Annotated in this window: 46 protein-coding genes and 1 tRNA gene (1 of these 47 running past the window's edge); 19 read left to right on the top strand and 28 right to left on the bottom strand. The window is 61.8% G+C overall.

Annotation, left to right across the window (positions count from 1 at the left end; all coding sequences use genetic code 11):
- Positions 1–279, top strand: partial view of a DUF1207 domain-containing protein gene (locus P0111_00235; GenBank protein MDF0642428.1) — the 3' portion only. 843 nt of this gene lie to the left of the window's left edge; 279 of the gene's 1,122 nt are visible here — the last part of the coding sequence; its start codon lies off the left edge, out of view; it ends in the stop codon at positions 277–279.
- 160 nt (positions 280–439) lie between these two features.
- On the opposite strand, the gene P0111_00230 is transcribed toward P0111_00235, so the two are convergent.
- The 3 genes from P0111_00230 to P0111_00220 all read right to left on the bottom strand — a co-directional run bounded on the left by P0111_00230 (position 440) and on the right by P0111_00220 (position 6,709).
- A complete protein-coding gene (locus tag P0111_00230) occupies positions 440–2,803 on the bottom strand; it encodes a PAS domain S-box protein (protein ID MDF0642427.1) in 2,364 nt (787 codons plus the stop codon).
- Positions 2,804–2,938: 135 nt separating this feature from the next.
- Positions 2,939–5,857: a response regulator gene (locus P0111_00225; GenBank protein ID MDF0642426.1), complete on the bottom strand. Its 2,919-nt coding sequence runs from the start codon at positions 5,855–5,857 to the stop codon at positions 2,939–2,941.
- Between the two features lie 597 nt (positions 5,858–6,454).
- Positions 6,455–6,709 carry a hypothetical protein gene (locus tag P0111_00220; protein MDF0642425.1) on the bottom strand — a complete coding sequence of 85 codons (255 nt, stop codon included), beginning with the start codon at positions 6,707–6,709 and terminating at the stop codon, positions 6,455–6,457.
- A gap of 441 nt (positions 6,710–7,150) precedes the next feature.
- On the opposite strand from P0111_00220, the gene P0111_00215 reads away from it, so the two are divergent.
- The 6 genes from P0111_00215 to P0111_00190 all read left to right on the top strand — a co-directional run bounded on the left by P0111_00215 (position 7,151) and on the right by P0111_00190 (position 13,949).
- The gene (locus P0111_00215; GenBank protein ID MDF0642424.1) at positions 7,151–8,053 is read left to right on the top strand and encodes a methyltransferase domain-containing protein; all 903 of its coding nucleotides are present in this window, start codon (positions 7,151–7,153) and stop codon (positions 8,051–8,053) included.
- A gap of 689 nt (positions 8,054–8,742) precedes the next feature.
- Positions 8,743–10,329, top strand: a complete 1,587-nt coding sequence (locus P0111_00210) for an ATP-binding protein (GenBank protein MDF0642423.1) — start codon at positions 8,743–8,745, stop codon at positions 10,327–10,329.
- Positions 10,330–10,345: 16 nt separating this feature from the next.
- Complete coding sequence (locus P0111_00205; protein ID MDF0642422.1) at positions 10,346–11,701, top strand: sigma-54 dependent transcriptional regulator; 1,356 nt, start codon at positions 10,346–10,348, stop codon at positions 11,699–11,701.
- Positions 11,702–11,857: 156 nt separating this feature from the next.
- Positions 11,858–12,301 carry a response regulator gene (locus P0111_00200; GenBank protein MDF0642421.1) on the top strand — a complete coding sequence of 148 codons (444 nt, stop codon included), beginning with the start codon at positions 11,858–11,860 and terminating at the stop codon, positions 12,299–12,301.
- On the top strand, positions 12,295–12,756 hold the full coding sequence (locus P0111_00195; protein ID MDF0642420.1) for a hypothetical protein: 462 nt from the start codon (positions 12,295–12,297) through the stop codon (positions 12,754–12,756). Before P0111_00200 ends, P0111_00195 begins: the two co-directional genes overlap by 7 nt.
- A gap of 779 nt (positions 12,757–13,535) precedes the next feature.
- On the top strand, positions 13,536–13,949 hold the full coding sequence (locus P0111_00190) for a TraR/DksA C4-type zinc finger protein (protein MDF0642419.1): 414 nt from the start codon (positions 13,536–13,538) through the stop codon (positions 13,947–13,949).
- Between the two features lie 11 nt (positions 13,950–13,960).
- Here P0111_00190 and P0111_00185 read toward each other — a convergent pair whose 3' ends face one another.
- Positions 13,961–14,296, bottom strand: coding sequence for a YtxH domain-containing protein (locus P0111_00185; GenBank protein ID MDF0642418.1), 336 nt, complete (start codon positions 14,294–14,296; stop codon positions 13,961–13,963).
- A gap of 768 nt (positions 14,297–15,064) precedes the next feature.
- Between P0111_00185 and P0111_00180 the strand changes: the two genes are divergently transcribed.
- Positions 15,065–16,183, top strand: a complete 1,119-nt coding sequence (locus P0111_00180) for a glycosyltransferase family 4 protein (protein ID MDF0642417.1) — start codon at positions 15,065–15,067, stop codon at positions 16,181–16,183.
- Between the two features lie 685 nt (positions 16,184–16,868).
- Positions 16,869–17,624 (top strand): Crp/Fnr family transcriptional regulator, encoded by a 756-nt coding sequence (locus tag P0111_00175; protein MDF0642416.1) that lies wholly within the window; start codon positions 16,869–16,871, stop codon positions 17,622–17,624.
- Positions 17,625–17,804: 180 nt separating this feature from the next.
- Here P0111_00175 and P0111_00170 read toward each other — a convergent pair whose 3' ends face one another.
- The 8 genes from P0111_00170 to P0111_00135 form a co-directional block, all read right to left on the bottom strand.
- Positions 17,805–19,949, bottom strand: a complete 2,145-nt coding sequence (locus P0111_00170) for a glycogen debranching N-terminal domain-containing protein (GenBank protein MDF0642415.1) — start codon at positions 19,947–19,949, stop codon at positions 17,805–17,807.
- Between the two features lie 398 nt (positions 19,950–20,347).
- Positions 20,348–20,680 carry a glycogen debranching enzyme N-terminal domain-containing protein gene (locus P0111_00165; protein MDF0642414.1) on the bottom strand — a complete coding sequence of 111 codons (333 nt, stop codon included), beginning with the start codon at positions 20,678–20,680 and terminating at the stop codon, positions 20,348–20,350.
- A complete protein-coding gene (gene treZ, locus P0111_00160; protein MDF0642413.1) occupies positions 20,677–22,533 on the bottom strand; it encodes a malto-oligosyltrehalose trehalohydrolase in 1,857 nt (618 codons plus the stop codon). The genes P0111_00165 and treZ overlap by 4 nt, the downstream gene beginning before the upstream one ends.
- Before the next feature lie 435 nt (positions 22,534–22,968).
- The gene (locus P0111_00155) at positions 22,969–27,456 is read right to left on the bottom strand and encodes a response regulator (protein MDF0642412.1); all 4,488 of its coding nucleotides are present in this window, start codon (positions 27,454–27,456) and stop codon (positions 22,969–22,971) included.
- A gap of 97 nt (positions 27,457–27,553) precedes the next feature.
- Positions 27,554–29,305 (bottom strand): response regulator, encoded by a 1,752-nt coding sequence (locus P0111_00150; protein ID MDF0642411.1) that lies wholly within the window; start codon positions 29,303–29,305, stop codon positions 27,554–27,556.
- A 24-nt stretch (positions 29,306–29,329) separates the two neighbouring features.
- Positions 29,330–29,518: a hypothetical protein gene (locus P0111_00145; protein MDF0642410.1), complete on the bottom strand. Its 189-nt coding sequence runs from the start codon at positions 29,516–29,518 to the stop codon at positions 29,330–29,332.
- A 545-nt stretch (positions 29,519–30,063) separates the two neighbouring features.
- The gene (gene treY / locus P0111_00140) at positions 30,064–32,976 is read right to left on the bottom strand and encodes a malto-oligosyltrehalose synthase (protein ID MDF0642409.1); all 2,913 of its coding nucleotides are present in this window, start codon (positions 32,974–32,976) and stop codon (positions 30,064–30,066) included.
- Between the two features lie 16 nt (positions 32,977–32,992).
- Positions 32,993–34,234, bottom strand: a complete 1,242-nt coding sequence (locus P0111_00135) for a glucose-1-phosphate adenylyltransferase (protein ID MDF0642408.1) — start codon at positions 34,232–34,234, stop codon at positions 32,993–32,995.
- Positions 34,235–34,539: 305 nt separating this feature from the next.
- Here P0111_00135 and P0111_00130 point away from each other — a divergent pair, with 305 nt between their 5' ends.
- The 3 genes from P0111_00130 (at position 34,540) to P0111_00120 (ending at position 38,453) form a co-directional block, all read left to right on the top strand.
- A complete protein-coding gene (locus P0111_00130; GenBank protein ID MDF0642407.1) occupies positions 34,540–35,475 on the top strand; it encodes a BON domain-containing protein in 936 nt (311 codons plus the stop codon).
- A 51-nt stretch (positions 35,476–35,526) separates the two neighbouring features.
- The gene (locus tag P0111_00125; protein MDF0642406.1) at positions 35,527–36,843 is read left to right on the top strand and encodes an MFS transporter; all 1,317 of its coding nucleotides are present in this window, start codon (positions 35,527–35,529) and stop codon (positions 36,841–36,843) included.
- A gap of 278 nt (positions 36,844–37,121) precedes the next feature.
- Entirely contained in the window at positions 37,122–38,453 is a 1,332-nt protein-coding gene (locus tag P0111_00120; protein ID MDF0642405.1) for an MFS transporter, read from the top strand.
- A 308-nt stretch (positions 38,454–38,761) separates the two neighbouring features.
- On the opposite strand, the gene P0111_00115 is transcribed toward P0111_00120, so the two are convergent.
- The 14 genes from P0111_00115 to rplI all read right to left on the bottom strand — a co-directional run bounded on the left by P0111_00115 (position 38,762) and on the right by rplI (position 50,086).
- Positions 38,762–39,031, bottom strand: a complete 270-nt coding sequence (locus P0111_00115; protein MDF0642404.1) for a DUF2630 family protein — start codon at positions 39,029–39,031, stop codon at positions 38,762–38,764.
- 146 nt (positions 39,032–39,177) lie between these two features.
- Positions 39,178–39,414: a DUF2934 domain-containing protein gene (locus tag P0111_00110; GenBank protein MDF0642403.1), complete on the bottom strand. Its 237-nt coding sequence runs from the start codon at positions 39,412–39,414 to the stop codon at positions 39,178–39,180.
- 185 nt (positions 39,415–39,599) lie between these two features.
- Positions 39,600–40,070 (bottom strand): hypothetical protein, encoded by a 471-nt coding sequence (locus P0111_00105; GenBank protein MDF0642402.1) that lies wholly within the window; start codon positions 40,068–40,070, stop codon positions 39,600–39,602.
- A gap of 240 nt (positions 40,071–40,310) precedes the next feature.
- On the bottom strand, positions 40,311–41,744 hold the full coding sequence (gene sthA, locus P0111_00100; GenBank protein ID MDF0642401.1) for a Si-specific NAD(P)(+) transhydrogenase: 1,434 nt from the start codon (positions 41,742–41,744) through the stop codon (positions 40,311–40,313).
- A gap of 42 nt (positions 41,745–41,786) precedes the next feature.
- The gene (locus tag P0111_00095; protein MDF0642400.1) at positions 41,787–42,938 is read right to left on the bottom strand and encodes a trypsin-like peptidase domain-containing protein; all 1,152 of its coding nucleotides are present in this window, start codon (positions 42,936–42,938) and stop codon (positions 41,787–41,789) included.
- Between the two features lie 53 nt (positions 42,939–42,991).
- Positions 42,992–43,489, bottom strand: coding sequence for a hypothetical protein (locus P0111_00090; protein ID MDF0642399.1), 498 nt, complete (start codon positions 43,487–43,489; stop codon positions 42,992–42,994).
- A 12-nt stretch (positions 43,490–43,501) separates the two neighbouring features.
- Positions 43,502–43,915 carry a response regulator gene (locus tag P0111_00085; GenBank protein MDF0642398.1) on the bottom strand — a complete coding sequence of 138 codons (414 nt, stop codon included), beginning with the start codon at positions 43,913–43,915 and terminating at the stop codon, positions 43,502–43,504.
- A 212-nt stretch (positions 43,916–44,127) separates the two neighbouring features.
- A complete protein-coding gene (locus tag P0111_00080; protein ID MDF0642397.1) occupies positions 44,128–45,021 on the bottom strand; it encodes a prohibitin family protein in 894 nt (297 codons plus the stop codon).
- A 32-nt stretch (positions 45,022–45,053) separates the two neighbouring features.
- Positions 45,054–45,419, bottom strand: a complete 366-nt coding sequence (locus P0111_00075) for a hypothetical protein (protein MDF0642396.1) — start codon at positions 45,417–45,419, stop codon at positions 45,054–45,056.
- 533 nt (positions 45,420–45,952) lie between these two features.
- Complete coding sequence (locus P0111_00070) at positions 45,953–46,624, bottom strand: response regulator transcription factor (protein MDF0642395.1); 672 nt, start codon at positions 46,622–46,624, stop codon at positions 45,953–45,955.
- Complete coding sequence (locus tag P0111_00065) at positions 46,611–47,723, bottom strand: histidine kinase (GenBank protein MDF0642394.1); 1,113 nt, start codon at positions 47,721–47,723, stop codon at positions 46,611–46,613. The genes P0111_00070 and P0111_00065 overlap by 14 nt, the downstream gene beginning before the upstream one ends.
- Positions 47,724–47,822: 99 nt before the next feature.
- Positions 47,823–48,287 carry a transcriptional regulator NrdR gene (gene nrdR / locus P0111_00060; protein MDF0642393.1) on the bottom strand — a complete coding sequence of 155 codons (465 nt, stop codon included), beginning with the start codon at positions 48,285–48,287 and terminating at the stop codon, positions 47,823–47,825.
- 45 nt (positions 48,288–48,332) lie between these two features.
- Positions 48,333–49,595, bottom strand: coding sequence for a serine hydroxymethyltransferase (locus P0111_00055; GenBank protein ID MDF0642392.1), 1,263 nt, complete (start codon positions 49,593–49,595; stop codon positions 48,333–48,335).
- Positions 49,596–49,618: 23 nt separating this feature from the next.
- Positions 49,619–50,086, bottom strand: a complete 468-nt coding sequence (gene rplI / locus P0111_00050) for a 50S ribosomal protein L9 (protein ID MDF0642391.1) — start codon at positions 50,084–50,086, stop codon at positions 49,619–49,621.
- Between the two features lie 207 nt (positions 50,087–50,293).
- On the opposite strand from rplI, the gene P0111_00045 reads away from it, so the two are divergent.
- The 7 genes from P0111_00045 (at position 50,294) to P0111_00015 (ending at position 55,569) form a co-directional block, all read left to right on the top strand.
- A complete protein-coding gene (locus P0111_00045; protein MDF0642390.1) occupies positions 50,294–51,745 on the top strand; it encodes a hypothetical protein in 1,452 nt (483 codons plus the stop codon).
- A gap of 204 nt (positions 51,746–51,949) precedes the next feature.
- A tRNA-Leu gene (locus P0111_00040) sits at positions 51,950–52,036 on the top strand.
- A 290-nt stretch (positions 52,037–52,326) separates the two neighbouring features.
- Complete coding sequence (locus tag P0111_00035; GenBank protein MDF0642389.1) at positions 52,327–52,638, top strand: PilZ domain-containing protein; 312 nt, start codon at positions 52,327–52,329, stop codon at positions 52,636–52,638.
- A gap of 219 nt (positions 52,639–52,857) precedes the next feature.
- Positions 52,858–53,349, top strand: a complete 492-nt coding sequence (locus P0111_00030) for a hypothetical protein (protein MDF0642388.1) — start codon at positions 52,858–52,860, stop codon at positions 53,347–53,349.
- A 120-nt stretch (positions 53,350–53,469) separates the two neighbouring features.
- Positions 53,470–53,925: an FAD-binding domain-containing protein gene (locus P0111_00025; GenBank protein MDF0642387.1), complete on the top strand. Its 456-nt coding sequence runs from the start codon at positions 53,470–53,472 to the stop codon at positions 53,923–53,925.
- A gap of 118 nt (positions 53,926–54,043) precedes the next feature.
- On the top strand, positions 54,044–55,018 hold the full coding sequence (locus P0111_00020; protein MDF0642386.1) for a DUF523 and DUF1722 domain-containing protein: 975 nt from the start codon (positions 54,044–54,046) through the stop codon (positions 55,016–55,018).
- Positions 55,006–55,569 carry a CbiX/SirB N-terminal domain-containing protein gene (locus P0111_00015; GenBank protein MDF0642385.1) on the top strand — a complete coding sequence of 188 codons (564 nt, stop codon included), beginning with the start codon at positions 55,006–55,008 and terminating at the stop codon, positions 55,567–55,569. The genes P0111_00020 and P0111_00015 overlap by 13 nt, the downstream gene beginning before the upstream one ends.
- A gap of 688 nt (positions 55,570–56,257) precedes the next feature.
- On the opposite strand, the gene P0111_00010 is transcribed toward P0111_00015, so the two are convergent.
- Positions 56,258–56,596, bottom strand: coding sequence for a DUF6496 domain-containing protein (locus P0111_00010; protein ID MDF0642384.1), 339 nt, complete (start codon positions 56,594–56,596; stop codon positions 56,258–56,260).
- A 108-nt stretch (positions 56,597–56,704) separates the two neighbouring features.
- Positions 56,705–57,671 (bottom strand): hypothetical protein (locus P0111_00005; protein MDF0642383.1); only part of this gene is annotated, 967 nt, incomplete at its 5' end.

Raw genomic sequence — 57,671 nt, 5'->3', positions numbered from 1 at the left:
GGCCTCGCCACGACCCAATGGGGGGTTGAGTTGGTTTCGCCCCGCACGTTCCTGGACGGAGTGCTTCGTCCTGTCGCCTACGGCGATTTTCAGTGCGACCAAATGACGAACTGGGGCGTCGGGCAATCCATCATGGCCGGCGTGCAATTTGAGAACGCCCGCATTGGAGACCGCCGAATCCAGGTCCTTGGCGAGTACTATGCCGGTCCCTCCCCCGACGGACAATTCTATATCGAGCATGTCTCCTGGTACGGCATCGGAATCCATCTGTACTTCTGACGCTGTATGTCTGACGGGCCGCGGCGAACCACGAACGAACAGCCGAGAGACTCTAGAGCCTATCTCAAATTTCATTCATGATGGGATGGGATCTGTCGTCTCCCGAAACCTGGTAGGCACAGGGGGCTGTGTCGCGCTGATCGTCCCCAGGGCGCACGGCTCAACTCTGGGTGTCGGCCCCCGAAAAGGGCAACACTTCTTGGTCGTCCTGTCCGATCGCGCCGTCGGCGGCGCGCTTGATGGTACGATAGAGCGATTCCGCGACGGATTCCTTCGTCAGCAACGCATATGCCCCGGCTTGGCTCATGGAATCGCGTACCCGCCGAGACGCGTTGACCGAAAGCCCGATGACCGCGCTCGGCAGGCTTCGGGCGATGATTCTCGTGGCTTCGATGCCGTCCATCTTCGGCATGTTGACGTCCATGACGATGACGCGCGGGAGCAGATGTCTTGACAGTTCGACGGCTTCCTCTCCGTTGCCCGCCTCGCCCACCACCTCGATATCCGGATAGTCGCTGAGGAGGCTTCGGAGTCCCTCGCGCACCAAAGTATGGTCGTCGACGAGCAGGACACGAATCGGCCGGGATGCGCCGGCCTCGGCGGTGTCGCCATTGCGCCCCGATCGGCCCTCACCACCGGCGGCGGGCCTGTCGCGGTCGGTCCCTTCCTGCTCCCCCTCTGCCGGCGAGGCGGACTCTCCGGTGGTAAGTGGAAGAATGAACGTGGCCAGCGTGCCGGTTCCCGGCGAGGAGTCCAGGGTAAAGGAGCCGCCGAGCGCGTGCATCCGTTCCCGCACGCTGAAGAGTCCGAGCTTGTCTTTGGCCTCCTGCTCCAAGATTTGATCAAAACCAGATCCCCTGTCCTGAACCGTCAGGATCAGTCGCCGGCGCTCGCAGTGCAACGTGACGAAGGCCGCGTCGGTCTTGGCGTGCTTGACGACGTTCATCAACAGCTCCCTCACCGATTGAAAGAGCAAGCCGGCTTGGTCCGCCGAAAGCGGCGGCGGCTCAGGCGGCGCCTCCACCGTGACGCTGAGGCCGTGGCGGCGGAACTCATCGCCGAGCCACGACAGCGCGGCAGACAGGCCGAATTGCTGTAACACCGGAGGGGCCAGCTGTGCGACCAGGGAGCGGGTATAGGTCAGGGACTCGTCCAGCGCCTGATCGGCTTCGGTCAGCTGCTCGCGCGACTCACCCTGCCCGATTCGCTGGAGGGCCTGACCGATCTTCATGCGCCCCACGACCAGCAACTGGGCCAGATAGTCGTGCAGTTCCCCCGCGAGCCGCCGCCGTTCCCGTTGCTCGGTCAGATTCAATTCGGACGTCAGCGCGCGCAATCGACGCTGGGACTCCGTCAACGCTTTCGTCCGCTCCTCGACCCGCTGTTCAAGATGCAGCGTCAGTCTCAGCAGCGCCGCCTCGGCTTCCTTGCGTTCGGTGATGTCTTCCACGACGGCGATGGTCCGCGCCGGTCCTCCCGCCGCGTTGCGGATCAGACGGGCCGACACACGCACCCACCGCACGTCGCCGTCCTGGCGCAGATAGCGGTTCTCGCAGTGATATTCGTCCACTTCGCCGCGCAGCAGCCGCTCGACCTGTTGACCGTCGATCGAACGGTCGTCGGGATGCGTGAGATCGTGAGGCGTCATCCCCATCAAGGAGGCGGCGGGATAGCCGGCGATGTCGCAAAACCGGTTGTTCACGCGGATGAATCGACCGGTGGTGACGCTGACCTGCGCCTGTCCGACGGCGGCCAGTTCGAAGTTGATCCGAAACTGGGCCTCGCTTTGCAGCAAGGCTTCCTCCGACAGTTTGCGCTCGGTGATGTCGGAAAACACGCCTACGAACCGCTGCGCGCGGCCGGATCCGTCGTAGAGAAAGCGCCCGTACGGCGCGATCCAGCGGATCTCGCCGGTGTCTCGGCGGATGATCCGATGCTCGTGCCGATAGATCGATCGTCCCTTCAGCGCGTACGTGATCTCGTCCGCGGCCTGTTCCGCATCGGCCGGATGTACCGCGGCCTTCCACAGGGCTTCGCCGGCGGCAGGTTTCGGGGGCTGATAGCCGAGAAGCTCATAGGCCCGCTCGTTCCAGACGATCCTGCGCGACGACATCTCCTGGTCCCACATGCCGAGGCCGGCGCTGTCCAGGGCCATCCGCAACCGTTCCTGGCTCTCCAGCAGCGCCGACTCCTGGCGGCGGGCTCGCGCCAGCAGCAGCGTGATGATCCAGACGAGACTGATGCCGATGCCTCGGTTGAGAGCCGCGGTCGACGCGGAGGGTCCGGAGGGGGAGAGCAGGAAATTGATGATGATGAGGCCCGTCGTCAGGCCGGAGCCACCGTAGACGACCCGCGCGTCGAAAGGGCGCAAGCGCGAGAGAAGCCAGAGCGGAAAGAGATAGAGGGGCCAGACCGCGATGCCGAGCGGAAGCATGAGGTCGAGCCAAGCGATGCCGGCATACAGGGCGGCGATCGCCGCATACGTCCCATAGCGTCCTACTCTGTGTGTACTGGGCTTGTCCATCGGCGGGTCACGACGCCTTCTTCAGGGAAGCCGGCCGGTTTCCCGAGCAAGTCTACCGCTAATCCTCGTCGGATAGCGAGTGAGGGCCGGCGCTCGATCGACGTCGAGACAAGTCGCCGCGGGGTGGTGGAGCGGCTACCGCCCCTCCACCACGGCCTCGATGGTTTCGTAGAGATGATCGGCCGCGCTGTCTTTCGTCAGGAAGGCCGCGGCTCCTGCCGCTTTCATGGCGCTGACCACGTGTTCGGCTTCGTTCACCGAAAGCCCGACGATCAACGCATCGGGTCGGTCTATTCTGATCCGCCTCGTCGCTTCGATGCCGTCGAGCCTCGGAAGATTGACGTCCATCACGATCAGGTCAGGATGAAGCAACTTGGCCAGAGCCACGGCCTCCTCGCCGTCGCCCGCTTCGGCGATGATGGTCAAGTCGGGATAGCCGTCCAAGACGCTGCGCAGTCCCTGACGGACCATCGCGTGATCGTCCACCAGCAGGACGCGAATGGGAGACGGGTGGCTGGAGGCATGGGGAGGCGCCGATTCCGGACGGACGGACCGCGGAGCGATCGCGTCCGCGTCGGAGACCCCGCCTCGGGGTCCGGCGGGCTGCGCCGCAGGCGACCAGTCCTGGGGAAGGTCGGCCGACAGACCCAGCGTCACCATGGTGCCGCCACCCGCCTTCGATTCCAATTCCATCCATCCGCCGAGGGCCTCCATACGCTCACGAACGCTGAACAATCCGAACTTGTCGCCTCGGGACTCCATAACGACTTCCGGATCGCAGCCGTACCCTTCGTCCCGGACGACGATCTGCAGCCTGCCTCGATCGTCCTGTGTCATGCGAACCGCGGCCGCCTTCGTTCCGGCATGCTTCAACACGTTGAACAGCAACTCGCGGACACATTGATAGAGGAGCGCCGTGTGGTCTTCCGGCAAGGACGGCGTCACGTCCGGCACATCGACGTCCACGTGCAGGCCTTGATGTCCCATCTGTTCACCGAGCCAGCGCAACCCAGGGGCCAGACCGAACTGCCGGAGCGTCGGCGGCATGAGTTCGGCGACCAGGGTGCGCGTATAGGTCAGGCTTTGATCGATGAGACCGTCGGCCTCGTCCAAGACGTCGGAGGCCGGTTGTGTCGAGATCATCTTGTCGGCTTGCCGGATCTTCAAACGGGTCACCACCAGCATCTGCGCCAAGTAATCGTGCAGCTCCTCCGCGATACGCTGGCGTTCCCGCTGTTCCGTCAGTGTCAGATCATGGGCAAGGGCGCGAAGGCGGTCGTGGGTGTGCACCAGCTCCTTGGTACGCTCACCGATCCGCCGCTCGAGCTCGCGCGTCCATTCAAGCCGTCGCGTCTCGGTTTCCCTGCGTTCGGTCACGTCGAAGGCTGCGCCGGCGAACCGGGCCGGATTGCCGGCGTCGTCATAGTGGATCCGGCCGAACGAGGCCAGCCAACGGCTTTCTCCCGTATCGGCCCGCCGGATGCGGTGCTCGCAGCGGTAAAAGCCGTGGTTCCGTCGCGCAGCGGACACGGCCTCGCGCACGGCTTGGCGATCTTCATTGTGCACGAGGTTCCACCATCGTCGAACGGAAGCGGTACAGGCGTCCGAGTACCCCAGCAGTTGCGCGTTCTGCCGGTCCCACACCATCCGGCCGACTCTGAGATCGACGTCCCAGGTGCCCATGCCGGCGCCTTCCGTCGCAAAGCGGAGTCGTTCTTCGCTTTCGGCAAGCTGAGCGGCCCGCTGTCGGGCTTCCTGGAGCAGGCGGCGGCGCTCCTTGGCCATGGCGACGGAATGGGAGACGGCTTCCAACAGGTCGAGTTCGTCGGACTCGAACGACGAGCGGCGGCTGCTGGCGAAGGCGAGCGTGCCGAGCAGGCGGTCCCCGACGATAAGAGGAAAGCAGGCATAGGCATTGGATCCCGCGGCCTGCATCCGGAGCGCTTTGGGATCGGAGACGGTTTGCAAATGGTCGATGACGATCGGTTGTCGCGATTCGGCCGACGTGCCGCATAAGGCTTGGCCGAATTTCAGAAACCTGAGCGGCGCCAGCGCCTGTTCGGGAATGCCGGCCCAGGTGGACAATTCGATGCCGTCGAGTTCCGGCCGCGTGTCGTAATCCAGGAACGTGTCGAGATCCAACGTCGGGCGCAACGAGGCAAAGATCTCGAACATCACCCGGGCCGGATCGTCCATGCGCAGCAGCCTGTCCATGGCATCGCTCAGGAGCTGCTGCCGCAGGGCATGGTTGCGCAATTCCAATTCCGCGCGCTTGCGCGCGTCGATATCTTCCACGACACCGATCAACGATTGAATCCGCCCCCCTACATCCCATTGAATCGAGAGCGTCAGCGTGGTCCAGATCGTCCGCCCGTCAGGCTGCAAGAGGCGCTGGTCCAAGGAGACCTCGGCGAGCCCTCCCAGGAGCAGGTTGCTCACCTGCGCGTCATGTTGCTCCCGATCCTCCGGGTGAGTCAGATCGCGAAGCGCTCGCTCCATGAGATCCCGCTCGGTCCGTCCGGAGATGACGCGCAATCGGTTGTTGACCCGGAGAAATCGACCGTCGGGGCCCAGGACGCACATGCCGACTGCGGCTTGTTCGAAGAGGCCGCGGAACTGTTCCTCGCTCCGGCAAAGTCGGGCCAGGAGGCGTTCGTTCTCCCGTTGACGCGCCCGCAGGCGCAGCAGAGACCGCACGCCCGCGAGCAACTCCTGCTCTTGGATCGGCTCAACCAGGTAGCCGTCGGAGCCCATCTCCAGACCCAGGGCGCGGTCCGATCCGCTGACCTCGGCCGCCGAGACGTGCAAGACCATCGTGTCGGACAGCTCCGGACGGTTCTTGATCTGCCGGCACAGGTCAAAGCCGCTGATGTCGGGCAGATCGATGTCGAGCAGCACCAATTCCGGACGCACATCCTGGAGCAAGCGTAGCGCGTCCGCACCGCAATCCGCATCGAGAACCCGGTACCCGGCGCGTTCGAGCATGGTCCGCCGTTCGTATCGTTGCCCTTTGCGTTCGTTGACGTGGACGATGGTGGCGTGGAAGTCGCTCATGAGGGGCTTGGCCTTATCCGCAGCGCGTTCGACGAGGAACCGGCGCTTCCGCAACTTACAGAGAAAAGCGAGTAACAGTAGAAGCCGCTCGGTCCCCCTGGCTACTAGTGGAATCCCTAGGTTCGGAGGAGCCGGCGCGCATGCGCGATTCACCACGAATCGAAAGAAGACGGCGGAGGACCGGAGTCAGTTCGTCGGAGGCGGCGGCTCGCTGACTTCGGCCGGCAAGGCCACCAGGACTTTCACGGCCTGGGTCTCATCGTCGAGTCGGCGAGGTGGATGGTAATGCGATCTCCGATCGACACGTGTGCGAACGGATCAGGTCCGGTGAGACGAGAGAAGACGGGCTTGTAGAGGTGCGTGTTGTGGAGGCCTGGAATAATGCGGTGAGGAGGTCTCAAATCATAATGTGGTTTTCCGGCGGCTCGTCGAGCGCCCTCCTTATGCCGCCTCTCGTATGGGTGGATTGAGCCGACGCGCTGATCCCGGATGCGACCGCAAGCCATGCGTCCCGGATGGCGTCAAACACTGTCCCCGTGCGATGTCTCGGCCGTCCGACGATCGACATGTCGGGTCGCATCGTACGCCGCCCACCGGTCATGCGGCGGGCAGTGTCACGGCATAGACGCCGCCCTGCTTCGGCAATAAGCGAAGCTCGCCCGTGCGGCTCAGACGATCGACTTCCAGGAAGACCTGGTTCCAGGTGTAGGAGGAACAGGCTCGTACCAGGTCCTCCATCTCGCACACCTGTGTCCGTTTCACCGTCTCGAAAATGCGGTCGGTGATGTCGGACTTCAGTCTGGTCGTCGCCACAGCCGGCATGGATGAAATGGATACAGAAGGTTGGTCCATGATGGGTCCCTCCCTCTTCGCGCCTCGAGAGGCGCTCCGCAGCAGCAAGTTACGCCCCTCAGAGGCTCCGACCTACTGGGAAGACCCCTGGCCTCGCTGAGCGTGATCTGTCGCGCCGATGATAGAGTCCGGCTGGTCGGATCGCGTCCCTCGGCAAGATTTGTGCTGGGTTCGAAATACGGAGACTGCCTGCGCGACGCGATCTGAAACGAGTCACCTGATGAGTCGTGTCACTGTATGGGTGAGCCGCTTCAGCGAAAGGATCAGCCGGAGGCGGACCTAGAGGCCGGCCGCTGCCCCGGAACGGGTCTCATGCAGGAGCCGCGGGCTCCTTTCGGCTGTCAGGTCTGCCGTGCAAGGCGATGGTCCCTGGTCTGCTCGTCCGGGGAGCTTTCAGAGCAGCGACGGCTTCTGGAGAGATTCGCTCTCCGACGCTGGCTCATGCCGTCATCGGCGACGTCGGAAGACCGGTGGCTCTTCACGCAGAGCCATCTGGCCAGTATCGTGGCCTGCCTGGAGTGTGGATTGCTGTATCGGAATCCCCGTCCCAGGCCCGAGGCCATGATGCGAGCCTACCAAACTGAACGATACGATGGCGCGTATCTCGAGGCAGCATTCACCGCCCAACGATACTGGTTTCGACCCAAGGCGGCTCTGCTGCTCAATCATCTGGCCGCCCGAGCCACCGGCGCCTTCCGGATTCTTGAGATCGGTAGTTTCGTCGGAGGGTTTCTGGCGGAAGGGCGCGCGCTCGGCTGGGACATGTTGGGCCTGGACACGGGCCGGATGCCGGCCGACTTTTGTCGGCGGCAAGGGTTGCCGATCGTGCAAGGCACCGTCGAGGATGCGGGGCTGTCGCCGAACTCCTTCGATGCGATCACCATCTGGAACAGGTTCGATCAACTCTCCGATCCTCAAACCCTGCTCCGGTCTGTCGTCCCGCTCCTACGGCGCCGTGGATTGCTCGTGATCCGGATTCCGAACGCCGCGTGCTTCGAATGGGCGATGACGCTTCGGGCGAAACTCTCCAAGAGGTGGCGGCGACCGCTGGATGCCGCGCTGGCATGGAACAACCTCCTGACCTTTCCCTACCTGTATGGATACTCTCCTGTGCTGCTCACCGGCTTGGTGGAGTCGTTCGGCTTGGCCTTGCGAGCCTGTCATCCCGATACGTCGCCCTTCGTTCCCGCCGGCCATCTGAAATGGTGGGCCCGGCTCGAAGAGCGCGTGGTCAAGGGATGCTGTCGCACCGCTCGCGCGGTCTCCTGGCAACCAGCCGGCGAGGACTTTCATCATGCGCCGTGGCTCGACGTCTATTTTGAACGGGAACGCAACGATGCATGAGGCTCTGAGGCGGTCCTAGGGCTTCTCCCAGTGTACGGTCTCCCGACAGGTGAGTCAGACTATCTCGCATGATCGCGATTTATCACCGTCCTCCCGACACGCGACTAAACATGGCTTCTCGTGAAGAGTCTCGACGGCCTCGTTGATTCGATCGGCTTGTCGGACTGCTCACCGGCAGGGCGTTCCGGACGCGCCGACCTGGTGGAGCGGCCGGCGCGTCCGGCTGCGTAACCAAGCCAGGTTGGTCATGGCCGGCGGTCGGCTTGGACCGCACCCGCCAGCGCAAAAAGCGGAGTACGGCCAAGTTTTATCCGGTTTCTGCTCGATGGTGCCGGGCGAGGCGTCAGGATGCGCATATCGGTGATTACGCCGCAGTTGACACAGCGAAAACCATCGCACTGTAAAGGCCCATAGAAGTAATCGAAGACTTTTAAACCACCGCAGCGTTCACAATTCATGCTCATGTCTCCCCTCCAAAATGTGCATTGCTCGGCGAGTTGGTCGTTCGAGGTCGAAATCCTCCTTCGGACGATCAGACGCTGCGCCCTGGTCATCGCGAGAAAGCACAAAGATTGCCAGGATGGTGAACCTGTGAAAATTCTGCGGCTTACGTCAGAGCGTTGTGTCGGACAGTGGATGGAAGCGCCTTCCGATGCGGGACAACTTGTCCCGAGGAAGGGCATTGCGTGATGCAGAATTCTAGCCCGATGCACTCGGTACCGTTCCCCAACAGGCTGACCACCATCGTGCTTTTGATCGTGATGACGATCTCCACGTTTGCAGCCGACCGGTACTTTTCTTTGGGAACGGGGATCTGGGTGCTCTACCTCGTGCCGGTCGTGCTGACGACCCAGCTGCTGCCGCACTACACCGGGATCGCTCTGGTGATCGGAAGCGGTCTGCTGTCGGCGGGCATGATCGATCCGAAGGAGGGCCTGGTCCACGAGACGGCGGTCGCCGATCGGGGTCTGGGACTCATCGTGCTGGTCTTCACCGGCCTCTTTCTCTTGCGACATCGCCGTACCGTGGAAGCCTTGCAGGCCAGCGAGGGTCGATATCAACTCTTGTCGGCGCAGCACGGGCTCGCGAGGGCCGAGGCGGCGCTCCAAGCGGTGCAGGAACGATTCAAGAGCATCTTTTATTCGTCTCATGATGCGATCGCCTATGCCACGTTCGATGGGACGCTTCTGGAAGTCAACGATGCGTTTCTCCGTCTGACGGGACGGAGACGGGAGGACTTGATCGGGTCGGCGCCCGCGTCTGCATCGCTGTGGGCCGCCTTGTCGCTGCCGGCCGAAGGTCTGCGGCGGGTGCGGGAAACCGGAGCGCCGATTTCCTATGAAACACAGTACCGTCCCGATGAACGGCCGACCGAGTATCTGAACGTCCATGCATTCGCGGTAGCGGCTCCGGACGGCACGACATCCGGCCTCGCGATGATGATTCGCAACATCACTGCAAGGAAGCAGGCCGAGACGGACCTGCAACGGGCCGGAGAAGAACTGCGCGCCAAGAACGAAGCCCTCGCCCGGACCAACGAGCTCCTTTCGGCCGTCCAACATGCCGCGGCAAGGGCGCAGCGGCTGTCGGCCATCGGGCAGTTCGCCGCGACGGTCGCCCATAAGATCGGGACGCCGTTGACGGCCTTGTCGGGGCACGTGCAGCTGCTCATGGAGGACCTGTCTCTCCCGTCCAAGGTGCGGGGCCGGCTGCAGACGGTGGAAGCGCAGATCGAGCGCACCTCGTGCATCATCCAGGATCTGCTCCTGTACGCGCGCCGCGCGCCGCCCGTCCGAACGCGGACCGACATGAACGAATGTCTCGAGGACTGCGTGACGTTGTTCAAGACCGAATGCGATCGTCTGCACGTCGCCTGCATCGCCGAATTGGCAGATGATCTTCCGCCGGTCGAAGTGGATCGCCAACAGATGCAGGAGGCGGTCAACCATCTGATCGAAAACGCCCTGCAGGCGATGCCCAACGGAGGATCGTTGTGCTTGCGGACGCGCGCAGTCGAAGGAGCGGAGGTCCGGCGCGGACTGTCCCGATCGATGGGGGTCGCGGTCGAGATCGTCGATACGGGGCAGGGCATCAATCCCGCTCATCTGACGCAGATTTTTCAACCGTTCTTCACCACCAAGCAGGCCGGCCGCGGAACCGGTCTTGGACTGGCCATCGTGCAGGAAACGCTGCGGGCTCACGAAGGACGTGTCACGGTCGAAAGCGAGCCGGGAAAAGGAACCAGCTTCGTGATGTACCTCCCGGCGGCGGAATGAACACATGGAGAAGGTGATGGACGCTCATTCTCACGTGCTCGTTGTGGACGACGACGAAGACACCAGAGGGCTGCTGCGCGAGATCCTTGCGAAAGAGGGCTACGACGTGGATACCGCAGCGGACGGCAAGACGGCCCTGGAGCGAATCACGGATCGCCCGCCGGATCTCGTGATGTCCGACATCCACATGCCCAGTCTGGACGGCATGAGTCTGCTGGACGAGTTACGGAACCGGCACCAGGACGTGCCGGTCATTCTGATGACTGCGTACGGCTCGCTGAAGACCGCCGTCGATGGGCTCCGGTCCGGCGCATTCGACTACCTCAGCAAGCCCTTTATCGTCGACGATATCCGGTTGGTGGTTCGGCGCGCGTTGGAGCACAAGCATCTATCACGCCAGAACGAGGCGCTCAAGGAACAGCTGCGAGATCGCTACCGATTCGACAACCTGATCGGCAGCAGCGCCGGGATTGTCTCGGTCTACAAGTCCATCGCCCGCGTGGCCCATACCGACAGCACCGTGCTGCTCCAAGGGGAAAGCGGCACCGGCAAGGAATTGATCGCGCGGGCCGTCCATGCGAACAGCGCCAGGAGTGTCGGTCCGTTCGTCGCCGTCGACGGCGGATCATTGGCCGAAGGCCTGCTCGAATCCGAATTGTTCGGGCACGAACGCGGGTCCTTCACCGGCGCGGTCGCGTCCAAGAAGGGGTTGCTGGAGAAGGCGCATCTCGGCACCTGCTTCCTGGACGAAGTCGCCGACCTGTCTCCGGTCCTGCAAGGCAAGCTGTTGCGGGTGATCCAGGAACGGGAGATCCGGCGAGTCGGCAGCAACGCGCCGATGAACATCGACGTCCGCATCATCGCCGCGTCCAAGAAAGACCTGGATCGGTTGGTCAAGGCCGGCACGTTTCGCGAGGATCTGTACTACCGGCTCAACGTGGTCACGATTCAGATTCCGCCGCTCCGCGAACGTGTGGAAGACATTCCATTGCTGACCCAGTATTTCATTCAGATGTACGGTCAGAAGAAGTCCCCGCCGGTCACCGGCATCGCGCCGGAGGCCATGTCGCTCTTGACGCGCTATTGGTGGCCGGGCAACATCCGAGAATTGGAGCACGCCGTCGAACGGGCCATCGCCCTGACTCCGCAGTCCGTCATCTTTCCCGAGGATTTACCGCAGGCGATTCAAACCGCCACCGTGCAGGCGGCGGCGCAAGCGCGCGGCTGGGTGACGCTGGCCGAGTTGGAGAGAGACCATATTCTCCGCGTACTGGAGGCCCATAACCGGGATCTCGGCCGGGCCGCCGTCGTGCTCGGTATCCATCGCAAGACGCTGCTCAGGAAGTTACGGTATTTCGGATATCCCTGCTGAGGACAGATTGTCGTTCGGGGGGACAGACCGTCCTTCCTGCCACAACGAAGCGGGATGATTTTCCTTCCGAATCCCGAGGCTCGATCCTTGCTCATTCATGATTCCATGATGGGGTCTTATCATTCAGTCAGTGGCGTTCATACAGGAGGTGTGAAGGTGAAAGGCTATGGAAAGCGAATTCTTGTCGTAGAAGACGATGCCGCCGTTCGATTCATCCTCTCCACAGTGCTGGAGGCGGCGGGATTCAATGTGTATGAAGCAGGCGACGGGCTCGAGGCGGTCGAGTCTCTGAAGCGTCGGCGGTATGACGTCCTGCTGACGGACTACCGCATGCCCAGGATGGACGGGTTGGAACTGCTGGACGTCGCTCGAGCGATGTGGCCGGATCTTCCCGTGATCGTGGTGACGGGCGACAGCGTATCGTTCAAGCAGCATGATCGCCTCAGTGCGGAAGCGTTCGCCCTGGTGGAGAAGCCCTTCGACCGCGATCATCTGCTGAGCGTGATCGCGGCTGCCGTATCCGAAGGAGCAGGGCACTCCGTTATACAACAGGATCGACTTCGTCCGGACGCCGCGCCTGCCTGGACGTCGGGGTGCTGATGGCGCCGAAGCTGGACATCGCGCGCTCCGTCTCCCGGAGGTCCACAGAACGTCCGCCTATCAAGTGGCTCGAAATCGCCGCTGGGTGGGCGCTCGGAGTCCTCCTGCAACTGGCGTTGCTGTTCTTAGGCTTCGGCCTCGGCGCCGGCGCCATCGACTTGCGGGCTGCGGGCGAGGAGTTGCGGCAGCAGATCGCCTCGGTGGTTGTTGGGGATCGGCCGGACCAGCGTGCCTTCGGGCAGGCGGCCGGAACCGGCGCGGAACCAGCCTACGCGCGCGCGGTAAGCGTCCTGTCTGATCCTCCGAGCGGGAAAAACAGCCGGAGCATCTCGATCGAGAGCCAAGTGCTGGATCACGCGGGGCCGGTCGTGTTTTGGATGGGCGTCTGGGGCGCGCTGACGTGGCTGGCGTCTCTCTTCAACAATGTGCCTCGATCTCCATCCTCCGCTGAATAGAAACGACTTGCGAGGTCGAGCCCGGTTGAGGGCGAGGTGAAAAAGAGGACGGTCCGGAGGCGAGGAGGCGTCGGTCTGCCGTCTCCCTTGCCTGTGCTGCTCTAACAGGGATTCTCCCAGTAGGTGGCTCTGTGGAAGTCAGCCATACTACAGATACCTCCGAGACCTGAATCCAATCGTGCGCGGGGCGGAAGAATGTCGAACGAGGGGCGAGGGGAATGTGCCCCGGATTCGACCAACAAGAGACGGTTGCTTCACCGTCTCGTTCGCGGCCGTAAAGGATCTGAGAGCGCATCGGAGGAAATCCCGGTTCCGGAGAGTCAAGAACCGAGAGATTTCCCCTCGCCGCACAATCGTCCCTTGCCGCGTAGGGTCGTTGTCTTTCGTCGTCACCTGGCCGAGGGAAAGGAACGCATTCGTAAGCGCCCCCGTTCGAACCGTTCCGTCACGGAACCGAGAGTTGCCCACTGTTCGGTTCTTGGCACTCCCGCACTAACGGCCGAACTCGACGAGAGATGACGCAAGGCAGAGGAGAATTCCTCCTCTGCCTTCTTTGTCCGCAGCTCGTGAGCCGACCTCGCTCCAGACGGATTGTCCTTCCCGAGACAACTTGATCCGGGGACGCGGCGCCAGGGTGGCAGCGGGCCGGCTCGAAACAGTTGAAAATCGAACGAACATCTCCGGGAATCGCGCGTCGGCCGGCGCGCATCTCGCGGCTCCGGACTTGCACAAGCCAATCAGACAATCGAACCGTGTTTCATTTCATCCAAGGAGTTGCCATGAACAAGACGATGACGGAAAGAGAACGGCGGCCGCAAGTGTTGCGCGCCCTGCTCCTCGAGCGGCGCGCGACACTGCAGAAGGAGATCGATCGGCTGATCGCCCAACATCGAGATCAGCACGGACATTTTCAAGACAGTTCGGTGCTGGATCTCGAAGATATGTCGTTGCGCGACGCGACGGCGGCGCAGCAAATCGCTCTGCTGGAAGCCAGGACGCGCCAGCGGGTTCAGCTGGATGAAGCTTTGCGGCGGCTGGATGAAGGCACTTACGGCATCTGCCAGGACTGCGAGACACCGATTGCCGCCGGCCGTCTGCAGGCCTTGCCCTTCGCGCGGCGGTGCGTCTCATGTCAGGAGCAGCTCGAAGCCTTCGAGCGCATCGTACAGCGTGAGGACCGCGACGAAGCCTGAGCGGATAGAGATCATCCTCGAGTGTGCGTGGATTGCCTCGTTTCGCGGAGCGCGTCCTTGCCGCTTTGCGCATACTCCTTCGCGGCCCGGCCGGCATCCTGCACGGCCTCCCGGCCTTGCTCGTAATATTCTCGACCCCGCTCCACCGCTGTGTCCCATGCCGCCCTTCCGCGCTCAAAGGCTTCGTCTTTGACCCGCGAGGCATAGGTTCGCAAGATACCTCGCAACTCGGCTCCGATCTGCGGCGCGAACAACAGTGCCACACCGGCCCCGATCAGCGCGCCTGCAATGAAGGCAGACCAGCCCGTCACATCGTCCTCGTAATACTCGTACTCACCGTTGCGCATCGCATCCTCCTCTTCTCTCTTCTCACGTGATCGTGAAGGGTATGACGGAATTCAGATTGAAGCCGTGCAAAGCTCAGACCGGCGGTCGCGAGGGATATTTCAGACCATTTGTGATGAACGGGCGTGAGCCCGCACCGGAATCACGACAGGTTGTCCTTCGACGAGATAAAATGTCCGATCTGTCTTTCGCGGAGCTGCCGCATGACTGTATCGGGTCATGATGCTCCTCGATCAGGTTTGATTCGGCAGCGTGATGCTTCCGGCTGGATCTCTGCCGGACATGGGTGGAATTCTCTGCCGCTTTGAGCGAGATCCGCCGCTCCGGAGCGGCGCCGCCTGGGTGTTTACGTCGAGCTGTTAGAGCGCTTGGCATTGTTGGTATTGGTAGTGGGGAGTTTCCCCCTTGCGTCATGCCCGCGAAGGCGGGCATCCACTCCTCAATCAAGACTCAATGTTGAGGAGAAGGCCCTGACTGGATTCCCGCTTCCGCGGGAATGACAAACGACCCGCTACCGAGGCGCTTGCCGGACAGGGGCGCGAACAGGCATGATAGTCGGTCGGGATGAAAATTGGTTTGCGAGACGCGATCGCTACCGGGACGGCGTGAACCGATCGTTCGGAGCCGACTAAACCGGGCTGGGGCTTTCCCTAGTTCGAGGAATACCCGGCGCCTCATAGGATGGGGAGTCTCAAGGGAAACCCCCGGTCCTGACGCGTCGTAGGCGCCATTACCAAGAGGAACTTCAACAATACAGAAAGGACGAGGACATGAAGATCGCGCAGATATCCCCGCTCTGGGAAAGCGTGCCTCCAAAACTCTACGGAGGCACCGAACGGATCGTTTCTTATTTGACCGAAGAACTGGTCCGCCAAGGCCACGACGTCACCCTTTTCGCAAGCGGGGATTCCAAGACCAACGCGAAACTGCAATCGTTTTGCCCTCACGCGTTGCGCTTGAACACCGGGCTGGTGAACCGCGATGCCCCGCTCGTGCTTCAGCTCGAGCGGGCTCTGGGGGCCGCCTCGGATGAGTTCGACATCGTGCATTCGCATCTCGACTTTCTAGGATTTCCGATGAGTCGTCGCGCACATGTTCCCGTCGTCACGACGATGCACGGACGACTGGACCTGCCCGAGCTGGGCCCGATCTTTCAGGAATACGCCGAGATGGCGGTCGTGTCCATTTCCAACGCGCAACGGACCCCGCTTCCCGGTGCGAACTGGGCGGACACCGTGTATCACGGCATTCCGGCCAACCTGTACCGACCGCATGATCAGCCTGGATCCTACCTCGCATTTCTCGGCCGCATTTCTCCCGAAAAGTGCCCGGATCATGCCATCGAACTAGCCAAGCGGGTCGGGCTGCCGCTCCGCATCGCCGCCAAGGTCGATCCGGCCGATCAGGAGTATTTCAAACAGAAGATTGAGCGGTTGCTCGACCATCCGCTGGTGGAATACGTGGGAGAAATCAACGACGCAGAGAAGGACGACTTTCTCGGCCATGCGGCGGCGCTGGTCTGTCCCTACGATTGGCCGGAACCCTTCGGGTTGGTGCTGATTGAAGCGATGGCCTGCGGAACTCCGGTCCTGGCATATCGGCGTGGGTCTATCCCCGAGGTCATCGACCATGGGGTGACAGGCCTTGTCTGCGACAATCTGGACGAGATGGCGCAGGCGGTCCCCCGTATTTCGTTGATCGACCGTCGGCGGTGCCGGGCGGTCTTCGAATCGCGCTTTACGGTGGAGCGCATGGTGCGTGATTATGTAGCCCTATATGAGCGAATCATCGCCCTGCCGGTCCGGACCAAACCTCATGCGCATGTCCGAGCCGGCAATCAGGGGTTGGTCGGAGCGGGTAGCCCATTGACCAATCCGGATGCGGCCTAGGCCGGGTGTCCAAGGATCGGAGACGGTGGCTCGTGATTCGGGTCACCGTCTCGGCGGCCGGGATTTCATCGCGCGCGTCACGGCTCGTGTCGATCGTTCGTAACCCTCCCAAGGAGCGTGAGTCTTATCCTTAGATCCGCTCCATGCTATTCATCACCGTGAATCCATCGAATTTCAGATTCAGACTCAGTTGATCCCAGGAGATCGACGCGGAGGTCGGCCGGCCGAACCTGGCGTTGGGCGAAGGGGCGGCAATGGCCTTGCGTCCGCAGCCGGCATAGCGCAGGCCTGTCGCCGCATGTTTTAGGACGACGTACAGCCGGTCATCGGCAGGGCGTTCGGAGGCCGGTCGTCTGCTTGGTTCCGGGGTCCGGTCGAAACCGCGCCTGAGACGGTCGCGTCGGCGTTATCGGGCGATCTCGCCGCGCTTCATGGCCGACAGACTCCATCGGTCGTCACGTTCATCTCCGCCCTCTTCCCCTACCGCTGTGCCTTGCGACCTCCGTGCCGTGGTCACATCACCGCTCGGTTTGCTCGACCTCCACCATGTCGAAGCCGCGTGCGGAGGCAGCGTGTGAAGCGAAGGACAAGAACGTCACAAGAGATCAGGTCGCGAGACTAGGGGTTTGCCGAGTACAAGATGTGCGGGATCCCCAGGATAGTAAAAAATCGACGCCGGTGATCGATGACTACGGAACTAGCTAAGGATCTAGACGGGAAAATGGAACGGGATTATCTCGAATGCCGCAACGCCATACTGGCGGCGTTGCCGGAGGAGGAATTACGGCTGGTTCGTGAGTGGGGCCAGCGAGTCTCAATCCATGAAGGCAAAATCCTCCAGTCGGCCGGCACGGCATGCGAATGGCTATTCTTTCCGACGAGCGCCGCCCTGTCGCTGATGGCAGTGACTCAGGACGGCCTTTCGATCGAGACCGGGCTGATCGGCCAAGAGGGCATGGTCGGTCTCCTGCAGTTCTCCGGGTCTCGGAGTCAGCCGCTTGAATGCATGGTCCAGCACGGGGGAATGGCCTGCCAACTGTCGTCGTCGTCGGTGCGGCGGGCCCAACTGCCCATCCTGTATGAGCTCATCTTGCGCTACGCGGGATATCGGTTGGCGGAACTCGCGCAAACCGCGATTTGCAATAGATTTCACTTGGTACGTCAGCGGTTGAGCCGGTGGCTGCTGACGGCTCAGGATCGTACGGGCCGGCAGGAGTTGGAGTTTACCCAGGAAATGCTGTCAGCCATTGTGGGAGCCAGACGACCGGTGGTGACGTCCCTGATCGGAAGGATGCAGAGCGAAGGCCTGATTGAATATCGGCGAGGATGCCTGGTCATCCAGGATCGGCCGGGACTGGAGACGGCGTCATGCGAATGCTACGGTATTCTGCGCAACGCGTTGACCGAATATTTGCAGGGATTGCCCGTCCGGCATTCCTAGGAGTCTGTCCGAGTCATCCTTCGTGGCGCGGCGAGGGAGGTGCAGGTAGATGAGCGGCGCAAGGCTCAAAAGACCGGACGCGTAGTCGCTGGAATACGTTGAGGATTGTTTCGGGCCGAGCACGAGGCAGATCCCTGCAAATCGTTTGCTGCAGTAGAATGGCATGACTCGGACAGACTGCTAGGAGGGGGAAGTCACGATATCGACGGACAGGTCGCCGGCCACGCGGCTCACGTGCGTTTCCAGGATGCCGTCCCGATTGCGCTCGAAGCGCAGATCGACCGAACCCTTCCCGACCCGCAGCCGCCTGATCTCCGCGCGACGGACGAAGTCCGGAAGACTGGGACGCACGACTTCCAGCCGTTTCTCGAAGGCGTTGGGGGTCAGGCCCAGCGAGGTTTCGACCAGATAGGGCACGGAGCCGGCCGCCCAGGCCTGCGGGTGACAGGCCACCGGATAGCGGACCGGCACGCCGTATTCGCTGCGGGAGAATCCGGTGAAGAGTTCGGGCAGCCGGTGATCTTCGAATTCGATGGCGGCATCCAACAGTCCGACGAACAGACGCCGAGCCTCTTCATCGAATCCGTAGCGGCGGAACCCCGCCGCGATCAGCGAATTGTCGTGCGGCCACACGGTGCCGAGGTGGTAGCCCATCGGGTTGTATCGGCGTTCTTGGAGCGACAGAGTCCGGATCCCCCACCCGCTGAACATGTCCGGTTGCATCAGGCGCTTCACGACGCGGCCGGCATTCCGTTCGTCCACGATGCCGCTCCAGAGCGCCTGTCCGGCGTTGGAGGAAATCACGCCGCAGGGCCGGCGTCCCGCTTCCAGCGCCATGGCGTAGCATCCCTCGTCTTCCATCCAGAACTCCCGGTTGAAGCGTGCACGCAGGGCGTCCGCCTCCGCGCGCAGGCGGGTCGCTTGCCGCGGCTCCCCGTCTCGATCGAACAGTTCGGCGATCGAGGTCTTGGCGAGGTAGACATATCCCTGCACTTCCGCGAGGGCGATCGGCGGATGAGCCAGCCGTCCCTCGGAGGTCGTGATCGCGTCGCCGGAATCCTTCCACCCTTGGTTGAGCAGCCCGTTCTTCGTGTTCCCGGAGTAACTGACGTAGCCGTCCCCCGCTTCGTTGCCGTATCGCTCGATCCAGTCGAGCGCCCGCTCGACGGAGGGCCGGAGTTCCTGGAAGAGCGCGAGGTCTCCGGTCCATTGTGCGTGCCGGCTGAGCAGGATCAAGAAGAGGGGGGTGGCGTCGATCGTTCCGTAGTACGGCGTGTGGGGGATCTTGTTCATCCTCGCCAGCTCCCCGACGCGAAGCTCGTGCAGGATCTTGCCCGGCTGCTCATCGCGCCACTCGTTGACCTCGGCTCCCTGGTACCGCGCCAGGAGTCGCAGCGTGTCGGCGGGCGTTTCCGGCCAGAACGCCAACGCCTGCAGCGAGGCGATGAGACAGTCCCGCCCAAACAAGGTGGCGAACCATGGGATGCCCGCGGCGAAGAATTCGTGGCCCGCCAGCGAGGTTTTCAGCATCCGCAGGTCCATCAGCGAGCGGCGCATGACTCGGTTCACCAGCAGACTGTCGCTGTCGAATTCCGTTTCCGGTTTCGCCCGTTCGTCGCGGGCCGCCCGGATTTCGGGCAGATCGGCGGAGGAGCGGACATGCGCGACCGTCCGCGCGGAGGGGTTCTCGACTTCATCGATCTCCAGCGAGATCCGGAGCTGCTTGCTTTCGCTGGGCCGGAATTTGAGGCGAAACTCGACGGCGGCGCCCTTGATCATGGTGGGAAGCGGATCGAAGTGGATCGCCAAGCTTCTGAAGATCCCGTCTCCGCCTGTATAGGAAAACACCAGGCGCTTGTCGCGCCATCGCGGCCGCCACAGTTTACCCTTGGACTCCCGCACGATGCCGCGGATGGCGAAGACGTCTTCGAACCCCGCTCGAAAGCGCATCCGCAACGCGAACTCGACCGGCTCGAACCCGAAATTCTGAATGTCGAGTCGCTCGTGCAGGACGCAAGACTCGGCGTCGATGGTGCGTTCCCACTTGAGGCCGACGGTTTCTCGATCGATAATGCGGCCGTCGGAGGCCCGGAACTCGGGTGTGGTCAACTGAAAGACCGCCCGGGCCCCTTCCGACGAGCGGGCCGCCAGCGCCTCCGGATGCTCGTCCTCCACCATCAATTCATATCCGCTCAGGTAGCGGCAATCGTGATAATAGAGTCCGAAGCCGTGTCCCTTGGTCAACGGCACGTCGCCTTCCGGCGGCGACAGGAAAAACAGGTTGCCCTGCTTGATGACGACGGCTTTCGCAATGCTGTACGCCACGTGTGTGTATCCTCTCTTCGCGTCCCGGCGTTGAGTGCGGGGGAACCGGTCTGATCAGAGCGGTTCCCGGATCTGGTTCTCTCCCACGGGTCGGATGCGGTCCCGACGGTCCGGCCGGCCCTTGGTGACCGCCTTCACGAACCGCCGGTCCTGATTCTGCATGCCAGAGCCGCCCCCGAGAAGTCAATCGGCTGCGCTGTGCACACCGTACTGCGGATTGCCTTCAAACGCCAGCTGTTCCAACTTTGGTCATGGCCGGCGGATCGTTCCTGATGACAATCACGTTGACGGGCAACCGGTGCTCCGCGATGGCCCCGTTGTGGATACGGTTTCCGCGCTCTTCGTTCCGCCTGTTTCTGTCGGGCGGGGTCTGCATCGCCCCAATCGCCGGCTCCGATTTACGCATGCCTCGTCAGAGGTGGGCTCTCAGGACCTCCGCCACGCTCCAGGCCGGCGTCGACGCCTTGCTCGCCGTCTTGCTCGATCGTTTCATCCAGACGAGGAACGATCACGAGGCGACCGCATCCCGGGATATCGGAGCCGAATAGTCCATGGTAGCGGCGGCTGGCAATGCCGAGCCACAAGCGGGAGGCACAACCGCCGACCCGTTCGTCACCTGCCATTCTTTGGCGAGCCGAGACGACAGGACGTCCTGCGACGGCGTGGAACGAACCGGTTCGGGGGTCGTCATGGTCATAGGCATGCGCGACGTTGCGCTGAAGGATGGTCAAGATTTCGGCGGCTCCGACTTCGCGGCGACGAACAGCGTGGCGGTCGCGCCAGGCACCACCCATCCCCGTTCCGACAATGGATTGACGATGCCGGGCCCCCCATAGAGAGGATGATCGCTCGACCAGCGCAGGATCCACGACCCTCCCGCGACCGGAGCCAACAACGGTTCGGGTGCCGGGATCAACGGTAGATCCGCTCCGAGGTTGACCACCAGGAGGCGGTCCTCCTCCGAGTCCGTGAGGTGGCGCAGCACCAGCGCCTGTGGTCCGAGCACTGCGCCGTCGATGGCCCGGCGATCCTGACGGGACAGTACGACATCCTCTCGACGCAGGCGCAGCAAATCCTGATGGAGGCGATACTGCGCGGCATGGCGCACCCGTTCAGACAGATCCAGGCGCGAGCGTTCGAACGTGGCGAGATCTCCCGGGTCGGGCATCGCCTCCTGAGCCTCGACGGTGGCGTACGGAGGAAATGCGGACAAGAGCTTCTTGCGCCCTTCGCGGACTTTCGGCGCGAGTTCCGGCACGTGGTCGGCGAAAAAAAGGAACGGGGCGGACGCGGCGAATTCTTGGCCCATGAACAGCAAGGGCGTTTCCGGGGCGAGCAGGAACAGCGTCACCAGAGCCCGATACCGAGCCGGTGATGCGAACGCATGGATACGGTCGCCCAGCAGATGATTGGCGACCTGATCGTGATTTTGCAGATAGAAGATGAAGCTCTGGGCGGGCTCGTCCTTGACCGGCGTGCCTCTGGTCGTCGCCTTCCAGGCATCGCGTTGCCCCTGGTAGAGGAATCCCCGCTTGAGGACAGACAGCAGTTCCTGTGCGCTGCCTCGGTAGTCTGAATAGTAGGCCTCGCTCCGGCCCGACAGAGCCACACGGCAGGCATGGTGGAAATCGTCGCTCCAGATCCCGTCGAGTCCCCATCCGTTCCGCTCGACCGGATGAAGCGCCTCGATCCGTTGCGACTCGCACTCCGCGATCAAGACGATCGAGCGTCCCGGTGCCGCCGCCCTGGCACCTTCCGACAGTTCAGCCAAGATGTGGCGGGGCCCGGCGTCGTAGATGGCGTGGACCGCGTCCAAACGCAGGCCGTCCACATGAAACTCGTCGATCCAGTAACAGGCGTTCTGCAGGACGAAATCCCTCGCGCCGTGCGCGTTCGGTCCGTCGAAGTTGACCGCCTGTCCCCAATCGTTGGGGTGCCGGTTCGTCACATAGTCGTCGCTGTAGGCAGGCAGGTAATTGCCGTCGGGGCCGAAGTGGTTGTAGACCACGTCGAGGATGACACCGAGTTCCCGCTCATGCGCGGCGTCCACGAAGCGCTTCAAGGCTTCATGGTCGCCGTAGCGCCGGCAGGGGGCGAAGAGCGAAGCCCCGTCGTATCCCCAATTGAAGCGGCCGGGGAACTCGGCCAGCGGCATGAGTTCAATCAGCGTAATGCCGCAGCGCTTGAGTTCGTCCAGTTGGTCGGCCGCCGCATCGAGCGTGCCCTTCGGCGTGAACGTGCCGACATGAAGCTCATACAGTACTTGGCCTCGGAGCGTCACACCGCGCCAGCCGGAGGTACGCCAGGCATACGCGCGAGGGTCGACGATCAACGATGGGCCGTGCGGCCCTTCGGGTTGGAAACGGGAGCAGGGGTCGGGGAAGCTGTCCCCTCCGTCTAGGCGGTAGCGGTATGACATGCCGGCCACGCCGGCCGGTTCCCATCCGGAAAAATATCCGAGGGGGTCTTTCGTCAACGGCAAGCTCCGCCTCGTCCCTTCGAAGATCACGTCTACCTGTTCCCGCTTCGGGGCCCAGACGCGGAAGCAGACTCCATCTTCCCGCATTTGCGCTCCGAGCGTCATGGTCCATCTCCGAGCCGGCCGGCGTACAGAGGGGGCGGGCTTGTGAGGCGAAAGGGGTCGGGCCGAGGGCATCGATAGTCTCTGAGATAGTCTTTTAAGCCACGTGCTTCACGTGGTTTATGATGTAGCATTTGCAGCCGGCACTCAAGACTGGGGAAGACCCTAGCGGGCATCGTCCATGTCAGAGGTTGATTGCAGGCCCACATCCGACTGCTGAATCCCGGCTCTGCGGAGGCCTTCGAATTTTTCAAGTTCAAGGCCGAGTCCTTCATCCATCCCGATCTCCTTGAAAAAAGCCGATGAGGTGGAAAGGACGCGCAGGATCGACCGCAATGACCATGCCTCCGCAGGGAGAAAGACCAACGAGCGGGACCCCTAGAGACGATGGAAATACGATGATGGGAGAGACGGTAGAGTCGGTAGAAAGGTTGGTGATCAACCTTGGCTCATGTGACCGGCGGCGCCGGTCGTCTGGTGGACCTGAATGGCACCGTACAGCTCCTCGACCGCGGCTTCCTTGGTCAATAACGCGGCTGCGCCCGCCTGCTTCATGGCCTGATCGTTCTCGATGCCGGCATTGACCGACAGGCCGATGACGATCGTCTTCGGATGAGACGCCCTGATCCGTCTCGTGGCGTCGATTCCGTTCATCCTGGGCATGTTGACGTCCATGACGACAACGGACGGTTGCAGCCGATCTACGCAGGCAAGCGCTTCGAATCCGTCCCGAGCCTCGCCTACGATCTCGACGTCGGCATAGGTTTCGAGGACGCTGCGCAAACCCTGGCGGACCATCGCGTGATCGTCCACGAGCAGTACGCGGTGCGTCGCTGTCTGAAGCGGAACAAGGTCGGCAAAGCGGTTGGCCGGGAGCAGGTCATCCGATTTTGTCGCCCCATGAGAGATGGGCAAGCCGGTCGGTACGGCTCCGGCGTCGCGCTCGGCTGCCATGCCCACCGACTCAGCCCCATTCGACAACGGCAGGACCAGGCGGGCTCTCGTGCCCTTGCCGGGCTGCGAAATCAGGTCGAGCCTTCCGCCCAGCGCGGTCATCCGTTCCCGGATGCTGTACAGGCCGAACTTTGACGAAAGCGCCGTCGGTACCTCGACGGCAAAGGTCGCGTTGGGGTCGAACCCTTTTCCCTGGTCTCCAACTTCGACCAGCAAGGCTTCCTTCTGTCGCGCGATCGTCAGGCACGCCTGACCGGATTGACCATGCTTGGCCGCGTTGATCAGCAATTCGCGCACTGATTGAAAGAGCAGGACCGCTTGATCTTCAGCGAGGGCTACCTCTCCGACCCCTTCCGACTTCACGTCTACGTTCAAATTGTGCCGGTTCATTCTGTCGGCCAGCCAGTTGAGCGCCGGAACCAACCCGAACTCGTGAAGGACCGTAGGGGCCAGCTCGGCGACCAAGGTTCTCGTATAGGTCAGTGATTCGCTCAGCGCGTCCTGCGTCTGCTGGACCAGTTCCGCACCCTTGTCGTCCAGCCTCACCGTCCGCTTCAATTGTCCCAGATTCAAGCGGCACAGCACCAGCATTTGGGCGAGATGGTCGTGCAGTTCCAGGGCCATCCGCTTCCGCTCCCGTTGCTCGGCGAAGTTCAGCTCGGTCGCCATGGCCCGCAACCGTTTTTGCGACTGCAGCAGTTTGTTGGTGCGATCCGCGACCATCTGCTCCAACCGAGCGGCAAACGAACGGAGCCGGTCTTCGCTCTCCCGCAACCGCGTTTCAGCCATGCGCCGGTCGATGCCGGTGGCCAATGTTCCCCCGATCGCCTGGGCCAACGCGATCTGGTTTGCGTCCATGGTCCTGGGCCGATCGAAATACACCATGAACTTGCCGAGGAGCTTCCCGCCGTACGTCAGCGGCATGAAACTCAGAGCCCGGATTCCTTCCCGTTCGATCGCCGCCTTCATCGCCGGGTCGAGGGGCGTGTCGGCAATATCTCCGATGATGATCGGCCGGGGATCCGGCTCCTCCGCGCTCCAGGGAGAGTGCCCTTCCACGGCGCGCCGGTACCGGTCCGACAAGCCCCTCCAGGCCTTGAACCGGATGACGCCGTCGCCCTCGAAGAGCAGGATGGAAGCTCGATCGGCGCCGAGGGCCTGGACGATCGAGTCGAGCGCCCGCTCGTACAGCTGGGGCAGCGCGTCGGCATGGTTGACCGCTTCGGCCAATTCAAAGAGCAGGCGCAGTTGCCGGCTGCGCACGAGCAACTCCTCCTGGGCCTGTTTGCGCTCGGTAGTGTCGGTCGCGACGCCGATGACCTGCTTCACTCGGCCGTCCGTATCGCGTTCGAACGCGGTCGCTCTCGACAGCAGCCAGCGATACGAGCCGTCCGCATGTCGGATACGGTGCTCGTGCTCCAAGGCCTCTCCTTCGGCGGTTCGGTCGAATCGCGCGAACCATTCAAGCGTCCCCTGCAGGTCGTCTGGATGGACGATCTGATCGATCAATTCGCCGGGTACCGCATGAATCTGCGCGGAGCTGTAGCCGAGCACGGAGTCGATGCGTTTGTTGGAGTAGATGTTGCGGCCTTCGCGGATGTCGTAGACGAACAGGATGTCCGGCGTAGCCGCCGCCATGCGCTCCAGGAAGAGCTTGCTGCGGGCGAGCTCTCCCTGCATGTCTCGGCGTACGCGCGCCAATTGATAGTGGCTCTCGACCCGGGCCAGCAGTTCCCGCGCGCTGAAGGGTTTGATGAGATAGTCATCCGCGCCGTGGGCCAATCCTTCGATGCGGGATTCTTCGCCCGCCCTGGCGGACAGCAGAATGATCGGAATGGCTCTGGTGGAAGGATCATCGCGCAGCGCGCGTACCAATCCGAACCCGTCGAGCCTGGGCATCATGACGTCGCTCAAAATCACGTCGGGCGGGCGGGCCTGTGCGGCGGCCAACGCGGCGGCTCCATCGGTCACGGCCTCCACCTCGAATCGTCGATCCAGTAGTCGGGTGAGGTATGCCCGCATATCGGCATTGTCGTCGGCCAACAGCACGCGAGGCCGCGACTGCTCGGATGCTCCATCCGCCTCCGCCTCCGGCTCCGGTTCCGATGCGTGCCGATCGACGCCGGTCTCGGCCGGGAGCCAGCGCAACGCCTCCTCCAGGTAGAGATCGGTCTTTGCGCCGGTCGGCTCACGATGACGGGCCGGTCTCACTTGGTCCGCCGGCAAATGGGCGGTGCCGAAGGGGACTCTGACCGTAAATACGGATCCTTCGGCGACAATGCTGGTGACGGTCAGTGAACCGCCGTGCTGCTGCACGAGCTGTTTGACCAAGGCGAGGCCGATCCCGCTGCCTTCGATCGTTCGCCCTCCCCCGCCCTGCACGCGATGAAACCGCTCGAAGATTTTCGGCAATTCTTCGTCGGGGATCCCGACGCCCGTGTCGCGGACGTCCAGGACTGCAGCCGGCCCGTCTTGATGCAAGACGACGGTGATGCTCCCTCGCAGCGTGAATTTGAACGCGTTGGACAACAGATTCAGCACGATCTTCTCCCACATCTCCCGATCGACATAGATCGGCTCGGACAGCGTCCGGCAATCCACCGTGAACCTGAGGTGCGCCCGTTCGACGGCGGACCGGAACACGGCGGTGAGCTGGGCGGTCAATGCCGCCAGATCGGTTGGCTCGTAGTGGGCCTGGGTCCGGCCCGCTTCGATCCTGGAAAAATCGAGCAGGGCATTGACCAGTTTGAGCAGGCGCCGGCTGTTACGGTAGGCGAGGCCGAGGCGATCACGATGGACGGGAGCCAGGGGAGTGCGCCGGTCGTCCAGGCTGTCCCGCAAGGGCTCGAGCATCAGCGTGAGCGGCGTGCGGAACTCGTGACTCACGTTGGAAAAGAACGCCGTCTTGGCCCGATCCAATTCGGCCAGTGATTCCGCGCGCCTGGTTTCCTCTTCCAGCGCCCGGGCGCTGGCGATCGCGCTGCCGATCTGACCGGCGATCAGAACCAGGAAACCGCGGTAACCGGCGTCCAGCACACGTTGGGGATTGAGACCCGCGATGAGGAATCCGGCCGCCTGGGTCAGCCCCGGTGTGGCGATCGGTAATATAAGCGCCGTTTGGGGGGATTCGGGCCGGACTTTCTGCAAGCACGATCCGAAACGCTCCTTCAGGTTCGAGACGAGTTGGCCGCCTCCGGTCTCAAATACACTGCGTAGAGGCCAGGTCGTCGACTCCGCCGCATCACCCATGTCGATCCGCTGCGGAGTGGCCGATGCGCCGACGGCCAGGCCCGTCGCGGCGATCAACCGGGCGCGCCGTCCGCCGCCGTCGAGCAGATACAGCAAGGCAAAAGGCAGATCCGCGCGATCGGCGTCCAGGCTGTGGACGGCGGCGATGCAGGCTCCTTCGTCCGACTTGACATCGACGAGCGCACGGCCGAGGTCGCGAAGGGTGCGCAGCCGTCGCTCGCCCACGACCCGTTCGGTGGTTTCGGTGACGGCGCAAAAAACGCCGCCGATCGATCCGGCGTCGTTCCGGATGGGACTGAATGAAAACGTGAAATAGCATTCCTCGCGCGGCAGACTGCGTTTCAGCACGAGGAGGAGGTCTTCCGACCAGGTGGCGTCTCCGGTCGCGAACACGCTGTCCGACATGGGGCCGATGATGTGCCAAATTTCCTTCCAGTATTCCTGCAGCGGTCGGCCCAACGCCCTGGGGTGCTTCGGGAAGCCGTAGATCGGAATGTACGCGTCGTTATAAAAGGTCGTGCAGGCGGAGCGGCCCCACCACATAATAATCGGATAGCGGGAGCCGAGGCAGATACTCACGGCGGTCTTGAGGCTTTGGGGCCAATCGACCGCCGGTCCCACCGCGGTCGTGGCCCAGTCGAAGGCGCGCACGCGCCGGCCCATTTCCCCGCCGCCGTCGAGAAAGTCCAAAGGGCTCGTCGTGTGCCGACCCGGTTCGCTCATGATCGACTATCCGTTGTCTTCTGTCTTCGCCTGAAACCGCGGCAGCCCTGGGGTACTTCCGGCCCGTCCTGCGGAGGCTTGTGCCGCCGCAGATCCCTCAAGACAGCCGTTCCGGCCGGACCGGGCCCTCCGGGCGGCCGGACCGTCCCGCGGCGAGGATGATCTCGTGGAGATGCTCGGCCGCTGCATCCTTGGATACGAAGGTCGTCGCGCCGGCCGCCGTGATCGCCTCCCGCGTGTGCGGCTGATTATCGATAGAGAGGCCGATGACCGGAGTGTCCGGCCAATCCTGCTTGATTCGCTTGGTCGCTTCGATGCCGTTCATCCACGGCATGTTGATGTCCATCAGGACGAGATCCGGGGCCAGTTCAGCCACCTTCGCCACCGCCTCGCGGCCGTCTCCCGCCTCGCCGACGACCGCGAGGTCGGGAAAGCCATCCAAAATGACCTTGAGGCTCCGGCGGACCATGACGTGATCATCGACCAACAGCACGCGGATGCGATGGGCATGACCCTCCGGCGATGGATCAGACACAAGAGAGGGAGGCTCCGCGGACTGCAACCGGCGGTCCGCCTGCTTGGGCTCGGGGCTCGCCGGCAACGGCAGGCTGAGCGTGGCGGTGGTTCCCGCGCCCGGCGCGCTCGTGACATTGAACCATCCGCCCATCGCCTGCATGCGCTCCCGGACGCTGAACAGCCCGAAGTGCGAGCCGGCCGGTTTGGATTCCGGCGCGTCCGGGGTGAATCCCCGTCCCTGGTCCTGCACCTCAATGTGAAGACGGCCTGATTCCTCGACCTCGAGATTCAGCGTGGCGCGGTCGGTACCCGCGTGTTTCGCGACGTTGAGCAGCAGCTCGCGCACGGACTGGAAAAGCAAGACCGACTGATCGTCGAGTAACGCGACCTTGTCGGTTCCCAGCTTTACGTTGACCTTCAACCCGTGGAGCGGCTTCTCGCTCGCGAGCCACGAGAGCGCCGCCGGAAGGCCAAGCTCGTCGAGCACGGGCGGGCTCAGTTTTGCCATCAGGGACCTGGTGTAATCGGCGGCCCTCTTGAACAGGTCGTCGATTTCGGTCACGAGCGGGTCAATCTGATCCCTAAGCTGATCCCCAAGGGCCGGTTTCGAGCGGAGCTGCGCGACCTTCATCTGCCCTAGCGCGAGCATCTGGGCGAGATGGTCGTGCAACTCGGCGGCCAGGCGCTTGCGCTCGCGCTGCTCGGCCAGCGTCAGCTCGGACGCCAACGCCTGGAGCCGGTCGTGCGAGGCGGCGATGTCGCGCGTCCGCTCCGCGACCCGCTGCTCCAATTCGCTGTTCAGCCGCAGCAGGGCCTCTTCCGCGCCCTTGCGCTGCTCGAGCTCGAGTTCGAGGGAATGGTTGGCCGCGCGCAATTCGGCCGTGCGCGCGGCGATCCTGAGCGCCAACTCCTCGTTGAGGGTTACGACGGACTGCCGGGCGGCTGCGTGCTCCTCGCGGAGCCGGCGTTGCTCGAGCGCGTGGCGCACCGACTCGCCCAAACGGCCCAAGCGGTCCTTCAGGAGATAATCGGCGGCGCCCGCCCGCATCAGGGCCACGGCGTCCTCGTCGCCGATGGCGTGCGAGACGATGATGAAAGGAATCCCGTCTCCGTGTTCCTGCGTCAGCCGCAAGGCTTCCGCCGAGCTGAACTGCGGCAGGTTGTGATCGTAAATGATGATCTCCGGCCGGTGCTGGGCAAGGCCCTGCATGAAGGCTTCGCGGTCGGTCACGGGCAGACAATGGGGCTCGTAGCCGCTCTTCTTGAGCTCCCGAACGACCAACTCGACGTGGGCCGCGTCATCTTCGACGATCAGCAAATTGAACGGTGCCATGTCCCGTGCTCCTCTCGCCTGAGATTAGTACGGTTGGTGCTGCGCCGAGAGTTCGGCCGGGACCTGATTCAAGAGGATCCAATACATGCCCAATTGCCGGATCGCCCCGTTGAATTGAGAGAAGTCGACCGGCTTGACCGCATAGCTGTTGGCTCCAAGATCGTGATTGCGGATCAGGTCCTGTTCCTCCCGCGAGGAGGTTCGGCCCACCACGGGAATGTTCTTGGCGTCGGAGGTCGGCTTTGCACGGTTGAAGAATCTCGAGGCCGTCCATCCTGTCCTCGGCCCAGGTGAGGCCTCCGTGCCGATGCACGAATGCCCACCGCAGCGCCGTCGCGCACGGCGCCCACAGAACCGCGATGCCGTATCGGTGAAGGACAGATTGATCCGCAATGCCGTCTGATCGCCGCATGTCGCATCCTTGTCAAAAGTGATTGGAATTGCGAATAAAGTATAGGCTGACGAATGGAGTTAGATGCCCTAGGCAGCCCCCTAGTTCTTCGAGGGATCCGGAACGTGGCAGTTCACGACAAGACTCGGAACCATCTGCGTGTAGACCGCTCATTCCCAACCGGGAGCGATACAGTCAACCCGCAATCGGCTTTCGTACATCCAAGGAAATCGATTCGGATCGAGGACGCGCCGAATGATGTCCACCACGCTCTTGGCCCGTCGGTAGGGCTTGCGAGAAGCGTGGGGGCGAATGCATTGCCGACCGATGTTCGTACGTCATCCGTTGCAGTGGGATCACCGGAGGTTCAGGAGAGGCGCTCCAGCATCGCCACCGGGCAATGACCGAAGACTTGGCTCAATGGGAGGACGCGGCGGCTACTGACCGACTCGGTTGCGAAGATTTCTCCGGTGAGAACATGACGGTACTCGCCGAGCGTCGGCCATGGGGGCACCGCTACCCAACTGTCTTCCCAAATGGAAGGTCCGATTGGGAGCTGTTTCTCATCCGGAGCCAAGGTGACAACCAGGCGAGGCACGACGGTCATCACGGCCTGCTGGTCGCGTACGCGGGCGAAGGCGCAGAGGTGCTGTTTCTTGTTGCCGCCGCATTCAAGCGGCAGGTAGTCGCCCAGTTGAAACAGCTCGGGACGATGCCTGCGCTGTTCCAGCCCGAGCATCAGGGTGAGCAGCTTCACTCGCCCGTCCTCCGGCTGCTCGAAGAGGGAGCGCACAAACGCCGCGCGGTCCGACCCGATCCGCTCGATCGTGGCGCGCAACTCGTCAAGGGCCGAAGCTCTGGCCGCATAATCCACCGGGCCGCGGTTGTCCGGGTCGACCAGGTGGAAATTCCACGTCTCGGCTCCCTGGTACAAGTCGGGAACCCCAGGGGCCGTAATCTTGAGCAGAACCTGTGCGATCGAATTGTAGAGGCCGTAGTGTGCCACCCGGGCTTGGAACGGCAGGAAATCTTCCAGAAAGCGGTTGGCTGGGATGCGGTCCAGTATGGTCTCGATGAAGCGCTGGAGCGCCTGGTCATAGGTCGGGTTGGGATTGACCCAGCTGCTGTGGACCTTCGCTTCGTGCACGGCTTTGTGCATGTAGCGCTGAATGCGGTCGCAGAAGTTCCGATGGGCCTCGTCGGTGAGCGGCTCAAGAGGCCACGCGCCGATCAACGTCTGATACAGGAGATACTCGTCGTTGCGGTCGGGCATTCGCTCTCCGTCGATTTCCCGCCGATGCGCGCGGTTCAACCGGCTCCATCGGCCGATCCGCGATTTCCATTCCTGAGGCAACTCAGACAGCACATTGATTCGTGCGCGCACGTCTTCGCTCCGCTTGGTGTCGTGAGTGGACGATGCCGACAGACCGTGTGGCCAGCGGGCTTGTCGCTCCCTCATGCGCCAGTGGAATTCTTCGACCGACAGGCCGAACTGATCCGGGTCACCGCCGACCTCGTTGAGCGAGATGAGCCGATGATAGCGGTAGTACACCGTGTCCTCGACCCCCTTGGCGGTGACCGGGCTGGTGGTCTGCTGAAACTTCATGACGAACCGCATCTGTTCCTCGCGGTCCTCAGGTGTCCTGGCGTCCCCCTGTTTGAGGAGCAGCGAACGGATAAAATCGAAGACCTGCCCATCGATCGCCGGATTGCGCCGCTTGGCCCGGGCGACGGCCATGTGGATGTAGGCTCGGTCACGGTCCGAGACGGGTTCCGGCCCGTCGGTAATGTAGGTTCGATAGACCGGAAAGCAGGCGATGATTTCCCGAATGGCATGCGTCAGGCTGTTCAAGGTGAAGTCCCGCGACCGGCGATCGCGCTCCGATAGGACATTGAGCTGATGTCCCAGGACGTTGATCTCGCTCGACATCGACACCTGCATGATCAGCTGTTTGCCGCCATAGACCAGGTCCTGGTATGCGTCCTCACGGCCGACGACCCTGTCGTAGATGTCCGTAAACGGTCGTTTGTGGTCGACGGCGACGAACAGGCCGTTGACGTCGTTGAGAAATTCGTAGCCGGTCGTGCCGTGAACGGGCCAGGTGTCGGGCAGCGATTCGTCGCGGCCGAGAATCTTTTCGACGACGATATAGAGAGGGGATGCGCCGAGATCGCCGTCGTCCCGCTCTGTCAGCTCACGCAGATGCCGGAGATACCGGCCGGGATCATAGAGACCGTCCACATGATCGATGCGGCATCCCCGCACGATCCCTTGCCGGATCAGACGAAGCAGCAGCTGGTGCGCCTCTTGAAACACCGCCTCATCTTCCACGCGGATGGCGGCCAGCTCATTGATGTCGAAGAAGCGGCGATAGTTGATTTCTTCCGACGCCACCTTCCACGACGCGAGCCGATACGCTTGGTCGTCCAGCAGTCGGTCCAGCAGATCGAAGCTCTCCGGCCGGTCTCGTTCCCCGTTGAAGAGGCGGAGATTCTCCATCACGAACGTCCGCACCAACGGGTGGTCTCCCAGCAGCACCGCGAGCCGTTTCTTGATGACCTCCTTCTCGCGGCTGCGTTCCTCGATCACTCTCGGGTCTCGCTCGTCCGGCCCCGGGAGATTTTTCAGAGCCGTGACGATGCTCTCCAGTTCCATCACCGGCATGTCCTGCTCGCCCTCGCGGACCAATTTGTCGAGTTGATACGACAGGAAGCCGACCCAGGTCTTGGGCGCCAACGGCAATTCATGGTCGCCGTAGCGCAGCAGGAACGCACCTTCCTCATAGGCGATCTGAATCTCCCGCCGTTCGAGCACCGCGCCGTATTGGTCGGCCAGGATCGGCAGCAAGACTTTGTTCTCCAGTTCGCGCTTGATGGGATGCCAGTCGATATCGAACGCGGAGGCATAGCGGGAGCCGGGGCCGTTCTCGAGGACGTCGCGCCACCAGCCGTTCAGGGTTTTGCCGATTCCCATGTGATTGGGGACGGTGTCGATCACGAGACCTAAGTCGTGCGAGCGAACGGTTTCGACGAACCGAGTGAAGTCCTCCTCGGTGCCGAGATCGGGATTTAGGACGGCGGGGTTGATGACGTCGTAGCCGTGCTCGCTGCCGGGCATCGCCCGGTTGATCGGAGAGAGGTAACAGTCGCTGATGCCGAGCGCGCGCAGATAGGGCACCACCTCGCCGGCCTGGGCAAATGTGAAGCCGCGATGCAATTGCAGCCGGTAGGTGGCCAGAGGCAAAGGCAAAGGCAAGGGCAACGGGATGGGCGACGGCATGATGTCACGTCCGGCGTCATGAGGCCTGGCGAAGCCGTCCGGGTTCCATGTTGACCGAGGGATGCGGCAGCACGACCAGGCCGGATTCCGATATGTGGAAGCGTGCGGCGTCCCGCTCCGGCTCATAGCCGATGCGGCTGCGGCCGGGAATCACGGCGCCGCGGTCGGCGATGACGCGGCGCAGCCGGGCTTGCGGGCCCACATGCACGTCGTCGAGGAGCACGCACTCTTCGAGTCGCGCGCCCCGTTCGATGCGGACCCCTCGTCCGATGACCGATCGCCGGATGTCGGCTTCGACGCTTTGACTGGATTGTCCGATCATCGAATCGTCGATGCGGCTGCGGATCAACGAAGGCATCGGTCCATCATATCGGCCGGAGATGATCGGCCACTCGGCGTTGCGTAGATCCAGGATCGGCGCTTCGCCGAGCAGATCCATGTTCGCTTGCCAGTAGGCATCCAAGGTGCCGACATCGCGCCAGTAGCCCCGTTCTTCAGAGGAGCGAAGCCCCGGGATCCGGTTGTCGGATAGGTCATACGTGTGGACCAGATGGTCGATCAGCAGATCCGGCACGATATTGCGCCCGAAGTCGTGCGGACCTTCGCGGGATGCGTCGCGTTTCAGCAGCGGAACCAGGGTCTCGGTGTTGAAGAGGTAATTGCCCATGGAGGACAGCGCGTAGCCGTCGCGGGCCGGCATGGGTTTGGGGTGGGCCGGCTTCTCCTGGAACCCGATCATCCGTCCGCTCTCGTCGGTTTCGACGATGCCGAATCCGGCGGCTGCCTCCACCGGGACGGGCAGCACGGCGACGGTGACATCTGCCGCCGTTTCGAGATGGCGACTCACCATCTGGCCGATGTCCATTCGGTAGATGTGGTCCGCGCCGAAGACCGCGATCACGTCCGGTCGAAAATCCGCAATGAGGTTGAGATTTTGGTAGACGGCGTCCGCCGTGCCTTCGTACCACCCTTCGCGGGCCCGCATCTGCGGCGGCACCACGCTGACGAAATTGTCTCTGTTCCGGCCGCCGATCTGCCACCCGTTGCGCAGGTGTTCAATCAGCGATTGCGAGCGGTATTGCACCAGGACATGCAGCGCGGTGATGCCGGAATTGACGAAATTGCTGAGGACAAAATCCACGATCCGATAGGTCCCGCCGAATGGGACCGCCGGTTTACTACGCACCTCGGTCAAGGGAAACAGCCGCGAGCCCTTGCCGCCGGCCATGATCATGCCCAGTACACGCGTCGATTTCATAAGTCGTGCCCCGCTGGTTCCTCCGACACGGAGAGCGCGCCGGTCATCCGGCACCATAGCAAGCTGTTGGGTGATCGCCTAACTGGGAAATACCCTTGGCTATCGGGCGCGTGTTCCGGTATCTTGTGTCCGCAGGGAGGCAGGGACCTCCCGCTCGTCTCGAGATGCGGTGTTGTTATGATCTGGTCGCCGGATGCAGAGGCCTAGGGAATTTCCGAGTAGGCTTCGCGTGAGGCGGCGACGAAGATGAGCCTCGCAGTCGTGGAATGATGCATCGGTAGGAGCCGGGATTGGTTTCGTTGTCCGTGATAATCCGCAAGGCCGGAGGCGTTGGTTGGCTCGCGCTCCTCTGCTTCCTGCTTCTCTGGTGGCCGGTCCCTCGGCTTGAGGCGGCCGACAACATCGATGAGCGGTCGAAGGAGTCGGGACCGGCCCCCGAGTCGAAAAAGAAGCTGGAAGCGGACGGCAAGAACGACGCGGGGGGAAAATCTCCGACCGAGGAGAAGCTCAGGGAAGACAAGCCCAAGGCTGAAGACAAGGGCAAGCCGGACGAGAAAGCCAAGGTCGAAGACAAGGGAAAGACGGAGGAAAAGGGGAAGACTGAGGAGAAGGCGAAGACTGAGGAGAAGGCCAAAACCGAGGAGAAAACCAAGGTCGAAGAAAAAGGCAAGGCGGACGACAAAGCGAAGCCCGAGGACAAGACAAAGGTTGAGGAGAGAGCGAAGGTCGAGGACAAGCCCAAGACGGAAGAGCCGGCGCAAGCCAAGACGGAGGAGCCCGGCAAGAAGCCGGTGACGTCCCTCAACCTCACGATTAAGTTGGCGCTGATGGCGGATCCGCTGCTCTTTCCGTTCGATATCGAAGTGGAGATGGACAATCGCAAAGCCGTGCTGAGCGGCAGCGTGCCGACGGAGGAAGAGAAGAGCCGCGCGGCCGATATCGTCAAAAAGATCGACGGAGTCGACGCGGTCGTGAACAAGTTGACCCCCTCTCCCGCTCTCCGAGCCTCGCTGGTTAAGAAGCAGGATGAAACGATCGCCCATCTCGTCCGGGATCGTCTCGCGCGCAGCGAGACCCTGAAGGCCGTGGGATTCGACGTGAAAGCGGAGAACGGCGTCGTGCTGTTGAGCGGCAAGACCCGGTTTCAGGTCATCGCACTGGAAGCGGCGGAAGCGGCCAGACACGTTCCCGGCGTTCGGGCAGTCAATACTTCCGGCGTGCAAATCATCGCAAAAGAGTAAGCGGCCCCAATAGGCCCCATCGAACCTCACCTCAACCTTGCATGGGGGACCGTGTCAGTACAGGACCGTTCGGTCCCTCTCACAACTCAACCCGGCCCGCGACGCTGGCTTCTCAGCCGCGATTTCAGTCTGGTGTGGTGGGGCCAGGTTGTCTCGCAGATCGGAGACGGCATCTCCAAGCTGGCATTGCTCTGGTTCGTCTATTCCGTCACCGGCTCGCCGCTGAAGACCAGTGTCATCGGATTACTGCAAACGGTGCCCGCCATCGTGCTGGCTCCGCTCATCGGTGTCGCCGTGGATCGGCTCCCGAAGAAGATGCTGTTGATCCTATCGGATCTCGTGCGGGCGCTCGTCATCGGCCTGATTCCCTGCTGGATGCCCGTCGATACCTTCACGGTCTCGGCCTTATACGTGCTGGTCACCCTGCACGCCATGGCGACCGCTGTCTTCGGCCCGGCGCTGACCGCCTCCATCCCGTCACTGGTTGCGCCTGTCCAATACACCTCCGCCAACGCCTTGCTGCAGGTGACGACAAGCCTGGGGATCATCATGGGGCCGGCCTTGAGCGGATTGGGCATCGCCGCCTTGAGCTCCCAGGAAGTCCTGTGCCTCAACGCCGCCACCTACGTCATCTCCGCCGCCTGTTTTCTTCCCATCCGGTTCGCGCCGTCTCTATCGAGCGGCGGATCTGATTCTCTTGCTTCGACCTGGCGTGACGTCATGGAAGGGTTCCTCTATGTGGTCAGAGGCCGGCCGCTGGTGCTGTTTCTCACCGCGACTGCGTCGCTGTACACCTTCGCGACGGCCGCATTCACGACGCTGTTTCCCGTGTTTGCGAGAAAGCTGCTGGACCTCGGGCCGGTCGAAGTCGGGTATCTGTGGTCGATGCTCGGTGTCGGGCTGCTGGGCGTGTCGGTGGTGCTCACCACGATCAGCGCCTGGGACGTCAAACGTCGTCTTAAAATCATTGCCGTGGCAAGCGCCGCGAGCGGCGCCGCCCTGCTGGGCCTGGTGTGGGCGGCACGTCCGGCCGCGGCGGCCGGTCTGCTCATTCTCCTGGGCGGTGGGCTCGGGGTGCTCACGCCCATTGCCTGGGGAGTCCTGCAGGAAGTGACGCCTCCGCACCTGTTGGGCCGTGTATTGGGGTTCTATACGATGGGAGCGATGGGCGCGGCCATGGGAGGGATTACGTTCTTCGGCTGGATCACAGGGGAATACGGCGTGCCGGTCAGCATCGCAGTCATCGGCCTGGTCATGGCCGGTACGGGACTTTGGACCGGTCATTTCCTAGGCCGAATGACCGAGCCATCGGTGGCCCATTTGGTCCCGCAGCCGATGGCCGGTGAAGGGGACACCTGTCAGTCATGACCGGAAGTGTGTATGGTCGAGCCTCTAGGGAAAGGTCCAGGTCACGATCAGACTGCAGCAGAATTGGTCAGACAAATTGTCCTCATGGGGCAAAATAGTCTTGAACTTCTCCGCAGATCGCGATGCTAACCCCACATGATAAAAAGCAACGGCCTCTTGATCTCAGGGTGCACTTTGAGGCAAGGTCTGTGCATCTCACCTCATCAGGATCCGACAGTGCGCATCTCGACAATCCGTCATCACCGACAATCAACCAACCCAGGACATGTGAACCTATCATGACGCGTGTACATCCCAACGATCGACCCGATTCTTTCTCCGATTCTCCCGATGCGTCGTCCGACGCAACGGGCTGGGGGCTGCTCAAGACCAGAAACTTTGCTCTGCTGTTCTGGGGACAGATGACGTCTCAGGTAGGCGACAGCCTCAACCGGGTCGCGCTACTCTGGTTCGTCTATCAATTGACCGGATCTGCCATGAAAATGGTCGTGATCGGCCTTTTGCAAACGATTCCACCGCTTATCTTGGGTCCCTTGATCGGAGTCTATCTGGATCGAGTGGACAAGAAGTCCGTCATGATCAAGGTCGATCTGGCGCGGACGGTTCTGGTGCTGATGATTCCCGTGCTTTACGCGATCGGCGAATTGTCGCTCGAGCGGCTGTACGTGGCCGTATTCCTGCTGGCTGTGGTATCGACGGTGTTCGGGCCGGCCCTCTCCTCTTCGGTTCCGCAGATCGTTCGGCGTGATCAATTGACCGCGGCGAACGCGTTACTCCAGACCACGACGAACGTGGGTTTGCTCATCGGTCCCCTGATCAGCGGAATCGGGATCGCGCTGGTCGGGTCACAGAACGTCTTGTACGTGAATGCCGCGACCTTTTTCGTGTCGGCGCTCTGTCTTGTCGGCATCCGTCTGCAGCCCGTACCCAGGGAAGCGGGAGCGGAGGAGCCTGCGCGCGGCAGTTTGAAACAGGAATTGATGGCGGGGATTCGCTTCGTATGCTTCGATCAGTCCATGCTCGTCCTGATGCTGGCCGCCGCCCTGTACAGTTTGGCCGCGAGCGCCTTCGCGTTCATGTTGCCGGTCTTCGCGGAGCAGAACCTCAGCGCAGGTGCGTTGGAACTGGGAGTGCTGTGGTCCGCCCTGGGCGCCGGCATGCTCGCGACGTCGACCTGGCTGGCCTCTCTCGCGCAAGGCGATTTGACCCGTCGTTTCACCCTCATCTTTCGGTCGATGATGGTCGGGGGGCTTGCCATGTGCGGACTCAGTCTGCTGACGGCTCCATTGATCGCCGGAGCGCTGATTCTGATCATCGGGGGAAGCACGGCTTTGTTCATGCCGATCGTGTGGGGCGTGTTGCAGGAGGTGACACCGGCTCCGTTGCTGGGACGCGTCTTCACGACGTTCAGCACGGGCTCTATGGCCTCGGCCATGGCCGGAATGGCCGGGTTTGGGTGGGCCGCCGACACGATGGGACCGCATGTCAGCTTGTTGGGGATCGGCCTTGTCCTGCTCGGCACTGCCTGCGTGGCGGCGTTATCTAGCCGTCAATTCAGACGGATTGCCGGCCGCTACCACACGCAACCAGTTGGGGAATTGGCGGTCTAGCGCTGATCCGCGCTCGCGAGAGACGCCAACCGCGTACTTCTTACCTATCAACTTGTTCCTACTCCGCTTCCGTGCTCCTGGCCGATAGACCCTCGTGCGGCTCGCGTGCGCAGCCGTTCGGTGTTCTCGACTCGGCGGTCCACCAAGCCGGGTTGTCGGTTGCGGGCGAGTTGAGCTTCCGTTTGTCGAGTGATGACCTGTTCGAGATTTTCGATCGCAACGGTACCGGATGGGGACTCTCGAGCCTAGGATTCGAAACCGACTCCGATGGACGCTAGGGTGCCCTCTCCGATGGTGAGGGCGGAGGCTTAGGGGCGGTACTTCCCGACGACTTCCGCCGGGCGGACCTGGGCACGATCGGGGTCCTGGCCCGCTGCACGAAGCGCGCGTCGCTGTCGCAACAGATCCCAGCACTGGTCGATTTCGATCTGGACCAGCCGTAGCCGTGAGTATTCTTCCTCTGAAAGGAATTCTTTCCCCTGCAACCGATGTTGTTGCGACACTAATTGTTCGATCTGATTCAGTATCATGCCGTCCGACATGAGATCCACCTTTGGCGTCGATTTTCGGCCATCCATGCATCGCTCCCGCGACCGGATTGCATCGCGTGCAGGAAAGCCGTGATGGTCTTCTTTCCCTCTGCATCCGGTCCGCGCGAATCGACCGGGAAATGCCCGAGCGGAGGAGCCGGCTGCTCCCGCCCGTCACGCGGCTATGCCGAGGTTCAAGGGTTCTGGTCGTGGCTCACGAGGTGTTCCGCCGCAAGCCAATCCTCCACGTCGTGGCCATCCTGCCTGCCCCGCTGTTCGTAGATGGCGTATGCGTGCGCGGCGATGCGGGCATGGTGGCTCATGGTTGAGTCGGTCTCCGTCCGATCGCCGTTCACCGGAGGCGCCGATTGCTCCCCCCGTACCCGTACCTTCTTAACTGATTTAACCGATCGTCTCGGCTGCAGCTTCATTCTGGCTCCCTTCATCTTCTTGGTTCCCACTATAGAGTGTGCAACGGATCTGCGACCATGCATACTGCCATGACCTCTGTCTGGCGATGCGAACCTCGCCGACTCGATTCAGCCGATGGATCACGAACGACACCGCTTCCGCCGCCTCCGCTGTCCTGCGCTCATCGAGGATGGAGCAGGGTCGCTTAGAACGAGAGAGCCGCTCGTTCGTCCTGCTGTTTGATGGCTTCCGAAAAGCGTTTCATGCGGTCCACGAGCGCCTTTTCCTCCGGATCGAGCTTGTCCTCGGTCTTGAGCGGAAGCAGCACGGCATAGGGGACAGACTTGACGACGGTCGCAAAAATCTGGTGCGCGGCGTCGGTGCTGATTCCTCCCTCTTTCGTTTCCAACATTTCGAGGAACCGGTTCAGACCTTTCCGCTTGCCGGCGTAATCCCCTTTGACGGCGGCCTCGCTGATCACGTCCAGTTGCTTCAAGTAGGGATCGAAATTGCCTTTCTTGGCCATGTTCTTTTGAATCATGACTTCCATGGTGACCTTGTCGACCCATTGTGGGGGCACCCAAGCTGGGGCTGCGCCGAGAATCATCCCGGAGACGAAGACGACCAATAAGGCGGAGACGAGCAATGCGGTATGCTGGTAGCGACCTGTTCTCATGTTCTTCTCCTCTCCTCTCTAAATTGATGATGGGTGCCATCTGACCCTGTGTAGACCGCCTCCAATCCTGAGCGCTCGGTTCGTCATAGACAGCTGGTCCGAACCGTGACAGATCGTCGCGCGCCGCCTATCGTTTGACGAGCAGTTGTCCTCCGACCTTGATCCATTGGCGCAGAGCGAGGGACAGGTCGGCTTGAACGTTCTGTATCGTGCCCAACGTCGTCGGCAGCCATCGCGGCCTCACTTAGACAGTTCCTTGTGCTTGGGTCTGCGCTCCATCTCCAGCTTGTTGAAGGCATCCAGCGCCGCCACCTTGTAACACTCGGCGAACGTCGGATAATTGAAGACGGTCCGCAGGAAATAATTCAGACCCCCGTTAAGATCGAGCACTGCCTGCCCGATGTGAATGAGCTCGGTCGCGCCGGTCCCGATCGCATGGACGCCCAGGAGGCGTCGATCCTCCCGGTGAAAAAGGAGTTTCACGAGGCCGCTGTCGTCCCCCAGAATCTGCCCTCTTGCGATCTCCCGATAGCGTGCGATGCCGGTTTCGTAGGGAACCCGTTGCTCCGTCAACTCGGATTCCGGCGGCCCCGCCATGGAGATTTCCGGAACGGAATAAATACCCACCGGCAAATGCTCGGGGAGTGGATCGGGCTCGATCCCGAACGCGTGACAGGCAACCTGGCGCCCCTGTGAAGCGGAGGTCGAAGCTAGGCTGGGGTAGCCGATGATGTCTCCGGCGGCGAAAATGTGGGGAACCTCTGTCCTGAACTGCGCATCGACCCTCAAGCGTCCTCGTTTGTCGGCCGCCAATCCCGCCGCGGCCAGGTTGAGCCGATCGACGGCGCCCATTCTCCCGACTGAATACAAGACGGACTCGGCGACGATATGCTTGCCGGATTCTAAAGTAATGACTGCGCGACGCGCCTCATCTTCGGTCAACTCCAACCGTTCGACCGCCTCGCCGAGCCGAAAGGTCACATTGCGGTTGCGTAACTGGTGCATCAATTCGTCCACGATCTCCGAATCCAGGAACTCCAGAAGGCGCGTTCGCTTGTCTATCAGCGTGACGTTGACTTTCAACGCGGCGAGCATCGATGCGTATTCGATGCCGATGATGCCGCCGCCGATCACGACCATGCGGCGCGGAAGCCGCTTCAATCTCACCATATCGTCGCTGGTCAAGATCACGTCTCCGTCGACCGGCACCCCGTCGGGCAGGGCGGGAACTGTGCCGACGGCGATCAAAATGTTTTCCGCGGTGACCATCCTGGGTTGATGGTCGCCGGTGACGGCGACCGTGTGGGGGCCCGCAAAGGAGGCTTCCCCATGAATCAACAAGACGTCGTTCCTGCGAAGTTGATCGGCGACGACGTCGACCTCCCGCTTGATCACGGCGTCGACGCGCGTCAGGAGTTGAGACGCCGTGGGCCGGTTTTCGTAGGGATTGCCGAGATGCTGTTCTGCGTGGTTGGCCATGCACAGAAAGGACAGCACCGCTTCTCGAAGCGTCTTGCTGGGAATCGTTCCGGTCGCCGCGGAGACGCCCCCGACCACGCGCCTGCGTTCGATGACGCCGACGCGCTTGCCGACCTTTGCGGCCTGAATCGCCGCCCGTTGGCCGGCCGGCCCGCTGCCGATGCACAAGAGGTCGAGGTCGTATGCCGTCGTCATAAGTGTTCGACAATCCTCCTTTTGCCGGACGTGGTCCGGCGCTCAGAAGCCCGTCAACCGATGGAGGGGAAGCGCGGTCGGCTGACGAGCTGCGGTCCCGGTGGCGGGCAAGCCTGTGCGGCTGGGCGATCGCAGTGCGCCGGCGGGACGTTCTGCCAGCACGATGGAGGCGTGGAGCCGCTCGCCGTCCCGCAGCAAGTCAACCTCAACCGTTTGACCGACGTGCAAACTCTTCACAACGTCCACCAAGGCCTCCGGGGAGCGGATGGATTGCCCTTCCAGGGCGAGGATAATGTCTCCGCCCAAGACCCAGGTCATCCCATCGAGCACCATGTGAATGGTTCCCAACCTGATGCCGGCCAGCGCCGCGGGACTGCCTTCCTCGACGTCCTCGACCAATAGGCCCTCGCGGAGAGGGAGCGCGACCAATGTCCGAAGCTCCTCGGTAATGAATTGTCCCGTGACGCCGAGCCATGGCCGTTCGAGCTTTCCTTTCTCTTTCAATTCACTCCAAACCTGTTTGGCGACGTTGATGGGAATGGCGAATCCGATGTTCTGCGCCCCCATCAATGCCGCCGTCGTGATCCCGATGACTCGTCCGCGGGAGTCCACCAAGGGCCCGCCGCTGTTTCCTGGATTGATCGGCGCCGTCGTTTGAATGAGACGGGAGGGACCGGTCCCGAGTCGTCTGCTGGGGGGACCCAGCCCGCTGATGATGCCGGTTGTCAAGGTGAATCCCAAGCCAAATGGACTTCCGACGACCGACGTGTGCTGTCCGATGCGGAGACGGTCTGAATCGCCGAGCTTGACGGGAACAAGCTTTTTTCCTGAAGCGGCAATCGATAGGATGGCGACATCTGTCACCGGATCCAGGGCGAGCGTGTCGGCCTTGACCCTTGTTCCGTCGAACAACGTGGCGGTGATCGAGTCGGCTCCGTCCACGACGTGCGCGTTCGTCAGAACCGTACCCTCGTCATCGATCAGAAAGCCGGCACCGACCCCGGTCGTCGACGGTTGCGATAGCGGATGGACGGATTCGTAGATCACCGACAGAAAAATCGTCGATGGCGCCAGATGGTCGTACACATGGATGAGATGCTCTTCATCGTGATCGCCGGCCAGCTTGGCGGCCGCCGACCATGGTGTGACGAACAATGTACAGCACCAGAACAGCACGATCGCCCATCGTGTCATAGCACCCTCCATGCGTCCCTGACTCCGGCTCCACAACCACCTGTGCGCAGGGGTCATGGAATCTGTCGAGTCGGGACTCGTAGGATCTGTTCACTCGCGAAATTTCCGAGTCGGACGATCCCCTTGAACGCCTGTTCCCGATAGTAGCTGTACCGAGACTCCTCAAAATTCAGGAGGACGAACTGAAACAGCTTCGCGGCCAACCAATCCTGCCCTGCGTGGTGGGCGACGTGGCCGGCGGATAACGTGCAAGCGGCAGCCATGGCTCTTGGATCCACGGCCAAACGCGGAGGAGGCGGCGCCAGGGCCTGCTCGAACACCTGCGGCAGGATATGAGTCGCCCGCCTCGACTCGTCGATGAGGCGGACCGCACGGTTCAGGTGTTCGGCGTCCTGCCAGGTCTCCAGCACGCCGGTGCTGGATCGGCAATCGGAGTAGCGTGCCCACATGTCCCTGAAGGCCGGTTCGTTCGGAACCCGCGCAACATCTAGCGCCTGGGCCGCATGGCACCCGCTCAACAAGATGGCCAAACCACACATCAGCCAACGCATTCGAGACGCTCTCTATTCGGACATGTGAGCGGCCAGTTGCGGACGCGTGGCTGCCTGTGGTTGCCGGACTGCCGACAACAGCAGGCTCAGGAGCAGATCCGTCTCGTAGGGTTTACGGACCCACGCGAACGCTCCCAACTCGATCATGTCGTGTTCGAGGTCGCCGGCGTCACCGGACAGCATGATGACCGGTGTCTCGGGCCAGGTCGCCTGGCTCGAGAGCAGGAACTCCCCTCCCTCCATGCTCGGCATGCAATAGTCCAAAATGACGGCATCAAAATGTCGCTTAGTCATTTCATTCAAGGCGTGGAGCCCGTCTGTGGCGAGATGAATGTTATAGTCGGTCTGTGCAAAGAGGTGGGAGAGCACCTGTCTGCTGTCTTCATTGTCACCCACGATGAGAACTCGCTTGCCGTAACCATCCATGACGGCCTCCTCTCTATGATTGCGGTCACAGTCGTGCGAATGGCGTCCTTCTTGACGGGAGAAACGCCATCGCTGTAGCGCATCTCGATGCGTCGTTCCACTTGTATTTCCTTGCGGCCTCCGGCCCCGACAAACGGCCGCTCAGTTCCCGGACCGTCATCTGGCGCCACGTCTGAATCCAGTGCATGACGGAGGGTTGTCCGAGCCGTCGTTCACCGAGAAGGAATCTCCGCCTGATAGGGAGAGTGGGGCTGATCCGGTCCGGGATTCACCAGAATCGGCACGTTCAATTTGTCCGGCAACAGCACCAGCTTGGCATTGGGACTGTCGTACAACTTGTACCGGAGGTACTCCGGCGTCAGGGTCTTCGTGATCGTTTCCTGAGCCTTTGCCTGGCCCGTTGCACGAATACGAAGACCTTCGGCCTCTCCCTCCGACCGGATTCGAATGGCGTCGCCCTCTCCCCTCGCCCGCCGTCGTGCGATTTCCGCGTCTTTTTCCGCGATCACAAGCTCGAATTCCTTCTGCTCCTTCTCCTGCTCTTTTGCCTGTTTGCGCTCGACGGCGTCCAGGACGACCTTGGCCAATTCAATGTCCGCCAACGCCACGCTGGCAATTTCCAGGTGGCGCCCCTTCAGTTTCTCCATCACCACCGCCTGAACCTTGCTTCCGATCTCCGCGCTCTTTTCCGGCACATGAACCATCGCATAGCCTGACACCACGCTCCGCACTGCCGCGAGCAGTTCGGGCTTGACGACCCGTGGATAGAAGTCCGCCCCGATTTCGTGCGCCAGAAAATACACTTCCTGCGGGATCGGCCGCATGATGATCGCGGTCTTGAGTTGCACCAGAAGGTCGTCGGAACTGAGCGCATCGACGTTTTCCGTGTAACTCTGCCAGCGGACATCGTAGACATAGACGGAGTTCCACACCGCCCGCCAGTAGAAGCCGTCACGCAACGGTTCTGGCGATAGCCCATCCGTAAAGGGCCGCCAGAAGAGCCCGCGCTCGCCGGGTTGAACACTCGTCCCCGCGCATCCTCCGCCGGCGAACAACATACAGAGGATCAGACTGAACGCTGGAATGGGATGTACAGTGGCCGACATAGGCCCTCCATTTCTGCTCCGCAATGCCTCACCTACCGGTGATGCAGATCGATGTGTGGAGCCTGGCGGTCGTCGCGCGCGCCACGGTATCGGCGAGCAGACCCTTCCGCTTCCTTCGCTTCTTCCTCATAGTATTGAGCCAAGAGCCTGGCCCCGATCACCCATTCGGAGTCCGGGCCGAACAATCGTTCATAGGCCGCCGCCTGCTCCGAAATATCTTCCGCTTTCTTGTGCAACGTCTTTGCTTGATTGGCGTGGTACGTCGCGATTGTTCGTCCGTCGTGGGATGGATCGTATGAATCGAGAGCCAATGGCTCATGTGACCTGGTACAGGATGTGACCGAGATCATCCAGAAACAGCAGAGCGGCACGAGGCAGTCAGCGGTGCGTCCACTCATGACGTTCCTCATGCCTCATGGCCCACGAATAGCGAGGGCAGGAGGCTGTCGGGCCGGTTCCTCGGTAGCGGGAACTCTTGTCCTGGAAGACGGCTGGATGAAGAATTGAAGCGCCAGACATGAAGCAATCTCCCTGGAGAACAAGTCAGTTTCGACACCGGGAACAAGAGTGGGGCGAAGTCGGCTCTGTTTTGATCCCATGTCAGAGCAATTTCCGGTCCTCGGAGACAAATGACGGCACGTGAAGAATTCTGACTCCAAAGTCACGACGCAGCCGATGCATTGTCCCATCAAGCCTGCTCCATCAGGAATCACTCGCTGGGAAGATTCGGTCGGCGACATGGCTTCGCACAGTGCGGTTGGTGCATATCCGCTCGTGCGATTGAGGTCCGGGAATGGGGAGGGGCGTCGATGCGTCCGAGTTTCAGGAGTTTATGTGGAGATCGGGTCGCGGAAGTCGGGGACGAGAGAAGCGGCGAGAGAACCGGTTTGAGCGGGAGCCGCGGATCTTCTGATCCGGAGGACGTCTTCGGTCAGGGCCGCGGATCCAACTCGATCAATCCTTTCCGAATGGCGAGAATGGCGGCTTGCGTGCGGTCGTAGACCTGCAGCTTATGGAAGATGTTGCGCACGTGGTTCTTGACGGTTTTCTCGCTGAGATCCAGGCTGTTGGCGATTTCCTTGTTGGTCTTGCCGTCCGCCACGAGGCGCAGGACGGTGATTTCCCGTTCGGTCAAGTCGTGTTCCACCCAGGCCGGCTTCTTCCCCTTCTTCTGCGCCATCAGGGAAAACTCCGCCAGGATCTTGCTGGCGACCGAGGGATGGATCAGCGATTCTCCCCGGTAGATGGCGCGGATGGCGGCAATGATCTGAGACGACTCGGAATCCTTCAAGAGATATCCGGTGGCGCCGGCTCGGACGAGATCGAAGATGTACTGCTGTTCCTCGTACATCGTAAGGGCCACGATGCCGATGTGAGGGAACTCACGCTTGACCTGGCGGGTCGCCTCCACGCCTCCCATGCGGGGCATACTGACGTCCATGAGGATGACGTCGGGCAGGAGCGTCTTGGTTTTTTCGACGGCTTCCATGCCGTCCTGCGCTTCGCCGACGACCTGGATGTCGTCCTTGGTCTTGAGAATGGCGGCGAGCCCTTCGCGCACCACGCGGTGGTCGTCTGCGATCAAAACCTTAATTTTCTCCATCGTCCGGGGCCTCCTTCTTGCCGAGCGGTACTTCCACGACGATCGTCGTCCCGCGTCCCTTCTTCGACTGAATGGTGGCCTCTCCTCCGACGAGCCGAGCCCGCTCCACGATGCCGCGAATGCCGAAGTGATCCCACTTTTCGGGGTTATGCAGGACGTGCTCCATATCGAAGCCGATGCCGTTGTCCGCAATGGTGACGGTCAGCTGATCGAAGTCGATCTCGAGGCGCACGGACACGCGACTGGCCTTCGCATGCTGGGCCACGTTGGTCAGGGCCTCCTGCACGATCCGGAACAGGAAGATTTTCGTGCGGGGAAAGAGGATTTGCTCGTCGCCGGACACCGTGAACTCGGTCTTGATGCGGGATTGTGTCTGGTAGGACTTCAGATAGTTCGTCAGGCCCGGTATCAACTCCATCTTGTCGTACTGGAGAGGGCGCAAATTGAAGATGACTTGCCGTGCCTCCTGGATCGCGAGCTTGAGCTGCTGCTTGCTTTCGCGCAGGGTCGCGAGGCTCGCCTTGGGGTCCTTCCGGAGCAGCTGTTGGGACAGGTCCAGCTTGAAATTCACGCCGGCCAAGCTTTGGACCAGGCCGTCGTGGATCTCGCAGGCGATCCTCGTCCGCTCTTCGGTTACGGCGGCGCCGGTTTCCTTCACGTACAATCGGTAGAGCGATTGGTACTTGTTGAGCGTCTTTTCGATCTCGGCCGTGGCGCGGATGCGGGCTTCGATCAGCTCCCACATGAATTTGGCGCTGGCGCCTCCCAGGATGGTCACGCCCAGGCGGTGGAAGTCCTGGAGCATTTGCCGGACTTCGGGACTGCCGGATACGTCGATGATCAGATCGACACGATCCAGATTGAGCAGCAGGCGGTAATCGCGCGTGATGGGGATCTTCAGCCGCGTGGCGAGACTCAGGCCGGGGGCGGTCGGATTGGTTTCAGCGACGGCTACGATGTCCACGAGAGGGTCGTTCGCGAAAATCTCCATGAGGGCGGTGCCGCCGCGCCCCGCGCCGATGATGGCGACATGCGTGGTCCCGGGCATCGAGCCCGACTTGCGTCGTGTGTGAGACGACTTGGCTTGAGCCATGGGCATGGTACTGCCTTGCGATGACCTCAGGATGTTCAGGAACGTCGAGCGTACATCGGACGACAATCGGCGGGATGGGTGAATCGTCGGCGTGAGTACGGCCTGTCACCGCTCGCGGCGTTGTTGGGCCAACGTTCTCAATTCGTCCATGAACTGGTCGATGTCTTTGAACTCCCGGTAGACGGAGGCGAAGCGGACGTAGGCCACTTGGTCCAACTGGTGCAACTCCTTCATCAATTCTTCCCCGACGATCCGGCTTTCGATCTCCGTCTCTCCCATCTCCTGTATTCGCTTTTCGATGCGGTCGGCGACCGCTTCGATCGTCACGGTGCTGATCGGGCGTTTCTCGCAGGCCTTCTTCAGTCCCGAAAGAATTTTGGCCCGGTCGAAGGCTTCGCGGCGCCCGTCCTTTTTCACCACGACGGGAAGGATCTCGTCGACGCGCTCGTATGTGGTAAACCGCCGCTTGCATCCCAGGCATTCACGCCGGCGGCGGATCAGTTCGCCTTCCTTGGCCATGCGCGAGTCGACCACTTTGTCTTCGACTTCATCACAGAACGGGCATTTCACCGGCGACGACCTTGTCGGTTCAATGCGGAACGCACGTGCATTCAATCAATAGGCGTGGAAGATCGGAAAGCGGCTGCAGAGCTCCTTGGCTCTCGTGCGAACGGTCTCGAGCGCCGCCGGATCCTGCCGGTGTTGGAGCACGGTGTCGATCAGCTCGACGATCGATCGCATCTCCGCTTCCTTCATCCCGCGGGTGGCGACGATCGGGGTTCCCAGCCGGATTCCGCTGGCGATGGCCGGCGGCTTCTCATCGTACGGCACCGCGTTCTTGTTGACGATGATCCCGGCCGCGTCCAGGGCGGCATCGGCTTCTTTGCCGGTGATGTTCTTGTTGGTGAGATTGACGAGCATCAGGTGCGTGTCGGTGCTCCCGGAGACGATCTTGTATCCCCGGTCCAGGAGGCATTGAGCCAACACTTTGGCGTTGGTGATCACCTGTTGTTGATACCGCTTGAAGGCCGGCGATAACGCTTCCTTGAAGGCGACGGCTTTGGCCGCGATGACGTGCATGAGGGGGCCGCCTTGCATGCCCGGGAAGACGAACTTGTCGACCGCCTTGGCGTGCTCGGCCTTGCACATGACGACCCCGCCGCGCGGCCCGCGCAGAGTCTTGTGGGTGGTCGTGGTCACGAAATCGGCATGGGCGACCGGACTCGGATGGAGACCGACCGCGATCAATCCGGCAATGTGTGCGATGTCTACCATCAAATAGGCCCCGACCGACTTGGCGATCTGGGCGAACCGTGGAAAGTCGAGGGTGCGGGCATAGGCGCTGGCACCGACGACGAGCATTCGGGGCCGGCATTCCTCTGCCAGTTTCTGGACGGCGTCGTAGTCGATCGTCTCGGTCTGGCGGTCCACGCCATAGGAAAAAGCGCGGAAGATCGACCCGGAGAAATTGACCTTGCTGCCGTGCGTCAGGTGTCCACCCTGGGCCAGGTCCATACCGAGGATCGTGTCGCCCGGCTTCAACACGGAGAGATAGGCCGCCATGTTGGCCTGGGAGCCCGAGTGGGGCTGGACATTCACGTGTTCGGCCCCAAAGATCTGTTTGCACCGTTGGATGGCCAACTCTTCCACGGTATCGACGTGCTGGCATCCGCCGTAATAGCGTTTGCCAGGGTAGCCCTCCGCGTACTTGTTGGTCATAAGGGAGCCTTGAGCGGCGAGGACGGCGGGACTGGCGAAGTTTTCCGACGCGATCAGCAGCAATTTGTGGCGCTGACGTTCCTCTTCCGCGTCGATGGCGGCATAGACTTCCGGATCGGTGGCGTGCAAGGCGTCCAGCGAACCGACGGCATCCTTCATTGACATCGTGGCGCCCCGTTCGATTAGGCGGAAGCCGCTTCGGCTTCCTGTTTCTTGACCACCCGCACCGTCACGGCCGCCGTGACCTCGCGCGGCAGCTTGACAGGGACGGTGAAACTGCCGAGTTCCTTGATGGGATGAGGCAGCTGAATCTTCCGGCGGTCGACCTGATAGCCCTGTTCCGCCAGCCCTTCGGCGATGTCCTTGACCGTCACGGAGCCGAACAGCTTGTCATCTTTGCCCACCTGGGCTTCCACCGTCAGCGTGACCGTAGACAGCTTCTTGGCATGGGTCTCGATTTCCAGCTTTTCCTTCTTAGCCCGTTCGGCTGCAACCCGCTTGGCATGTTCGAAAGACTTGATATTTCGATCGTTGGCGAGGACGGCCTTCTTGCGGGGGAGCAAGAAGTTCCTGGCGAAACCGTCTTTGACATCGATGAGATCGCCCAAATGGCCGACCCCATCCATGGTCTCCTGTAGAATGACCTTCATGGCCCTAACTCCTTCTGTTGGAAAGAGAAAGAGAATACTGGCGGCCCACAGAAAAGTCAATTCCGTTCTTCGGCGTGGCGGATTCGCCGAGCCGGTGGGGCGGGCGTATCTCTGCTGCAGGAAGTCAGCAGCCAACTGGACTCACGGCCTCGGCTGCCCGTATGATGCCGCTTCACGATCGCCTTGCCACTGAGCCGCTCGGAACGCATGCCTATTGCCGCGCGAGATTTGATTCAACTCTGGGCCGATCGGCTCTCCGACGACCAACTTGGGCAGGCCGTCGCGGAAATGGACCGGCCGATCGCGCCGATAGACGGGCGTCTGCTTCAGACCGTCGGGGCGCTCCATGTCTATGAGTTCGTCCTGCCGGCCGGCCGAACGGTCGCCACTGATGCGCCCTTTTCAATCGTTCCCTCGGATGACGTGGAACCGACAGAGGGGGTGGTGCTTCGCTCTCGGGGCAATATCCTGCTTGCGCAGACGATAGATGCCATCGGCCAACTCGTGACCGGGGCGACCATTGTGCCCGACCATGCAGGAAGTCTGGCGTCCAGAGGCACCAGATTGACGGAAATGCTCGCCCAGGCCGATACCGCGAGGCTGGGACCGGCCGATCGCCTGGCTCCGATGCTCGAAGCGGCTTCTGGGCAGGAGGAAGCCGGCGGAGTCGCCATGCTGTCCACGGTGTGGTCCGACGATCCGGCGACGAGACGACAGCGCATCGCGGCGCTGGCCATCGAGTCGATTCGGGTGAACAAACGGATTCTGCTCGTTTGCCCGGATCATGATGCGGCGGACGAGGTGGCCGGCTCCATCGCCCGGGCTATGAAGGCCGGGGGGCTTGTCTACAAGACCTGGATCAGCCGCTACGAGATGACCCTCACGCGGGAGGCGGCAGGCCTGCCCATCCATGAGTTGGGATTCGAGGCGCAGATGCACCAATTCTATGCCAAGTCCCGCGCGGAGAAGGCCACGCTTCGACGCAAGTACGATCGGTTCCGGGAACTGACGCCGCTGCTCGCCTACAAGTCGCAAAAGCAGAAGGACCTCGACGAAGTGCGCCTGCTCGAATGGCGACTGTTGACCCAAGTGAACGACCTTCGGCGGAAACTCCAGGAGGGAAACGAGACGCTTGCGGAGTATGAGAAGCTGCCGCTCTTGCGCCGGCTCAGCATGCAGGCCGTGGGCAAGAACGTCGAATCGCTGCACCAGTATCGCGAACTCTACGAAGGCCAAATCGCGGGTCTTATGAAGGAACTGGAGATCGCCAGGGTCCGCATCGCCGAACTGGCGCCCGAAGCGGCGGTGCCCAAAGACCTGCGGCCCGAGTTTCTGGAGTTGAAGGAAGACATCGTGCGGCTGGGAGGGACGAAAAAAATCCGGGAACTGCTCGCGGCCGAGGAGAACACCAACCGCCAGGCATTCATTCAGAATCGGCGCCTGGTTATCACCACTGCGGCTCGTGTATTGGGCGACCCATTGTTCAGCCGCGTCAGGTTCGACGTCCTGATCGCCGACAACGCTCCCTGGATCGGAGGAGCGGAGTTGCTCGGATCAGCGGCTCTCGTGCGAGAGCGGATCATCCTGACCGGCGCCCGACAGGACATCGCGACGGCTGGCCGGTGGACATCGACCGCCTTGTCGTCCCGCGGCGGCTGACCGGCGATCGTCCGAGAGAGTTGCTTGACGCGGACGAGGGCAATTCAGGATAATCCTCTGCCCTGCGTGTTCGATTTCACGGCACGCTCAAAATGGTCTTGAGCAAGGCCGCAGGAAGCCTGCGAACGAGGCGTACGTAGTTGTTACGTCGCAGTGAGGCAGGCGACGAGAACGAAGCTGAAGACCATTTTCAGCGTGCCTTGGGCCGAAGTGGCGGAACTGGCAGACGCACTAGATTCAGGGTCTAGCGCCCGCAAGGGTGTCCGGGTTCAAATCCCGGCTTCGGCACCAACCCTCATACGTGCCTGCTTACTCAGCGAGTTTGAGACGCGAACGGAACGCTAAGCCATGCGCCTGAATTCATCGTTCCTCAACGTGTCCTCGCTCCTCCTCAGCTCCAGTAGCTCACCTTCATCTTCGGCATGATCGTGCGGCGAATGATCCCCTAGCGTACGCCAATACCTCCATCGGCGTACAAAAGAGTTTGCTCTCGGTCCCTCCCTAAACGGAACACCTTAATAATGCAGAGAAAGCCGCGCAGCACCCCGACGGCATCGCATCTGCATTTCATGGTGCCAGTCATGATCGAGCGCCGCTATCAACGGTACCCTGTCTCACTTCCGTGCGCCTTATTGGCGCATGATGGACCGCACATCACCCGATCCGTCGACCTTTCCAGCAAGGGCTGTCGAATTCAGAATACCGTTCGGGTTGTTCCCAATATGGTGATCGACCTCTTGCTCTTCACGGGAGACGACCTGCCCATTGCGATTCAGTCGGCGAACGTTCGGTGGTGCGGAACTGAGGGCATCGGCATCGAATTTCAGGCCCTCGCCTCCTACCATCAACAGCGCCTGAATCTCCTGATCAATCAACTGAAGAAGCCGCACTAGCGGTCGGTGCCTGCCTGCTTCAACTCCAGAAGACAGCCGAGTCAGCGGTCGTTGTCCGTGCGATTCCTGCCGAACGTTTGTCTCTATTCGTCGTGCTCCGTCGTCCGCCGGCAGCTGCAATGCCGACAGTCTCCTGCTAGGATTCACTTCCATGATTCCGAGACCTCGGCCACGCCATCTGTGGCGGGGCGATTCGAGGTGGAAGAAGGAGGGATGACGATGTGGCCGACCACTCATAGCGCACCTATCATCGGTCTTGTTCTGTCGGCGCTGTTTTGTCTCGACGGCTCTCCCCCCGTTCGGGCGGAAACCCTGTCGATCCTGAGTGCCGGCAACAAGATGGAAGGCATTCTGGTCGAGGCTGCGATGAAGCGGCAGCTCCGGACTGACGGCTACACCGTCACGGATGAGACGATGGAGGGGTATGTCCTCATCGTGGGGGTCCTGCCCAACGTCACTTTGGGAGGTGAAAAACGAGGAGTGATCGGAAACGTCGTCGTGTCCTCGGTCAGCGCACCGGTGACGGAAGACTCGGCCGGGGGCGATCGATGTAAGAGGACGCACGATCAGGCCCAACGAGTTGCGGACGTCGTGGGAGCCAGAATCCTATACATCAATGGCACGATTGCACAGGCCCCCAACGAGGAGTCACTTGCGGAAATTCTGAGTACGTTCGCCAAACGCGAGATCCGAACGATGACCGGAAGGTGATCGGACTGACGAGCCGAACGTGATACGCGCGTGGGGTGAGGGTTTTGGTTGCCACCCGCGCATCAGATTCGGCGTCCGATCCTGTTGATGGCGAACTTCTAGCCTTGAGAGGAGAGACTTGTGGACATCGTGATTGCCGGTGGAACGGACTTTCTGGGCAGGAGCCTTTGTGAAGCCCTGCAGCGCGGCCCCCATGTCACCGTGCTTACGAGACGCCCCGCCTACGCGAAAGGGCTGTTCGGATCACGTATGAGTGCGGTCGAGTGGGATGCGATGACGCCCGGTTTCCAGCAGCTGTTGACCTCGTTCCCGCGTGTCGTCGAAGGCTCGTTCCGAACGGCGGTGCCTGCGTCTCGGGAGCCGGACCCTGAACGGGAGCGGTTGTTTTGTGCTTGGCCTGAAGGCCGAACCGGGTTTCCCGTCGTGGACGGAGGGATGCGGCAACTGAACCGTACCGGCTGGATGCCTAACCGAGAACGCATGATCGTAGCGTCATTCTTGGTCAAGGATCTTCAGAGAGTACATCCGAGAGCTGAAGAACATGCTTGCCAGGTGGACACGGGCAGCATCTCATGAGCATGGAAGAACAGGCCCGCACGACGTGCCGGATCGGTGGGGACGACCCGACCTCCATTGTCGATCATAGGCAAGCGAGAGAGGAATACGTACAACTCGGCAAGCGGGCGGCGGCCAGATGACGGCTCCAGTCCTTCGCATGGGCATCAGCCGGTGCCTTCTCGGCGACAAGGTTCGATTCGATGGAGGACACAAGCGCGACGGCTTTCTGACGGATGTGTTCGGCCGGTATGTCGAGTGGGTTCCCGTCTGTCCCGAGGTGGAGGCAGGGCTCGGCACACCGCGTGAGGCGATGCGGCTGGTGGGTGACCGCCGGCGTCCCCGGCTCGTGACGATCCAAAGCGGAATCGATCATACGCGCAGGTTGGAGAGGATGACGGCTCGCCGCGTTCAAGAACTGGAAACGTTGGATCTGTCCGGGTACGTGTTCAAAAAAGACTCTCCGAGCTGCGGCATGGAACGCGTTCGTGTCTATAATCAACAGGGGATGCCGAGCCGGCAGAGCGTCGGCATCTTCGCGCGCGCATTCATGAGGCAGTTTCCGTTGGTTCCCGTGGAGGAAGAAGGGAGGCTTTCCGATCCCCTCTTGCGGGTGAACTTCATTGAGCGCGTCTTCAGCTATCGCCGGTTCCAGGATCTGCTTGTCGAGGGGGTGACCAGGAAAGCCGTGGTCAGATTCCACACGATTCACACATATCTGTTGCTGGCTCACAGTGCCCAGGGTTACCAGTCGCTAGCTCGCTTGGTCGGGCGGTGCAACCGGTATCGTCCGAAGGATCTGGCCCTCCGGTACGGGCAGCTGTTCATGAAGGCCTTGACCTTCATAGCGACGGCTCGGAAGCATGTGAAGGTGCTGCAGCACATCGTGGGCTATTTCAAGGCGCAGCTGAGTGTCGAAGCGAAGGACGAATTGCTGAGCGTCATCGAGGACTATCACAAGGGGCTGACGCCTTTGATTGCCCCGCTGACGTTGGTCAAGCACTACGTGCAGTTATTCGATGTCGACAACATTCGTGACCAGGTGTATCTCAATCCCCATCCACAGGAGCTGATGCTCCGTAACCATGCAGAGGTGCTCGCATGCCGCCGGTAAAGCAAGGAGTGGTGCTCGTCGGACACGGAGGCATTCCGAAGGATTGTCCGCAGGAGTTGGTGACGAAACTGAAGCGACTGGAGGCACAACGACGCGCCGCTCATCTGCCACCGTCGCCGGAGGAGCACGAGTTGGACGAGAGGATCAGGCGCTGGCCCAGGACGAACGTCACCGATCCCTATCAGGCCGGCCTGGAGTCGGTGGCTCATCAGCTTCAAACACGGCTGAAAGGCGTGTTGTTTGCCGTTGCTTACAATGAGTTCTGTGCGCCGACCTTGGAGGAGGCCGTCAAGGACCTGGTCGACCGGGGCGCCGCGCAGATCATCGTCGCGACGACGATGTTTACGCCGGGCGGATCGCATTCGGAGATCGAGATCCCGGAAATTCTGGATCGGTTACGTCGGGAACATCCGGCGGTGGTCTTACGCTACGCATGGCCTTTCGACCTTTCGGCCGTCGCCGCCCTCTTGCACGGACAGGTCACGAGGTTCGTCTCAAGCAGCGGTGCACTCGATTCCTCGGGTGGTATTCGTCGTTCCGACTCGCGCTGAGCCGATCACCGAGCGTAGTCCATCAGATACACACCTACAGGGCCCGTGGTTGGCTGTGCGCAACGAAGTCATGGGCTTATCTCCAATGACGGATGGGGCACGGAGGTTGCTGTCGGCAATCCTGGTTCACTGTGCAAGCAACGGCCGTTCGACGAGGGTGTTCCTTTATGACGTGTGGCGTCTCAGTTGAAGAAATCCGGTCCAATCCATGTTCAGCCGGCAGGCCGTCGGCCATCACAACCCGAGACTTGGTCATGGCTTGGTGCTCGACAGAACTCGAATGGGCTTCCTCTGCGGCCTGCAGCACTCCGACTCTTCGGAGGAAAGTGACACGACACGTCCGTGGATATCTGGGGATCTTATGGAGAACCGGTGCGTTGCGCGGGGAACAGCCGCGGGACGCGTTCAGCGTGACCTGTGATATGGCGACGAGGAGTGAAGCCGATCTCCGCGACGGCACTCTGATCTGCCGGGTGGAGATCGCACCGGCTGGATCCTCCGAGTTCGTCTTTCTCCGAATTCGAATCCGTCTGCAATCCCCTTCAACTCCGCTGGCGGCTGCCTGAATCGGGCCGTCGTTTTGGCGCCTCCATCCACGTGAGCAAGCCTGGGAATCTACGCATTCTGCTCCAACGCTTCTCGATCGTTCGCAGCCTCCCCTTCGCAGGACGAGACCTGCCCTTGCGGCTTATGGGTGAGGAACCTTGGCGCCCTTCCGTCTGGCTTCTGACGGGCCGATGGCGATGGCCTGCTTTCCGCTGGTGGCCCGGTTGCCGCCGTTTCCGCTTTTCAATGAGCCCTTCTTGCGCTTGTGGATCGCGCGCTTCACGGTCTTCTGAGCGCCCTTACCGTATCGTGCCATGGCATTACCCTGTTCGTAACTCGGGTTGCTGAAGGGCGCTTCTTGCCGCGGTATCGGCCTCATTGCCGGCTCGTGTCGATCGCCGCGTTGGAGCGTTGTGGTGAGGCTCCGGTCGGTCATATAGGGGTTGACTTGATCGCCGCCGGCCACCTTGTCCATATCCATCGTTGTGCTCTTGTAGCCCTCTTGATGATGTGAGTTCGACGCGGGGAGGTAGGCGCCAGCGATGCCAAACGAGGTTAAGGGAAGGTGGGAGTCCCCGTTTCTCAGGGATCAGCGGGCGACGACCCCTTCCTCCCCCACGGGGGCGGAGAGCGTAGTTGCAGGAGGCTTGCATGAACTGAGGGGGAAACAGGGAGCGACTTCTCGTCCTACGCTAGTTTCAGTCCCTTGAACATCCGCACGTTCCTCGGCCACAACGGATTGAGGAATATAGGTCGAGAATACGCTGATCATGGGCGGGTCGGAAGGTTGCCGGAAATACCACGGCACGACCGAGTCGACGTTGAACGATGGAATGATTCCTCTGAATGCGGCAAGAGGATCGTTATTCGGGGGCGGTGGGCAGCTGTTGAAGCACACGATGCCGGGTGGGACATTCAGCAACGTAAGCGCATTGCCGGGCAATACGGTTCCCGTCAAGAAAGCTGAAATTCCGCTGACGGCCCCTGCTGCTCGGATGCTGAGTATGCCGGGATTGACGTTGACCGTCACGGGAGCCGCCTGCGTGCCTACGATGCCGTTGAACGCCTGAAGAGTCGTGTTCGCACCGGCTGTAATATTGGTGCCTGATCCGACTGCGCTGAGCACGGATCCTCCGTTTGCGATGACAGCAATCGAGCCACCTGTGCTCAACGAGCCCAATGTGACGTCTGTCCCCGCCGTGTAGCCGAGCGCCCCGGCACCGCTGGTGGTCGTGGCACCCGCCGCCATCGTGATGGGACCTCCCACCGCCGTGACCGTGACGGGACTGGCTCCATTGGTCGTGAGGTTTCCAAGCTGAGTTACGCTGTTCGCTCCAGTCAGACTTAGACTTCCTCCGGTCGAGACAATTGGGCCACCGACGGTCAGGTCCGCGGCGTTGGCGGAAAGATTCCCGGATACCGCCGAGGCGCCGAGATTCAAGGCATTGCTATCCGTGAGGGCCACGTTGTTGCCACTGGTGATGCCGACGGAGCTGAAGTTGTTGGCCGCATTGTTCAGGGCGATGTTGTTCGCGGCGCCGGCGGCGAGGGTGGTG

Source organism: Nitrospira sp., from assembly GCA_029194535.1.
Classification (GTDB): Bacteria; Nitrospirota; Nitrospiria; order Nitrospirales; family Nitrospiraceae; genus Nitrospira_C.
This window is presented reverse-complemented; position numbering and strand designations above follow the sequence as displayed.

Coding starts and splice junctions, on each gene's coding strand:
- treY (MDF0642409.1), bottom strand. CDS start 32,976: ATGCCGTCGCCCATCCCGTTGCCCTTGCCTTTGCCTTTGCCTCTGGCC.
- P0111_00225 (MDF0642426.1), bottom strand. CDS start 5,857: ATGAGCGACTTCCACGCCACCATCGTCCACGTCAACGAACGCAAAGGG.
- P0111_00135 (MDF0642408.1), bottom strand. CDS start 34,234: ATGAAATCGACGCGTGTACTGGGCATGATCATGGCCGGCGGCAAGGGC.
- P0111_00070 (MDF0642395.1), bottom strand. CDS start 46,624: ATGGAGAAAATTAAGGTTTTGATCGCAGACGACCACCGCGTGGTGCGC.
- P0111_00080 (MDF0642397.1), bottom strand. CDS start 45,021: ATGTCGGCCACTGTACATCCCATTCCAGCGTTCAGTCTGATCCTCTGT.
- treZ (MDF0642413.1), bottom strand. CDS start 22,533: ATGACGCTCGGAGCGCAAATGCGGGAAGATGGAGTCTGCTTCCGCGTC.
- P0111_00085 (MDF0642398.1), bottom strand. CDS start 43,915: ATGGATGGTTACGGCAAGCGAGTTCTCATCGTGGGTGACAATGAAGAC.
- P0111_00205 (MDF0642422.1), top strand. CDS start 10,346: ATGGACGCTCATTCTCACGTGCTCGTTGTGGACGACGACGAAGACACC.
- P0111_00210 (MDF0642423.1), top strand. CDS start 8,743: ATGCAGAATTCTAGCCCGATGCACTCGGTACCGTTCCCCAACAGGCTG.
- P0111_00055 (MDF0642392.1), bottom strand. CDS start 49,595: ATGAAGGATGCCGTCGGTTCGCTGGACGCCTTGCACGCCACCGATCCG.
- P0111_00015 (MDF0642385.1), top strand. CDS start 55,006: ATGCCGCCGGTAAAGCAAGGAGTGGTGCTCGTCGGACACGGAGGCATT.
- P0111_00010 (MDF0642384.1), bottom strand. CDS start 56,596: ATGGATATGGACAAGGTGGCCGGCGGCGATCAAGTCAACCCCTATATG.
- P0111_00185 (MDF0642418.1), bottom strand. CDS start 14,296: ATGCGCAACGGTGAGTACGAGTATTACGAGGACGATGTGACGGGCTGG.
- P0111_00150 (MDF0642411.1), bottom strand. CDS start 29,305: ATGGCACCGTTCAATTTGCTGATCGTCGAAGATGACGCGGCCCACGTC.
- P0111_00230 (MDF0642427.1), bottom strand. CDS start 2,803: ATGGACAAGCCCAGTACACACAGAGTAGGACGCTATGGGACGTATGCG.
- P0111_00030 (MDF0642388.1), top strand. CDS start 52,858: ATGTGGCCGACCACTCATAGCGCACCTATCATCGGTCTTGTTCTGTCG.
- sthA (MDF0642401.1), bottom strand. CDS start 41,744: ATGACGACGGCATACGACCTCGACCTCTTGTGCATCGGCAGCGGGCCG.
- P0111_00065 (MDF0642394.1), bottom strand. CDS start 47,723: ATGCCCATGGCTCAAGCCAAGTCGTCTCACACACGACGCAAGTCGGGC.
- P0111_00110 (MDF0642403.1), bottom strand. CDS start 39,414: ATGAAGCTGCAGCCGAGACGATCGGTTAAATCAGTTAAGAAGGTACGG.
- rplI (MDF0642391.1), bottom strand. CDS start 50,086: ATGAAGGTCATTCTACAGGAGACCATGGATGGGGTCGGCCATTTGGGC.
- P0111_00035 (MDF0642389.1), top strand. CDS start 52,327: ATGATCGAGCGCCGCTATCAACGGTACCCTGTCTCACTTCCGTGCGCC.
- P0111_00220 (MDF0642425.1), bottom strand. CDS start 6,709: ATGGACCAACCTTCTGTATCCATTTCATCCATGCCGGCTGTGGCGACG.
- P0111_00115 (MDF0642404.1), bottom strand. CDS start 39,031: ATGGATGGCCGAAAATCGACGCCAAAGGTGGATCTCATGTCGGACGGC.
- P0111_00180 (MDF0642417.1), top strand. CDS start 15,065: ATGAAGATCGCGCAGATATCCCCGCTCTGGGAAAGCGTGCCTCCAAAA.
- P0111_00105 (MDF0642402.1), bottom strand. CDS start 40,070: ATGAGAACAGGTCGCTACCAGCATACCGCATTGCTCGTCTCCGCCTTA.
- P0111_00095 (MDF0642400.1), bottom strand. CDS start 42,938: ATGACACGATGGGCGATCGTGCTGTTCTGGTGCTGTACATTGTTCGTC.
- P0111_00020 (MDF0642386.1), top strand. CDS start 54,044: ATGACGGCTCCAGTCCTTCGCATGGGCATCAGCCGGTGCCTTCTCGGC.
- P0111_00045 (MDF0642390.1), top strand. CDS start 50,294: ATGCCTATTGCCGCGCGAGATTTGATTCAACTCTGGGCCGATCGGCTC.
- P0111_00120 (MDF0642405.1), top strand. CDS start 37,122: ATGACGCGTGTACATCCCAACGATCGACCCGATTCTTTCTCCGATTCT.
- P0111_00075 (MDF0642396.1), bottom strand. CDS start 45,419: ATGAGTGGACGCACCGCTGACTGCCTCGTGCCGCTCTGCTGTTTCTGG.
- P0111_00190 (MDF0642419.1), top strand. CDS start 13,536: ATGAACAAGACGATGACGGAAAGAGAACGGCGGCCGCAAGTGTTGCGC.
- P0111_00215 (MDF0642424.1), top strand. CDS start 7,151: ATGCCGTCATCGGCGACGTCGGAAGACCGGTGGCTCTTCACGCAGAGC.
- P0111_00155 (MDF0642412.1), bottom strand. CDS start 27,456: ATGAGCGAACCGGGTCGGCACACGACGAGCCCTTTGGACTTTCTCGAC.
- P0111_00175 (MDF0642416.1), top strand. CDS start 16,869: ATGACTACGGAACTAGCTAAGGATCTAGACGGGAAAATGGAACGGGAT.
- P0111_00090 (MDF0642399.1), bottom strand. CDS start 43,489: ATGCGTTGGCTGATGTGTGGTTTGGCCATCTTGTTGAGCGGGTGCCAT.